This is a genomic window from Pseudomonas sp. CFBP13508 (assembly GCF_005233515.1).
Taxonomy (GTDB): Bacteria; Pseudomonadota; Gammaproteobacteria; order Pseudomonadales; family Pseudomonadaceae; genus Aquipseudomonas; species Aquipseudomonas mercuritolerans.
Genome location: NZ_QFZZ01000009.1, coordinates 170,582 through 228,252 on the forward strand (window position 1 = coordinate 170,582; position 57,671 = coordinate 228,252).

Here is a 57,671-nt window from a genome sequence, read left to right on the forward strand (position 1 = left end):
CCATTCGCCATGGTCGTCAGGGGCATATGCCAGCGCAAAACGAATTGCTAGGCAACGATAAAGTGCAATTGCTTGCTGCTTATGTGTACAGCCTCAGCCATGGATTGAACACAGAAAAACTGATAACTGAAGACAGCAAGAAATAGCAATTGCGTACACCACTGCCGCAGCTTTCTCGCTGCGGCAGTTTCCCGCCCCTTTGCGACGCATTGTCGCACCCCTTGGATCCTCTCCTTTCGGAACCCCGGATTCGGGTCTACGCTTCATCGAAGCGGACCGGCTGAAGTCGGTTTCCAGATCAATCCCGAACGATGCGCGCCGTGAACCGGCTGATGGACTCGCCGCAAACGCAGGCAGATAACGGCTGTTGCGCCGATTGCCCGCAATTCCCCGATCACGACCTGTGAACGGGCACCGTTGACGGCGATCCGGATTGCGAGCTTTTTACGCGCACTGCGACATTTTGTCAGAGGCCATTTTTGACCCTACGCGGCGCATGGAAAGGCCGCAGAATCAGCGTTGGAAAGCATTGACCCAGGTCATGGCGCGTTGCAATGACCCCCTGCTTTATACATACTTGCGGCCGATTTTATCCCTATAAAAATACCCAAACCGTGGAACCTTAGAATGAGCACAGCAATCAGTCCGACTGCTTATAACTATAAGGTAGTCCGCCAGTTCGCCATCATGACGGTGGTCTGGGGGATCCTTGGCATGGGGCTCGGTGTCTTCATCGCCTCGCAACTGGTCTGGCCGGAACTGAACTTCGGTCTGCCGTGGACGAGCTTTGGACGCTTGCGCCCGTTGCACACAAACCTGGTGATTTTCGCCTTCGGCGGTTGTGCACTGTTTGCCACTTCCTACTATGTCGTGCAACGAACCTGCCAGACGCGACTGATTTCCGACAGCCTCGCTGCCTTCACCTTCTGGGGCTGGCAAGCGGTCATCGTCGGCGCCATCATCACCTTGCCGCTGGGTTACACCACCACCAAGGAATACGCCGAGCTGGAATGGCCGATCGCGATTCTGCTGGCGATTGTCTGGGTCACTTACGGTCTGGTGTTCTTCGGCACCATCACCAAGCGCAAAACCAAGCACATCTACGTTGGTAACTGGTTCTACGGCGCATTCATCGTCGTCACCGCGATGCTGCACATCGTCAACCACATGTCGCTGCCGGTCAGCCTGTTCAAGTCGTATTCGGCCTACTCCGGTGCCACTGACGCGATGATCCAGTGGTGGTACGGCCACAACGCGGTGGGTTTCTTCCTGACCACCGGTTTCCTCGGGATGATGTACTACTTCGTGCCGAAACAGGCCGAACGTCCGATCTACTCCTATCGTCTGTCGATCGTGCACTTCTGGGCGCTGATCACTCTGTATATCTGGGCCGGCCCGCACCACCTGCACTACACCGCCCTGCCGGACTGGGCACAATCGCTGGGCATGGCGATGTCGATCATTCTGCTGGCGCCAAGCTGGGGCGGCATGATCAACGGCATGATGACCCTGTCGGGCGCCTGGCATAAGTTGCGCACCGACCCGATCCTGCGCTTCCTCGTGGTGTCGCTGGCGTTCTACGGCATGTCGACCTTCGAAGGGCCGATGATGGCGATCAAGACCGTCAACTCGCTCTCGCACTACACCGACTGGACCATCGGCCACGTACACGCCGGCGCCCTCGGTTGGGTAGCAATGATCTCGATCGGCGCGATCTACCACATGATCCCGAAACTGTTCGGCCGGGCGCAGATGCACAGCACCGGGCTGATCAACGCGCACTTCTGGCTCGCCACTATCGGCACCGTGCTTTACATCGCCTCGATGTGGGTCAACGGCATCACCCAGGGCCTGATGTGGCGTGCAATCAACGATGACGGCACCCTCACCTACTCGTTCGTCGAAGCGCTGCAGGCCAGCCACCCGGGCTTCATCGTCCGTGCGCTGGGCGGTGCTTTCTTTGCCAGCGGCATGCTGCTGATGGCTTACAACGTGTACCGCACCGTTCGTGCGTCGGATCCGGTTGAAGCCGAAGCCGCCGCCAAGATTGCCGTCGTTGGAGCTCACTGATGAAGCATGAAGCTGTCGAGAAGAATATTGGCCTGTTGGCCTTCTTCATGGTCATCGCCGTCAGCGTCGGTGGCCTGACCCAAATCGTTCCACTGTTCTTCCAGGACGTCACCAACAAGCCGGTCGAGGGCATGAAGCCACGTTCGGCGCTGGAACTGGAAGGCCGCGACGTGTACATCGCCAACGGTTGTGTCGGCTGCCACTCGCAGATGATCCGCCCGTTCCGCGCTGAAACCGAACGCTACGGCCACTATTCGGTTGCCGGTGAAAGCGTCTGGGATCACCCGTTCCTGTGGGGTTCCAAACGTACCGGTCCGGACCTGGCCCGTGTGGGCGGTCGTTACTCCGATGACTGGCAACGTGCGCACTTGTACAACCCGCGCAACGTGGTCCCCGAGTCGAAAATGCCGGCTTACCCGTTCCTCGTGGAAAACAAGCTCGACGGCAAGGAAACCGCGAAAAAAATGGAAGTCTTGCGCACCCTCGGCGTGCCGTACACCGACGAAGACATCGCCGGTGCACAGGATGCCGTGAAGGGCAAAACCGAAATGGACGCGCTGGTGGCCTATCTGCAAGGCCTGGGCACCATCATCAAAAGCAAACGGTGAATCTGATGGATATCGGGATGATTCGAGGCCTGGGCACCGTGGTCGTGATGGTGGCCTTCATCGGTCTGGCCTTGTGGGTGTTCAGCCCCAAGCGCAAGTCGGAATTCGACGACGCGACCATGCTGCCTTTTGCCGATGATCCCGAAGCCATCAAGCACGTCGAGCAAGCTTCTAGGAGTAACAAAGAATGACTACATTCTGGAGTCTGTACGTCACAGTCCTCAGTCTCGGTACGATCTTCGCCCTGACCTGGCTGCTACTGTCGACCCGCAAGGGCCAGCGCAGCGAACAGACGGACGAGACGGTCGGCCACTCCTTCGACGGGATCGAGGAGTACGACAACCCGCTGCCGAAATGGTGGTTCATGCTGTTCGTCGGCACGATCATTTTTGCTCTGGGTTATCTGGTGCTGTACCCGGGTCTGGGCAACTGGAAAGGTCTGCTGCCGGGCTACAACTATCTGGATACCGAGAAGCAGACCGCGTTCGCCAACGGCCAGACCGGCTGGACCGGCGCCCACGAGTGGGAAAAGGAAATGGCCCGTTCGGACGCCCGCTTCGGTCCGATCTTCGCCAAGTTCGCGGCGATGCCGATCGAAGAAGTGGCCAAGGATCCGCAAGCACTGAAGATGGGCGGCCGTCTGTTCGCGTCCAACTGCTCGGTGTGCCACGGTTCCGACGCCAAGGGCGCCTATGGCTTCCCCAACCTGACCGACGCCGACTGGCGCTGGGGCGGTGAGCCGGAAACCATCAAGACCACCATCATGGGCGGCCGCCACGCGGTGATGCCGGCGTGGGCTGAAGTGATCGGTGAGCAAGGCGTGGCTGACGTAGCCGCCTTCGTGGTGACCAATCTCGACGGGCGCAAACTGCCGGAAGGCACCAAGGCCGACCCGGCCAACGGCCAGAAACTCTTCGCCGCCAACTGCGTCGCTTGCCACGGCCCTGCCGGTAAAGGCACTCCGGCCATGGGCGCGCCTGACCTGACACACCCGGGCGCATTCATTTACGGCTCGAGCTTCGCACAACTGCAGCAGACCATCCGCTACGGCCGTCAGGGCCAGATGCCGGCGCAGGAACAACTGCAGGGCAACGACAAGGTTCACTTGCTGGCAGCGTATGTCTACAGCTTGTCGCATGGGGAAAAAGCACCAGAGGCGCAGGCCGAGTAAGGCCAACGCTTGAAGTATGAAAGGCCTCGCCAATGCAAATTGGCGGGGCCTTTTCATGAGCGGAATTCACGCCCTGAGACACTCGATAAATATGAATGTCTTCGCGCGCAAGTCTGCTGTACTTACTTGACGGGGATCGTATCCACCGCCACCCGACTCGGCCAGTTATTATTCTCAACCTTGCTGATGACCAGACTCTTCCGGTCTTTGGAAAAGCTGGCGATCAGATAAGTTTGCTGCGAAGCGGAACCGCTCAGATAAACTGGCACACTGCCGAAATTTTCCGTCCACCAGAAGCGCCCTGCTCTAGTATGCAAATGGCCTGCGAACACCGCAGTGACATTGTAATCCTCGATGATCTTTGTGAATCGCTTGATCTGCTTATCGTCACCCTGCCAGCGAGAAGGCTTATGCATATTAAGGATAATAATCCGTCCCTTCTCACGCGCCGCCTTCAGATCCTTTTCCAGCCAGTCCAGGGAATTCCTGATGTCGAACGTCGTCGGATTCAAGAAATGTGAAATCCATACCGAATACGTCGGCTCGTTGTGCAACTGGACAAGGTGTACATCTCCAACATCTATGGAGTAGGCCAGACTCCCAGAAAACAGCCTGTTAATCGGACTACCGCTTATATTCAGGTCTAGATTTCCGACTTTGCCACGATGATGCTCTTCGAAATCGGTGATACTACCTGCAGCACAACTTTCAGAAAAACAATCATTCTTTTCATAGTCGTGATTACCGAGGCCGTAGAAGACATTGCCACCGAAGTATTTATTCAAAACCGGTCGCAACCAACTTCGCTGCCACCCATGCCCATAGGCCGTTATATCGCCATTGATCATGATCGGAATATGTTCCGGAGATATGCTGAAGTTTTTGCGAAAGTTTGCGATATCCGAAAACTGGCTTTCGATCAGCGCGCGGGAACGCGCTTCCTTTTCCGACTCAGATTCAGCTTCACCACTGTCCGTTTTTTCCGTCCACGGATATTGCGGATCAGACGCAAATATCATGTGATTTGGATTTTGCTCAGCCAGCACCACTGCAGGCATTAAACTGAAAACCCATAACAGCGCACAGACATGCCGAACCTTGAACATGCTCTTCATATAATTCCTTTTATCTTTATTGAAATAACAGCAACCAAAAACGATCACAGACAAAAGCTATGTGAAAAACCAGAACAATAAAACCGCGATTTCATTGCAAGTTAATTAAGCAACTTCACGACAACTCTCCCCCTAAAAAGACATTTAGCCGAAGTGATACCTTCACGAAATCGCTGCAAAAACCCTACCCGCCGTTTTACCTGCATCTGCCGAAAACTCAGCCATACTCAACAAGTCAATTGATCTGCATCAGGCTTTTCTGCAATCGCTACACCATCTGCATTTTTTACCCAACGCGACCAAAGGTCGCACCCTTGAGCCAGAGCTGCAGGCGTATCATCGCGCTACTGCAACAGCCCTTTTTGACCTTGGTTGGCACGTATCGACCGAGGCATTTTTCCACTGCCGTGGGATGCAATGATGAGCAATCAGATTCCGGTACACGACGTCACGCCGCCGAGCAAGAACGCGAACAACAGCGTCGATCTTTATGCCTCACGAGAAAAAATCTACACCCGTGCCTTCACCGGCCTGTTCCGCAATCTGCGGATGCTCGGCGGTGCGGCGTTGTTTCTGCTGTATTTCGGCACGGTGTGGCTGAACTGGGGCGGTCACCAGGCGGTGTGGTGGAACCTGCCGGAGCGCAAGTTCTTCATCTTCGGCGCGACCTTCTGGCCACAGGATTTCATCCTGCTCTCGGGGCTGTTGATCATTGCCGCGTTCGGCCTGTTCTTCATCACCGTGTACGCCGGGCGCGTCTGGTGCGGTTATACCTGCCCGCAGAGCGTGTGGACGTGGATTTTCATGTGGTGCGAAAAGGTCACCGAAGGCGACCGCAACCAGCGCATCAAGCTCGACAAGGCGCCGATGAGCGCCAACAAATTCGTGCGTAAACTGGCCAAGCACTCGCTGTGGCTGCTGATCGGTTTTGTCACCGGCATGACCTTTGTCGGCTACTTCTCGCCTATCCGCGAACTGGTCATCGAATTCTTCACCGGTCAGGCCGATGGCTGGTCGTATTTCTGGGTCGGTTTTTTCACCCTCGCCACGTACGGCAATGCCGGCTGGTTGCGTGAGCAGGTGTGCATCTACATGTGCCCGTATGCGCGCTTCCAGAGCGTGATGTTCGACAAGGACACGCTGATCGTTTCCTACGACCCGCGCCGTGGCGAAAGCCGTGGGCCGCGCAAGAAAGGCATCGACTACAAGGCGCTGGGGCTGGGCGACTGCATTGACTGCACGATGTGCGTGCAGGTCTGCCCGACCGGCATCGACATCCGCGATGGCCTGCAGATCGAGTGCATCGGCTGCGCTGCGTGCATCGATGCCTGCGACAGCATCATGGACAAGATGGATTACCCGCGCGGGCTGATCAGCTACACCACCGAACACAACCTCTCCGGGCAGAAAACCCATAAACTGCGACCGCGCCTGATCGGCTATGCCGTGGTGCTGCTGGCGATGATCAGCCTGTTGGTCGCCGCGTTCTTCATGCGCTCACTGGTCGGTTTCGACGTCAGCAAAGACCGCGTGCTGTACCGCGAAAACGCTGAAGGCCGGATCGAAAACGTCTACAGCCTGAAGATCATGAACAAGGATCAGCGCGACCACACTTACCTGCTGCAAGCCGAGGGTCTGCCGGACCTGCGCCTGCAAGGCAAGCGCGAAATCAAGGTTGCCGCCGGCGATATCGTCAGCATGCCGGTCGAGTTGTCGAGCGCGCCGGAACAACTGCCATCGAGCACCAACGAGGTGAAATTCATCCTCAAGGACGCCGATGACGACAGCGTCCACGTTGAAGCCAAGAGCCGATTCATCGGCCCACAAATCCGTTGAGAGAATTTTGAACATGCCCGCTGCAAACGCCGCAAGTCCCTGGTACAAGCACCTCTGGCCGTGGATCATCATCGCGATTCTGGCCTGCTCGGTGGCCTTGACCCTGTCGATGGTGACCATCGCGGTGAACAACCCGGACAATCTGGTCAACGACAACTATTACGAAGCAGGCAAAGGCATCAACCGTTCACTGGATCGCGAGCTGCTGGCGCAAACCCTGAAGCTGCGTGCGGCGGTGCATCTGGATGACGTGACCGGTGAAGTCGATCTGCGCTTGAACGGTGACAGCCAGCCGCAAACCCTGGAACTGAACCTGATTTCGCCGACCCAGCCGGAGAAGGATCGCAAGATCGTGCTGACCCGCAGTGACAGCGAGAGCGGGCGCTACATTGGCCAGTTGGGCGACAAGGTCGAAGGGCGACGGTTTGTCGAGTTGCTCGGCAGCCAGGATGAGCACGTGTGGCGCATGTTTGAAGAAGAACTGGTCAGCCATGACAAGGAACTGCTGCTGGGTGATGAGCCATTGCAGGGTGCGGAAGACCTGAAGAATTGAATCAAAATCAAGAGCCCCTCACCCTGGCCCTCTCCCGGAGGGAGAGGGGACTGATCTCGGTTGCCTGGAAGCGGGGCGTATGACAGTGACAATGTCGGCGACTGAAACCGCTCTTCAGGCTCACACCGATCGGCTCCCTCTCCCTCCGGGAGAGGGCTGGGGTGAGGGCAAGCGAACACCCCCAATGCAAGGGCTCACACCCTCATCAATGCCATGACCACCCCAACCCCCTGCTACCACTGCGCCCTGCCCGTCCCGTCCGGCAGCCGCTTTACCGCCGTCGTCCTCGGCGAGTCTCGCGAGTTCTGCTGCCCGGGCTGTCAGGCGGTGGCTGAAGCCATCGTCGCCGGTGGTCTGGAAAGCTACTACCAGCATCGCAGCGAAGCCTCGGCCAATCCCGAAGCGCTGCCGGTGCAACTGACTGATGAACTGGCGCTGTACGACCGCGCCGACGTGCAGCAACCCTTCGTCCGTCATGAAGGCGATCTGGCCGAAACCACCTTGTTGATGGAAGGCATCAGTTGCGCCGCTTGCGGCTGGCTGATCGAGAAACACCTGCGCACCCTGCCCGCCGTCGCCGAAGCGCGGTTGAATCTGTCCAACCATCGCCTGCACGTACGCTGGGCCGACGCCCAATTGCCGCTGAGCCAGATCCTCGCCGAGCTGCGCCACATCGGTTACGCCGCTCACCCGTACCAGGCCGACCGTGCCAGCGAACAATTGGCCAGCGAGAATCGCCTGGCCCTGCGCCAGCTCGGCGTCGCCGGTCTGCTGTGGTTTCAGGCGATGATGGCGACCATGGCCACCTGGCCGGAATTCAACATCGACCTCAGTCCCGAGCTGCACACGATCCTGCGCTGGGTCGCGCTGTTTCTGACCACGCCAATCGTGTTCTACAGCTGCGCGCCGTTCTTCAAAGGTGCGATGCGTGATTTGCGCACCCGCCACCTGACCATGGACGTCTCGGTGTCGTTGGCGATTGGCAGCGCTTATATCGCCGGGATCTGGACGTCGATCACCGGGGTCGGCGAGCTGTACTTCGATGCGGTCGGCATGTTCGCCCTGTTTCTTTTGGCCGGACGCTATCTGGAACGCCGCGCCCGCGAACGCACCGCTGCCGCCACTGCGCAACTGGTCAACCTGTTGCCGGCCTCATGCCTGCGCCTGGATAGCGATGGCCAGAGCGAACGCATCCTGCTCAGCGAGTTGCGCGTGGGCGAGCGGATTCTGGTGCAGCCGGGCTCGATTCTGCCGGCTGACGGCAAGATCATCGACGGCCAGTCGAGCATCGACGAATCGCTGCTGACCGGCGAATACCTGCCACAGCCACGCACGCTCGGTGATGCGGTCACTGCGGGCACGCTCAATGTCGAAGGCGCATTGACCGTGCAAGTGCAGGCGCTGGGACAGGACACGCGTCTCTCCGCAATCGTGCGCCTGCTCGATCGCGCTCAGGCGGAGAAACCGCGTCTGGCGGAAATCGCCGACCGCGCCGCGCAATGGTTCCTCCTGTTGTCGCTGATTGCGGCGGCAGTGATCGGCCTGCTGTGGTGGCAGCTGGACTCAGCGCGGGCGTTCTGGATCGTCCTCGCCATGCTGGTGGCGACCTGCCCCTGCGCGCTGTCATTGGCGACGCCGACCGCCCTCACCGCCGCCACCGGCACCCTGCACAAACTCGGGCTGTTGCTGACCCGCGGCCATGTGCTGGAAGGCTTGAATCAGATCGACACGGTGATCTTCGACAAGACCGGCACGCTCACCGAAGGCCGCTTGGTGCTGCGCTCGATTCGCCCGCTCGGCAGGCTGGACAGCGAGCAATGCCTGAGCCTCGCCGCTGCGCTGGAAAACCGTTCGGAACACCCGATCGCCCGGGCGTTCGGCCGTGCTCCACTGGCCGCTGACGATGTGCAGAGCACACCGGGGCTGGGCCTGGAAGGCGTGGTCGGTGAGCAACGCTTGCGCATCGGTCAGGCCGAATTTGCCTGCGCCCTGAGCGGCGCGGCACTGCCGTCAATGCCTGATGAAGCCGGACAATGGTTGCTGCTCGCCGACACGCACGGGCCGCTGGCGTGGCTGGTGCTCGATGATCGCCTGCGTGACGATGCCCCCGCTCTGCTCGCGGCTTGCAAAGCGCGGGGCTGGCGCACCTTGCTGTTGTCCGGCGACAGTTCGCCGATGGTCGCCAGTGTCGCCGCCGAACTGGGCATCGACGAGGCCCGTGGTGGCTTGCGCCCCGATGACAAACTGCGAGTGCTGCAACAACTGCACAAGGAAGGGCGCAAGGTGCTGATGCTCGGCGACGGCGTCAATGACGTGCCGGTGCTGGCTGCGGCCGATATCAGCGTGGCCATGGGCTCGGCCACCGATCTGGCGAAAACCAGCGCCGATGCAGTGTTGCTGTCCAATCGCCTCGACGCTCTGGTGCAAGCTTTCACGCTGGCGCGACGCACGCGCCGGGTAATCATCGAAAACCTGCTGTGGGCAGCGCTGTACAATGGCCTCATGTTGCCGTTCGCCGCCCTCGGCTGGATCACTCCGGTGTGGGCGGCGGTCGGCATGTCGATCAGTTCGCTGACCGTGGTGCTCAACGCCCTGCGCCTGACTCGCCTGCCGAGCGCGCCGGCCGCCAGCAGCCCGACACAAACCCGCCCGCTGCCGGCCTGAGCCGCGCGGGCCTGGAGTACAGATGCCAGCTCTCTACGTGATGATTCCCGCTGCCTTGCTGATCGTTGCCATCGCCGTGTACATCTTCTTCTGGGCGGTGGACAGCGGTCAGTACGATGACCTCGACGGCCCGGCGCACAGCATCCTTTTTGACGATCAGGATCCCAACCACACCGCTGCGGTGGACGAAGCCAACGCCGGCAAACCGGACGACAAGGCGCCACCCCATGCTTGAACTGGCGCCCCTGCTGGTCTCGGCGCTGATTCTCGGCCTGCTTGGTGGCGGCCATTGTCTGGGCATGTGCGGCGGTCTGATGGGCGCGCTGACCCTGGCGATTCCCAAAGAACAGCGCAGCCGGCGCTTTCGTCTGTTGCTGGCGTATAACCTCGGGCGGATTCTCAGTTATGCCACGGCGGGATTGCTCATCGGCCTGGCCGGCTGGGCAGTCGCCAACAGCCCGGCGGCGCTGTTCATGCGCGTACTGGCCGGGTTGCTGCTGATCGCTATGGGTTTGTACCTCGCCGGCTGGTGGAGCGGGTTGACGCGTATCGAAGCGCTCGGGCGTGGTTTGTGGCGCTTTATTCAACCGGTGGCGAATCGCTTGCTGCCGGTTTCCAGCCTGCCGCGCGCCTTGCTGCTCGGTGCGCTGTGGGGCTGGCTGCCGTGCGGGCTGGTTTACAGCACGCTCTTGTGGAGCGCCAGCCAAGGCAATGCGCTGGACAGTGCGCTGTTGATGCTTGCGTTTGGCCTCGGCACGTGGCCGGTGCTGCTCGCCACCGGGCTGGCGGCTGAACGAGTCACGGCTATCCTGCGCAAACGTAGCGTGCGCATGGCGGGTGGTTTGCTGGTGATTGTGTTCGGGATCTGGACCTTGCCCGGGCCGCATCAGCATTGGCTTATGGGTCATTAGACCGCCGGCGCGGCCTTCGCGAGCAGGCTCGCTCCCACATGAGACTTGCAGCGAACACAAGACCTGTGGGAGCGAGCCTGCTCGCGAAGAGGCCCGCACGAACAACCCAAATCCTCGCCGTTGATGCAAATCAACATGCCCTGTCACGCCCTCCCCTAGACTCGCCACACTGCCAGCCTATCCGGGGGAATGCCCGCATGCTCGACGCCATTCGTTGGGACTCTGATCTGATCCGCCGTTACGATCTGGCGGGGCCACGCTACACTTCGTACCCGACCGCCGTGCAATTTCACGGTCAGGTCGGCACTTTCGACCTGTTCCACGCCCTGCGCGACAGCCGCAAGGCGCAGCGGCCGTTGTCGCTGTACGTGCATGTGCCGTTCTGCGCGAACATTTGCTACTACTGCGCCTGCAACAAGGTCATCACCAAGGATCGCGGTCGCGCGCAGCCGTATCTGCAACGGCTCGAGCAGGAAATCCAGTTGATCGCCTGCCACCTCGACCCGGCGCAAACCGTCGAGCAACTGCATTTCGGCGGTGGCACACCGACCTTTCTCAGCCACGACGAGTTGCGTCAGTTGATGGCGCACCTGCGCAAGCATTTCAATTTGCTCAACGATGATTCCGGCGATTACGGCATTGAAATCGACCCGCGCGAAGCCGACTGGTCGACCATGGGCCTGCTGCGCGAACTGGGTTTCAACCGGGTCAGCATTGGCCTGCAGGATCTGGACCCGGCGGTGCAGCGTGCGGTCAATCGCCTGCAAAGCCTGGAAGAAACCCGCGCGGTGATCGATGCGGCGCGAACCCTGCAATTTCGCTCGATCAACATCGATCTGATCTACGGCCTGCCAAAGCAGACACCGGACAATTTCGCCCGCACCGTCGAGGAAGTGATCAGTCTGCAACCGGATCGCCTGTCGGTATTCAACTACGCGCACCTGCCGGAACGCTTCATGCCCCAGCGACGGATCAACAGCAGCGACTTGCCGAGCCCTGCGCACAAACTGGAGATGCTCCAGCGCACCATCGAGCAACTGACCGCTGCCGGCTACCGCTACATCGGCATGGACCACTTCGCCCTGCCCGATGACGAGTTGGCGATCGCTCAGGAAGAACACACCCTGCAACGCAACTTTCAGGGCTATACCACCCACGGCCATTGCGACCTGATTGGTCTGGGCGTGTCGGCGATCAGCCAGATTGGTGATTTGTACTGTCAGAACAGCAGCGACCTCACTGCCTATCAGAACAGCCTGGCCAGCGCGCAGCTGGCGACCAGTCGCGGCCTGGTGTGCAACGCCGACGACCGTTTGCGCCGCGCGGTGATTCAGCAGCTGATCTGCAATTTCAAACTCGAATTCGCCGAGATCGAGCAGCAATTCAACATCGATTTCCAGGGCTATTTCGGTGCGCTGTGGCCGCAGCTGCAAGGCATGGCCGAGGATGGCCTGATCAGGCTCGAGCGCGAGCGCATCGAGGTGTTGCCGGCGGGCCGATTGCTGGTGCGTTCGGTGTGCATGGTCTTCGATGCGTACCTGGAGCAGCAGAACCGCCAGCGTTTCTCCCGAGTGATTTAAGGCTTGGTCAGCAACGAGCCGACCTTGAGGTTCTGATCAGGGTTGAGCGCCGACTGGTTCATGACTTTCGACAAGGAAAGGTTGGCGGTGATCAGGCCGCTGTTGAGGGCGGCGATGGCGCCACGTAATGCGGCGAGCTTGTTGATCTTTTCCTCGTTGGAGAGGGTTCTGTCTGACATGACCGCCGCCATGCGCGCTTTTTTCTCGATGATTTCCTTTTGGATCTTGCGAATCATCTTCAGCAACTGCTGGATGTTCTCCGGCAAGCCACTGTTGTCGATGTCACTGTTTTCGCCGCCGACAGCGGCGGATTTGGCGATGGCCGCGCCGGACAGCGACACTTTGACACCCTCGACCAAGGTCGGGGTTGCCGTACGTGACAAGGTGTCCTCGCGGCCCACTACAGCGTCGGGACCGGTTACCTCCGGCGAAGCAGCAATACCGCTGCTACCGGGGCTTAGCGTGCCAATGGCGGTCATCGGGGGCCTTCCTTGGATGAATGCTGATAACGGGTTATCGGCCGTAGGTGCTGCGGCTTTATGTCTGTAGGACAACGCCGCAGCGCGCTGGCCTGAATGTCCTTTGCTGGGTTACCCTTACGGCTTATGTGTGTTTTCCCACAAGGATTGAAGAAATGTCCGAGCCAGTCAAACTGCGCGCTCACAACCAGGCCCACTGCAAGGATTGCAGCCTGGCCCCGCTCTGCCTGCCACTTTCTCTGAATCTGGAAGACATGGATGCGCTCGACGAAATCGTTAAACGCGGCCGCCCGCTGAAGAAAGGCGAATTCCTCTTTCGCCAAGGCGACACCTTCGATTCCGTCTATGCAGTCCGCTCCGGCGCGCTGAAAACCTTCAGCCTGAGCGATGCCGGCGAAGAGCAACTGACCGGCTTCCACCTGCCGAGCGAACTGGTTGGTCTGTCGGGCATGGACACCGAAAAACACCCGGTCTCGGCCCAGGCGCTGGAGACTACGTCAGTCTGCGAAATTCCCTTCGAGCGCCTCGACGAACTGGCGCTGCAATTGCCACAACTGCGCCGCCAGTTGATGCGGGTGATGAGCCGCGAGATTCGCGACGATCAGCAAATGATGCTGCTGCTGTCGAAAAAAACCGCTGACGAGCGCATCGCCACTTTCCTGGTCAACCTGTCGGCGCGCTTCCGCGCTCGCGGCTTCTCGGCCAACCAGTTCCGCCTGAGCATGTCGCGCAATGAAATCGGCAATTACCTGGGCCTGGCGGTGGAAACCGTGTCGCGGGTGTTCACCCGTTTCCAGCAGAACGAGCTGATTGCCGCCGAGGGCAAGGAGATCCATATCCTCGACCCGATCCAGCTGTGCGCGCTGGCCGGCGGTTCGATCGAAGGCTGATCACGACCCGCGGTTGAGCGAATCGTTTCAGCCGCGGGTATACTGCGCCGTTTGCAGCCCTGCCAGGACACCCCGATGGTCTTCGACTCCTTCGACATCAAATCCCTGATCCGCCCCGTGATCGACTTCCCCAAGCCGGGCGTGATCTTTCGCGACATCACCCCGCTGTTCCAGTCGCCGACGGCCCTGCGCCTGGTGATGGACAGCTTCGCCCACCGCTACGTCGAAGCCGACTTCACCCACATCGGCGCCATGGATGCCCGTGGTTTTCTGATCGGTTCGGTACTGGCTTATCAGTTGAACAAGCCGCTGGTGCTGTTCCGCAAGCAAGGCAAACTGCCGGCGGACGTGCTGGCCGAAGGTTATGCGACCGAATACGGCGAAGCGTTTCTGGAAGTGCACGCCGACAGCCTGTGCGAAGGCGATTCGGTGGTGATGTTCGATGACCTGATCGCTACTGGCGGGACGTTGATTGCAGCGGCCAACCTGATTCGCCGCATGGGCGCGCGGGTGCATGAAGCGGCGGCGATCATTGACTTGCCAGAGCTGCACGGTTCGCAGCGCCTTGAGGACATGGGCATTCCTACGTTCTGCCTGACGCAGTTTGCTTTGACCGATAAATAAGCAGCGTCTGACAGGCCGCTTTCGCGAGCAGGCTCGCTCCCACAGGGCAATGCATTTCAACTGTGGGAGCGAGCCTGCTCGCGAAGGGGCCGTCAGCTGCATTGCAAGATCTAAAGCCCTATCTGCATTCTGATGATCTCGTCCATCACTTCCCTGTCCCGCCGCGTCTTCCTGGATTGCCAGTGTTGACAATCAAACCAGAGATCACTTCAACTCATTGGTCCGGATCTGGCTTGATCGCGATATCAGGCACTGGCTGATAGAACGGCCCATAGTCCAACAACAATTCATCTCCCTTCTTGATATCCGAAAGCGCCACATAGAACGTCAGGTTTTTCCCGACCGCAATGGAGATGACATTATTCGACTTCCACACAGGTCCGCTTTTCAGTTGCGAAGTGTTGATCAGGCTCAAGGTATTGCCAGTGTGCAGCCCGCTCACCGTGCGCTTCACCGAACGTGTGCCGAAAATATAAGTCAGCACGGCCTCTGAACCTTGCTTGCGCTGCTCCTGAAACAACGATGCCTCTGATGGATGGTACTTGCCCGCATAAGGTCCGAGTACTTCAAATTGGGAGATATCGCGCCGCGCCCATACCGAAGCGCCTCGGGTCGGCCCACCATCATCCAACGAGATGATTACCTCCAGGCACTCATCAAATCGGGACTGATGTTGACCCTCGGTACGCAGCCAGTCTTTTATCGACGCCTTGATCTGAGCCGAAACCCGCTTCTTCGTTGCACTGTCGAGTCCATCACGCAGACCATTCCAGTAGGCGATACGAATGTCATCAATGGGTCCTTCAAGTGACCGGGTCAAGCTGAGTCTCGGATTCGCCGGATCCTGCAGAATCGGCAGAGTATTGTCGATCTGATGGCGACGTAACGGCGTAGAGACACCGGGCTCGGTCTTGATTACAACAGGCTCGACCGCCGAAGACGGCCCGGGGACTTCTGCATCCTCCGGCGTATCGGTCGAGCTGGCCTGGGCCGCCGCCTTCGGCGGCGGCGGCGGCGGCGGATCCAAAGGATCTGATGCTGGCCGCTTTCGTGTCGTGCTCGCACCCGCCTGCTCCGCCGCGATATGTTGCTCCGCTCGATCGAGACGGCGCGTGGCGGCCTCTTTCAAGGTGCCGTCTGCGTCAACCAAAATTGCCCAACGGCTCGGGTTGAGCTCGTATTTGCGTATGAACTGCTCAGGTGTCATTGAGTTGTCAGGCTGCAAGAACTGCTCTCGCCAATGGTGTAAATGGTCGTCGGTAATCGTCTTGTAGGTGCGCCCGACCAGCCTGTTCATCAGCGCCTCGCCGCTGGGGGCCAAACGGCCATTTAGCCGCACAAACGATTTCAGCCGTTCGGGATTCAGGTGGTAGTGATCAGCAAAAACTTTCATGGTCATTGCATCACGCGCCTGCTGGGTCATGCTCTGCCAACGACGAATGTTGACTTCGCTTATCTTATTGAAAGGCATTCCAGCAGGGCGATCACGCACAATCACGCCAGTAGCGCTCAGCGTGCCATCAGGCTCTACGTAATGTGCGAAGGTTTTAGGGAAGAGATTATGCTTGCGGGCAAACTCTTCAGGGGTCAGCCCTAACCGCTTCTTGAGCCATAATGTCTCCCAGGCCCGCAAATGTTCAGCCGTCACTTTGGTTGTTTTGGCGTCCAGATCCGCTTCGGTAACGTCAGGAGACGGCGTGCTGTTCTGCCCTGCACGATCCAGACGTCGCACCGCTTCATCTTTTAATGAACCGTTGTCATTAACGTATCTTTTCCATTTGATTGGGTTCAGTTTGTTGCGCCTGACGAATTGTTCTGGCGTGACAGCGTCGTCCGCACTGGCAACGAGCTCGCTCCAATCGCGTAAATGCTTATTGGTAATCGGTTCATAGATACCACCCTCTGCCTTGAACAAAAGCGTCTCACCAATCGCAGTCAGGCGCCCGTCCGCATGCACGTGGTTTTTCAGTGTTCCCGGGTTCAAATGGTGATGACCGGCAAATCCTTCCAGGGTCGTTGCGTCTCGCACTTGCTCTGACATGCCTTGCCAGCTGCGGACGTGCGTGGCAGTCACCATATTGAACGGCATGTTGGCGGGGCGGTCGCGCACCAGCACGCCGACGTCACTCAGCCGGCCGTCAGACTTCACATAGTGGGCAAAGGTTTTCAAAGACAGGTGGTGCTGTTGGGCAAAGCCTGGCGGGGTCAGCTTGCGCTGCTCTTGAGGTGAATGCGCCTCCCAGGCCCGCAAATGCTCGGCGGTGATCCTGTTCCTGTGTGTACCCAGCGCCTGGACCGCGGGTAGTGCGGGGTTTTTCTTTGCCTGTTGCAGACGTTGCTCAGTCGCCTTTCTAAAGGAACCATCGGGGTTGACTTGAAACCTCCACAGGTTCGGGTTCAGCTCATGCTGACGCAGGAACGCCTCCTCGGCAATCGATCCATCCCCTTGGGCCAAGAGCTTGCTCCACTCACGCAAATGCTCATCGGTAATCGTCTTGTAGGCCCCCCCACCCGCCTTGAACAACAGGGCTTCTCCGCCAGGAGTCAACGTCCCTTTGCTCCGTACGTACGATCTGAATGTATTGAGATACAAATGGTGATGTGCGGCAAATCCATCTATGGTCATTGCATCGCGCGCCGGCTGTGTCATGTTTTGCCAACTACGGACGTGCTCGGCGGTTATCTCATTGTAGGGCGAGTCCATTGGACGGTCTCGCACAAGTACGCCCGTAGCGCTTAGCTGACCGTCAGGTTGTACAAAGTGCTCAAAGGTTTTTATGGACAGATGATGTTCCTGCGCAAACCCCTTCCGTGTAACCCGCAACTGTTCCTCGGCTGACAGGGCTTCCCACGCTCGCAGATTTGCGCCCGTGATTCTCTGCACGCTTGAACGGCCTGCTGCCGGCCCGGTGGTGCTGATCCGCGCGACACGTTGCAGAGCAGCGTCTTTCAGAGAATCATTGCTGTGAACGTATTTCTCCCACAGTCGTGGATCGAGCCCGTGTTGTTGCCTGAACTGCCCTGCCGTGACTGAATTGTCCGGTTGGTCGTATAGCTCCTGCCACAAGCGTAAATGTTCATCGGTAATTTTGTTATATATGCCACCACCCTCCCGGTACAGCAGCGATTCACCTTGGAGCGACAGGCTGCCATCGACGTGTACGTGATTTTTGAACGTCTGCGGCTGGAGGTGATGGTGAGCGGCAAATCCTTCAAGGGTCATCGCATCGCGCGCTTGCTGCGTCATGGATTGCCAGCTACGAACCTGCGCTGCAGTGACCGCATTGAAGGCCGTCCCGGCAGCTCGGTCACGCAGGAGCAGTCCTGTAGCACTTAGTTGGCCGTCAGCGTTTACGTAATATTCAAAGGTTCTTGCAGAGACGCGCTTCTGACGTGCAAAGCCCCGACGAGTGAGTGTCAGCTGTTCCTCGCGCGACAACGCCTCCCACGCTCGCAAATGTTCAGCGGTAATATTCCCACCACCGGATAAACCCAGGCGTTGCCACTGGTCACCGTGAACATGCTGGATCAGCAACTCGGTTTGCCGGGTATTGTGATAAACCCGCGCCTGAACGACGCCGTCTTCCGTGCGCGTGACCTGTCGCACTTCGTACACAGCCGTTGTACCCCGGTTATCAATATGGCGTACATGAGAAAGATACCCATCGGCAGCAACATAGACACCCTGGCTGTTGCGCGTAAGCCCGGCGATACGCGATTCAGGTACGGCAAGGCGACCGTAGCGCTCATGACTCAGCGCCAGCGCCTCGTCTATATGGGCTGTCCAGACCTGGCCTGCAACAGCCTGGGTCGCAACTTCGAAGTCCTCGAGCGGACGACCGAAAGGCCTCATGGAATCGGCGTCAAAGGCGTACCAGTGTCCGCTCCTGAGGACCGCAGCGACCTCCAACTTGTGTCCCGCTACATTCAACCCCCCGATCGCCGCAGCGTCGTACTGTTTGCTCACCGCCTTCAAGACATCGTAACTGGCAGCTGCCCCCCTGAGCCTGTTGATCGCTCTGACGCCTTTGGACACTACGTACAAGCCGCCAACGCCGGCAAGTCTGGCCAAATCTCCCGCCCCACCGACGGGATTGAGCAATTCTATGGCCGACACACCGATAACGTTGGCCGACCTTAATACCTTGGCTCCGGCAGAAACGGCAGTACGTCCGATCTTCAGGAGTTTGCCGGCAGTGGCGGCACCAGCAGTGAGAAATCCGAACACGTCCAGCAGCAGATCAAATACTGCCTCGCCATAACTACCGGCCCGAAGATTGGCTATTGCAGAGCGGAAAGGAATCAGGTTCAGCAGAAAATCGTTCAAGGGCCTTGGAGCGAAATATTCATCTAACGGGGTTTGCCCGCGTGCCAACTGCTTTATTGCAGGATCATCGAGATCAAGGTGCTGGACAAATACATCGGCAATGCCACGGGCACGCGCGCTGTTGAAGCTGTCCAATAGTGAGTCGTTCAAGGATTGCTCGCGACCCAGATCATTTTCGGTGTCTCGTGGTTTGAGCTCTCTGGTCGTGAAATATTTGTTGGCATCTCTTGATTGCTTGCTCTTCGCTCTGTTCAGGTTCGCCTGTTCAATCGCACCTTTTTCGAAATTGATTTCGTATGCCTGGAAGCTTCCGCGCAGCTCGGTTCTGAGGAGCAGCCAGGGCTCTTTTTGTTCCGGACTGTTATTAAAAAAACCGTCGGATGTATACGAACTCTCCTGAAAGAAGGTGAGTTTTGCGAATTGCAGAGTTTTCCTGTCTGCCAATGGAAGCTGCGCGATCATGTGCCTGACCGTTGCAGCGACGGCGGATTTTTTCTCGCTGATTGCATTGGCGAACTGCTCTTCGAAAGCCGCCAGCACGCCAAATGCCGGGTTATGGTTTACAGCCTCCAGCGGAAGGCGAGCGTCGGTTGACTTGAGGGGCCGCAGATTCGGCAGGTCCATCATTGCGTAATCCAGAAGCGAATGAGTGCCACCGAACCCTCTTTGCCCGTTTTCCCCTCGATACATATCTGTACTGAGCGCCTTCACTTCAAACAGCGCACCGAGATCACCAAATCGCTTCTTCAGGATTGCCAGTGCGATTTCTCTGCGCGTTGGTATCTCACTGGTCAATATGCTGGAGGCAGCAAGTCGCTGATCAAGTTGTGCGTTGAATGCATTTCTCGCCGTTTCGAGTGTCGCGACGGTGTACGCGTCATCGTTGTTTCTTCTTATCACTCCGTTGGCTACTGCCCAATCCAGTACCGAAACTGTCCGGGCGCTTTGAGTGACGGCGGTATCGATCTGGCGGAATTGGTCAGCATCATTCATGACCTGAGCGAACGTCATGTCGAGAACCTTGCCCGGGTGCAACGCCTCTATTGTCATTGCCGCGATCGTCACGTTGGCCCAGGCCTGGCTGCCGATTGTTACATTAGGGGGAACCTGCTGAATCAACAGAGACGGGGCGATTCTGGCAATCAGGATGCGGGCACCGATTTTTGCCATTGCGGCGCTGGTGCGACCGGTCGAGCTCAAGTGCTCAGCAAGACCATCCACGACCGCGCGCGGAGCCTTTCCCCAATACTGCTCACTGGCCAGGTCAAAACCAGCGACTTTATTGCGCACGGGGGCGACGATTGATTCAGGATCCAGCTGCAGAGCAATCCCGGCCAGCAGGTAATCCGTGACGCTTCTATCGCTTTCCATGCCCTGCATTTTATGTTGCAGCGCTTTGCCCATCAGCTGCCCCTGTGGGGAGTCGACCAACGCTTCGAGCATCTTCGCCGGCTCATGCTGCGCCATTAAGGGGATGAGGTGGCAATAGTTCAGGAACTCCAGCACACCGCCCTTGATTTGCATGACCAGCGGCTGATCGCCCAAATGGTGTTGATGGCTCATGGTGACAAGACGCAAGCGGCGCTGCTCGTCTGTGTTCAAGGGAATCGACCATGACAACGCTCCTCCGAGATTGCCCAAGCGGCGCAATTCGGCGCCGGCGATTCTGTCAACGTCGGGAGGTAACGCAATATCCCCTCTTGATCCCTCAGGGGTGGTCAACGACTCGACTTTGTCGGCTGGTGGGTGCGCGTGGTTATCAGATGTACTGGCCACGAACGGAAGATGTGGGGGTGCTGGGGTAATGCCGGTCATGAAAAATACCTGTCCTTGGTAAAAAGTCATCCTGCTGTACTGCTCTTGGGGAATGTACCTGCCAGTCCGTGATGCAGTCACCCCGCCTTCGCGGCGAATTTGATTCAAGTTATCTTCGCTGTCCCTCCGGGCGAGCTTGCTCACAAGCAGCCCTCACGCTTTTGGTCAAAGCCCCATCTGCTTGCTGATGATTTCGTTCATCACTTCCCGCGTCCCGCCGCCAATCGACAGAATGCGGTTATCCCGATACAGCCGTTCCACCAGGCTTTCGCGCATGTAACCGAGCCCGCCAAGAATCTGCACGGCCTCGGTGGTGATACGGTCCGAGGTGTCGGTGGCGAAGTTCTTCGCCATGGAAATCTCCTTGATCACGCTCTGCCCCGCCGCCATTTTTGCCGCTTGCCGATACGTGAACTCCCGCGACACTTCCAGCGCCGTGGCCATTTCGGCGAGGCGATGCTTGATCACCTGAAATTTGCCGATGGGCTTGCCGAATGCCTCCCGCTCGCGCGCCCACTTCAGGCTCTCCTCCAGCGCCAATTGCGCCGTCATGTTGGCCATCAGCGCCAGGGCCAGGCGTTCGCTCTGGAAATTGCCCATGATGCAGGCGAAGCCCATGTTCTCCCCGCCGATGAGGTTTCCTACAGGCACGCGGCAATCGTCGAAGAACAATTCAGCCGTGTCCGACGCCCACCAGCCCATTTTCTTCAACTGCCGACCCACGGTGAAACCAGGCGTACCCTTCTCGATCAGCAACAAACTGATGCCGCCAAACCCCGGCGCACCGGTACGCACCGCGACGGTGTAGAAATCCGCGCGCACGCCGCTGGTGATAAAGGTCTTGCTGCCGCTGACCCGGTAGAAGTCACCGTCACGCACGGCGCGGGTTTGCAGGTTGGCGACGTCGGAACCGCCACCGGGTTCGGTCACTGCCAGCGCGCTGATTTTCTCGCCGCTGAGCACTTGGGGGACGACCCGCTCTCGCATTTCAGGCCGCGCCCATTTGACGATCGGTGGCAGGCCGATATCCAGCGAACCCAGCCCCGCCACCAGGCCACCAGAGCCACAGCGCATCAGCTCTTCACTGGCGGCGACCTTGGCGAACAGATCGCCTTCATGGCTGCCGCCAAGCGCTTCGGGATAGCCGATACCGAGAATGCCCGCCGCACCGGCCTTGAGGTACAGCTCACGGGGAAAGCTTTCGGCTTCTTCCCACTGATCGATGTCCGGCAGGATCTCGCGCTCGACGAAACGTCTGACGCTGTCGCGTATCAATTGGTGGCTGGGGTCGAAGTATTCCTGAAAGGCAGGCATGGGCGAGCTCCACGGAAGGGTTCGCCGACGTTAACCGAGCGCTTGCTTGGTTATCAATGAAATTGTGTGAATCAGATGGACCGCGGCGCGCCATTCGCGAGCAGGCTCGCTCCCACAGGGGATTTGTGAACGACACAAAACCAATGTGGGAGCGAGCCTGCTCGCGAAGGCGTCAGTTCAGACGCCGCAAATTCAGAGGGAAATCGGTTTACGCCCGGCAAACGAATGCGCCAGCGTGCCGCCGTCGACCAGCTCCAGCTCACCGCCCAGCGGCACGCCGTGGGCAATCCGCGAGGCGACCAGGCCTTTGTTGTTGAGCAACTGCGCGATGTAGTGCGCCGTCGCCTCGCCTTCCACTGTGGGGTTGGTGGCGAGGATGACTTCGGTAAAGGTCCCCGCCTCTTCAATCCGCGCCATCAGTTGCGGAATACCGATCGCTTCCGGCCCCAGGCCATCCAGCGGCGACAAGTGCCCCTTGAGCACGAAATAGCGGCCACGGAAGCCGGTCTGCTCTACCGCATAAACATCCATCGGCCCTTCGACCACGCAAAGCAGCGTGTCATCGCGGCGCGGGTCGGCGCATTGCGGGCACAGATCGTCTTCGGTCAGCGTGCGGCATTGGCGGCAATGGCCGACGCCTTCCATGGCCTGGCTCAAGGCCTGGGCCAGACGCGTACCGCCGCTGCGATCACGTTCGAGCAACTGCAACGCCATGCGCTGAGCGGTTTTCTGACCCACGCCCGGCAAGGTGCGCAGAGCGTCGATCAGTTGGCGAATCAAAGGGCTGAAGCTCATGGGTAAACAGTCCGACTAAACAACGAGACGCGGTTTATACCCGCGCCTCTGGCCAGCGTCAAATCCTCAGTCCTGGGCGACCCGGACTACCAGTTTGCCGAAGTTGCGCCCTTCCAGCAGACCGATGAAAGCCTCGGGCGCCTGCTCCAGGCCTTCGACCACATCCTCGCGGAATTTCACTTTGCCGTCGCGTACCCACGGCACCATGTGGCTGATGAATTCCGGCTGACGATCACCATAGTCATCGAAGACGATGAAGCCCTGAATCCGCACACGTTTGGTCAACAGTGTGCGTTGCAGCATCGGCAGGCGATCCGGGCCGGTCGGCGCTTCGGCGGCGTTGTAGCCGGCGATCAGGCCGCACAACGGGATGCGCGCCTTGGGATTGAGCAACGGCACGACCGCGTCGAAGACATGGCCGCCGACGTTCTCATAATAAATGTCGATTCCGTTGGGGCAGGCCTTGGCCAGTTGCTCGGCGAAGTCGTCGGCCTTGTGGTCGATGCAGGCATCAAAACCCAGCTCCTCAACGACGTATCTGCACTTCTCGGCACCACCGGCCACGCCGACCGCGCGCAGACCTTTGATCTTCGCCACTTGCCCAACCACCGAGCCGACGGCGCCGGACGCCGCAGCCACCACCAGGGTTTCGCCTTCTTTCGGCTGGCCGATGTCCATCAGGCCCATGTACGCGGTCATGCCCGGCATGCCCAGTACGCCGAGGGCCATCGAAGGGCTCGGCAGGCCGGCCGGGATCGGCATGATGTTGCGACCGTCGCTGATGCTGTGGCTCTGCCAACCGGTGGCGCCAACCACCAGATCACCGGTGTGGAATTTCGGGTGATTGGACTGCTCGACCCGGCTGACCGCGCCGCCGGTCATAACTTCGCCGATTTGCACTGGCGCAGCGTAGGACGGTGCGTCGCTCATACGTCCGCGCATGTACGGGTCGAGCGACAGGTACAGGGTTTTCAGCAATACCTGGCCGTCCTGCAGATCCGGCAGCGCCTCGCGCTCGAGACGAAAGTTCTCCGGGGTCGGCGCGCCGGTCGGGCGCGAGGCGAGGACGAAGCGTTGATTGAGGGTGAGAGGGTCGGACATGTCAGCGTCTCCTGTGAATGGGGAATTCGGTGTATAGGGAGCAGACCTTGGTTGCCGTGGTGTGTTCGATGTTTCTTCAGTTTTGAACGAGGCGCCCCCCCTTCGCGAGCAGGCTCGCTCCCACAGGGGAATGCATTCCAAATGTGGGAGCGAGCCTGCTCGCGAAGGCGTCAGTCCAGCCGGCATATGTCCATCAGGCAGAAACAAAAATGCCAGGCGCAATGCCTGGCATTTTGTGTAGCTCATCTGCCGCCCAATGGCGAATCAGAATGGCAGTTTCATACCCGCTGGCAGGTTCATGCCGGCGGTCATGCTGCCCATTTTTTCCTGGCTGTTGGCTTCGATCTTGCGCACGGCGTCGTTGACGGCGGCAGCGACCACGGCTTCCAGCATCTCTTTGTCGTCTTCGCTCAGGCCTTCGACCAGGCTTGGGTCGATGCTCACGCTTTTAACGTCGTGACGACCGGTCATCACCACGGTGACCATGTCGCCGCCGGCCTTGCCGGTGACTTCGGCGTTGGCCAGTTCTTCCTGCATCTTGGCCATTTTTTCCTGCATCTGCTGCGCCTGCTTCATCAGGCCGGCCATGCCACCTTTCATCATGGGAATCACCTCAAACGTACTTGGAAAAACAGCGCCCGGCCATCTTGGCCGAGCGCCTTCAGTTATTAGCCTTGGGTGACCAAGGCGTCGACAGGTTCAATAGTATCGCTTCGCACCACCGCGCCGAACTGCTGAACCATCTGCTGGATGAACGGATCACCGTGGATCGATTCCTCCGCCTCACGCTGGCGATTGGCGCGGCGGCGCGAGGCGGCCTGGGCCGGTGTTTCCTGTTCGGGCTTGATCAGCTCGATGGTCAGGGTCAGCGTGCGCCCGTGGAACTGGTTCAATGCGTCGTTGAGACGACGCTGTTGCGTGGCGTTGAACAGGGCGCTGTGGGCCGGGTCAAGGTGCATCAGCCAGTGATCGCCATCGACCGCAATCAACGTGCAGTTGGCGGCGATGCTGCCGGTCATGCCGGAAATCGGCAGTTTCGGGAACAGCTCCAGCCATTGCAGGGCCAGACCGGTGGCCGGCGCGGCGGCAGGTTCCGGCTCGGGCTCAGGCTCGGGATCGGCAGCGTGTTCGCTGGCCAGTTCGTCGAGATAGCTGTAGGCCGAATCCATGTCCGGCTCGATGTAGTCTTCATCCAGCGGCGGTTCGTCGTCCATGTCCATGCCCGGCGTAGCGGCATCGACGTCGGCGACGGACGGCTCGGGAATTGGCGCAGCGGCCCACTCCGGCGCATCCGGCACCACGCTGTCCGGGGTCGGCAGCGGCATCGGCGGCAATTCAGGCTGCTCGCCAGCGGTTTCCAGCACTGGTTCGACAGCGGGTTGCTGAGCGGGCGCAGGCTCGGCCTCGGCTTCCACCGGGTCGTTCCACGGCAGATCGACCACGGCTTCGACGGCGACTGGCTCAGGCTCCGGTTGTGCTTCGACAACCGGCGCCACAGGTTCTGGCTCGGCAAACGGCGCCGCTACCGGTGCGGGCGCAGGTGTGGGCGCAACAGCCGCAGCGACCACCGGCGCAGGCTTCGGCGCGGCAGCCACTGAGTTTGCGGAATCAACTGTGGCCTGGCTGATCCCCACTGGCTTTAGCGGTTGCCTCGGCGCGTCCGCCGTATCCGCCGGGCGGAACGCGAGCATCCGCAGCAAGACCATTTCGAAACCGCCGCGCGGGTCCGGCGCCAGCGGCAAATCGCGGCGCCCGATCAGGCCCATCTGGTAATAGAACTGCACGTCTTCGGCCGGCAACGCTTGGGCAAGGGCCAATACGCGATCACGGTCGCCGTGGCCATTGTCGACCCCTTCCGGCAACGCCTGAGCGATGGCCACGCGGTGCAGCACGTTAAGAATTTCCGAGAGCACGCCGTTCCAGTCCGGGCCTTGCTCGGCCAAGTGACGCACGGCTTCGAGCAGCGCCTTGGCATCGCCTTCGATCAGCGCATGCAGCACGTCATAGACCTGACCGTGATCCAGTGTGCCGAGCATCGCGCGCACGTCGGTCGCGAGGACCTTGCCTTCACCGAACGCGATGGCCTGATCGGTCAGGCTCATGGCGTCACGCATCGAACCGTCAGCCGCGCGGCCGAGCAGCCACAGTGCATCGTCTTCGAACGGTACGTTTTCCGCGGTCAGAACGTGGGTCAAGTGCTCGACCACACGCTCGGGCGTCATGTTCTTCAGGGAGAACTGCAGGCAACGCGAAAGAATCGTTGCCGGAAGTTTCTGCGGATCGGTGGTCGCCAGGATGAACTTGACGTAGGGCGGCGGCTCTTCGAGGGTTTTCAACAGCGCATTGAAGGAATGGCTGGATAGCATGTGCACTTCGTCGATCAGGTAGACCTTGAAGCGCCCACGGCTTGGCGCGTACTGCACGTTATCGAGCAGTTCGCGGGTGTCTTCGACCTTGGTGCGGCTGGCGGCGTCGATCTCGATCAGGTCGACAAAACGGCCTTCATCGATCTCGCGGCACACCGAACATTCGCCGCAGGGGCTGGAGGTGATACCCGTCTCGCAGTTCAGGCACTTGGCAATGATCCGCGCGATGGTGGTCTTGCCGACCCCGCGCGTCCCGGTGAACAGGTAGGCGTGGTGCAGCCGTTGGCTGTCCAAGGCATTGATCAGAGCCTTGAGCACATGGGTCTGGCCGACCATTTCGCGGAACGAGCGCGGACGCCATTTACGTGCAAGAACCTGATAACTCATCGAAAACCGTCGCAGCGAAGGAAGCAGAAGCGGCTAATGCTAGCGGAGCAAGGGCAAAATTGCATCCGGTGTCCTCGTCTAATATGGCTAAGCTGCATCAGCAGAGGCTTTTATCAGCTCGGGATGGGGAATTACCGGAGCGTCTATGCGGTGGGCCGTGGTGGCATTGCTGGGTATCAGCCTCAACGCGATGGCAGCGCAAGCGCCGTTGCGTTTCGCCGTGCCGGACAGTTGGGCGATGCCGATGGTGCAACTGCAAAGCGGCAGACCGACCCAGGGCATCCTGCATGACATTCTGCTCAGCCTGGCGACCCAGGTCGGCGCGCCCGCGCAATTCGTCGTCCTGCCGCGCGCGCGGGTTCAGAGCGCCATGGAGCACGGCGACATCGACGTGCGCTGCTATGCCGCGCAGTCGTGGCTGCCGAATCAGTCCGGCGATTACATCTGGAGCGTGCCGTTGTGGTTCCAGCGCGACCTGCTTATCAGCCGCAAGGAACAACCGGCGCAGATCAATCCCGCCCAGTTGCCGCGCCAGGCCATCGGCACCGTTCTTGGCTACAGCTACCCTACCCTGCAACCGCTGTTCGACGCCGACCAGTTGCAACGCGAAGACGCGCGCAATCAGGAACAGGTCCTGGAAAAGCTCCTCGCCGGGCGATATCGCTATGCGGTGAGCAATCAGTGGACGCTGGACTGGATCAACCAGCGCCTGCTGCCGGAGCAGCAGCTGCAAGGGGTCGCGGTGTTGCAGGAACAGAATATCGGCTGCTATGTGCGGAACGACCCGAAAGTGCCGGTGCAGCGGATCCTGCGCACGTTGCTGCGGATGAAAATGTCCGGCGAGATCGACGACATTATCCGGTTGTACACCGGCGCCTCATCAACCACACCCTAACCCCGTGTGGGAGCGAGCCTGCTCGCGAAAGCGGTATGTCAGGCGGCACAGTTGTTGAACACTCCGGCGCCTTCGCGAGCAGGCTCGCTCCCACAGGGTTGGCCGGGTCAATAACCGTGTGATTCGCGGAATTTCGGCTCGCGGCTGTGGTGATAATCGATCCATTCCACCACGTCATAAGGCAGATAGAGCTGCTGCCGGGCACGGGACACGGCGATGTACACGGCACAGATGCGCTGATCGAACTCGTAGGCATCCTTGAATTTCTCGTTACTGAGCAACGTCCGGGTCAACAGCACGCGCCTGAACTCCATGCCGCCAGCCCGCTCGGCCATCATCAACAGGCAGGCTTTGCCCGGCTCGATGATCTTTTGGCTCAGTCGCGTCAGGTCGGCAATCATGAAGCCGTTTTGCAACTGTGCCTCGATCCACAAGAATGCTTCATCGAACTGGTTGGCGGCGCGCACCTGCTGCCAATCAGCCATGTCGCTGAAATACGGGTGCGGTCCTTTCTCGCTGGACCCGGCGTTATAGAAGTCGCGGCGGAACAGCTCGATGGCGGTGGTCATGAAATGCTTGATGTCGTCCTGCGCTTCCCGGTCGGGAAAACTGAAGGCGCAATTGCAATCGTGCAGGTGGATGGCCCACATCATCGTGTCCCACGGTGAAGCGGTCAGCACCACGCAACCTTCGGGCGGCACGAAGGCTTGCGGGTAGTACTCGATATCGACGTCGGCGTGACGAGCGCCTTCGAACGGCACTTTGCTCTTGTGCGTGTGGCGCGAGATCAGCGGATTGACCAGGCGCTCGACATTGCGCCCCGAGCGCACCGAATAGCAGATATCGCTCTGACGAACTTCACGCTTGCGCTTGGGCGCCTCACCCGTGGCCTGCTGATACTCATCGCCGAGGGTGATCAGCACCTGCTGCCCGCGCTCGATGATTTGCAGCAGCGACGCCGGCACATCCTGGCTTTCGTCGATGATCACATGGGTGTAGCGCGGCGGGACGCGGCAACCGGCGAGACTGGCGCGCTTGACCATCAACAACGTCGGAAAACCGCTCTGGCTGGCCCAGGCCGGGTTGGCCTCCAGATACACCCACAGGCGACTGGAGTATTCCAGCAGCGCTTGCGAGTCTGCGCCGGTCAAGGGCTGCTGGAAGTGCGGCAAGTGCCTGGCGGACAGCGTGTGATCTCTTGAGGCGCAGTACAGCTTGAGCACGCGCAGACAAACCTCGAGGGTGCCCGGACCGTCGTGGTGGCGAAAGCCGAAGATATGCAGTTCCTGCGCCAGCGCCTGTTTGCTCGGGAGACGCGCGGGCGTCCTGGCCATAGGCAACCGGGGACCGAGCAGCTGAGCCTGGGCGAAATCGAAAAAGGTCTGGCCAATTTCCGTGTCGTGGACCTGCACGATGTGCTTGCGCAGCGTCGCCAGTTTCGCCGGGGTGCGCGCCAGTACCAGGGTGCGTTTCGAGCGCAGGCATTCGATCAGCGCGCTGAGCATGTAGCTCTTGCCGATGCCCGCATAACCCTGCACGTGCAGGTCTTCGTCGAGGTTGGCACGGAAGGTTCGCAGCAGTTTGTCCTGCGCCGCACTTAACCAGTGTTCACGCTCGCGTGGCGTGACCATTTGCTGAATGAACGGGTTGTTCTGTTGCTGATGGCGGATCTTGTAGTCCACATCCCACTGCCCGCCGGGCAACAGAAATGCCTGCGCGGCGACTTCATCGGCCATGAGAAAGCGCAAGTTCAGGCCTTTGAGCGCATTGAGGCCGAAATACAATTTGCGCGAATCGAACAGACGCCGCGCCTCTGCAAGCAGTCCTGCCGATCCGGTGCGCCGGGAGGTGACAGACCAGTCAATGAGTCTGGCGAGAATCTTCTCCGCGGCGCTGGCGCTCAGATCCTGTTCCGTGGCCTGGGCGAGGTTCTGAATGACCAGCACTGCCGCCAGTTCCGGGTCGCTCAGGCTTGCCAGTGTCGCGACACCCTCGGGCTGCAACAGCGCCGTACACGCATCATGGGTGATGGGCAGAAATACCGGGGTGGCCAAATCAAAATGTTCCGGGTGCATACAACCTCGCCGCCTGGGCTTTAATACAACACCAGATCAGTCCTGGTCATTCTCGTCGTGCATTTCATGGGACTGCGGCAAGTTTCCCTCACTGCCGGACTCGGGGCTGATCCGCAGTTCGAAGGAGTAGCCGCCGAGCGTGCCGGACATGCCGCGTCGATCTGCGCCGCCAGCCAGCGGCCCTGCTTCAATCTGCGCTTGCACTTCGTAGAGCGCCACTTCCAGCAGTTTGCGCAGGTGTTCAGGGCTTTGCGCGCTGGCGTGCAGTTGCAGGTCGTACTGGCCGGCCACCGATTCAGCGAGGGCGGGCTGGTCCTGCACCGCGGCCGGCTGCGCAGCTTCTTCAGCCGCATTGAACACGGTCGAAGCCGCCAGAATCGCGGCGTGCTCCTCATCCATCAGGTCGAGCACTCGTGACAACTCCAGCGTGCGCTCGGGCTGATCCTGCATCTGCGCTTTGACTTCCAGACGCCGCATCTGCCATTCGCGCAGTTTTTCACGAGTCAGATCGTCGATTTCACCCACTTGCCTTACCTCTCGTTGCCAGGCGAGGGAGTATGCCACTGTTCGCTGTCGACAGCCGCACGGGCACCGGGACGCTGCGCGGCTGATCCGCGCGTTTCTGATGGCGGATCAACGCCACTAGCCAAATCGCAGGCATAAAAAAACCGCAGTGGGCAAACCCATGCAGTTCTCTTTGAATTCTCGGTTGGTTCGTTAAGGTGGTGCCCCCACCAGCCACACCCCGGCACACAATGTTCCCGCTGTGGCTGCTTCCTTCCGGATCTGACCAGGTTCACGGGTAATCGTTGCGGGGGGACCGATGGGGTCACCATAACGACGCTTGCCTATCGGCGAGCCGCGCCATTGTACCTGTCTGAGATGAACTTACAACCGTTGGTTGCAGATAAAAAACCTGAACGGCTTCAAGGACATAAACATCACGGCCCTGCGACACCTACAAGGCCAGCACCTCATCCGCCCTGCCCCCGGCCTGCTGGATCACCAGATGAATGAAGTGCAGCTTGGCGATCGCCGCTGCCGGCAGTACGAACGGGTAGAAATCCGGCTGGCCCATGCTGCGCGACAGTTCGTTGAGCATGCCGGCCAGTTCGATCCACGCATTGACGAATGACAGGAAAGCGCCACCGCCGGGATGCTCGGGGTCGTACAGGGTGCTGGTCGGAAATGGCTGATAGTCGAAGTCCATTTCCCGCGCGCTCATGCCGAAGCCCAGCGCCGTGTCGACCGCGTCCATCATGTGCAGGTAATGCGCCCAGGTTTCCGCCCAGTCTTCCCACGGGTGCATGGTCGCGTAGGCGCTGACGTAATGCTGCGGCCAGTCCAGCGGCGCGCCTTGCTGGTAGTGCCGGTCCAGCGCCTCGGCGTAACTGGCGCGTTCGTCGCCGAACAGATTGCGGAACGCGTCCAGCCAAGGGCCGTTGGCGATGAGGCGGTCCCAGTAGTAGTGGCCGACCTCATGGCGAAAATGCCCGAGCAGCGTGCGGTAAGGTTCGTGCATCGCCGCCCTGACCTGCTCACGGTGAGCGTCGTCGGCCTCTTTGATGTCGAGGGTGATCAGTCCATTGGCGTGGCCGGTCATCGGCGCGTTGCCTTCGAGGTCTACGCCAATGAAGTCGAACGCCAGTCCGGTTTCTTCGTCGACGGTTTTCGGGATCACCGGCAGGCCGAGGGTGATCAGTTGCGCGACCAGTCTGCGCTTGGCGATTTCGACCTTGCGCCAGCGTTCGGGATTTTCCGCGACGGACAGGTCGGGAATGGTGCGGTTGAGGCTGCAAGCGATGCACAAGGTGTCATGGTCGTTGGCCGGCAGCAGCCAGTTGCACGCGGCGGGCATGTCGAGGTTGGCGCAGCGGCGGAACAGTCCGGCGTCGGGATCGGCGTCGAGTGTCCAGGTACCCTCTTCCGGCCCCGGCTGCAGCGACGTCAGGCGACTTTGTTCGGGCTGATAGCCGAGCAAGGCGCTACAGGCCAGGCACTGACTGTTGCGAAAGAACAGCGACTGGCCGCAACGGCACGGCCAGACTTTGCTGTTGCGCGAGGATCCGGCCACGAACGGCGCGATGATGCGGGAACTGAGCTGCTCGAAAAAACGGTGCATGGCGATCTCTCCCTGGGACTGGCCAAGACTAGATCATTCTGAAGACAACATCGTTCCCACCCATAACCGCGCAGCCGGGTGATAGCAGCATTGTGGTGAGGGGATTTATCCCCGCTCGACTGCGCAGCAGTCGCAAAAAACCGTACACGCGATACAGATGAAATGATCGGTCGCAGGGTTTTGGGGTCGCTGCGCAACCCAGCGGGGATAAATCCCCTCGCCACAGGGGTTCATACCGTCAGACAGCGACGCCGTGGGTTTTGAGGAAGGCGATAAACGCTTCTTCGTCCATGACCTTCACGCCCAGTTCGTTGGCCTTGGTCAGTTTCGACCCGGCACCCGGGCCTGCGACCACGCAATGGGTTTTCGCCGACACGGAGCCGGCAACTTTCGCGCCGAGGCTTTCCAGATGATCCTTGGCCACATCCCGGCTCATCAACTCGACCTTGCCGGTCAGCACCCAGGTTTCGCCGGACAGTGGCAGACCTTCGACGACTTTCTTCTCGCTCTGCCAATGCATGCCGAAATCGCGCAATTGCTGCTCGGCCTGCTCGGCCAGTTGCCGATGCTCAGGCGAGGCGAAGAACTCGCGCACCGAGTTGGCCTGCTTCTCCGGCAATGCCTGGCGCATGTCCAGCCAGTCAGCGTTCATCACCGCTTCCAGCGAGCCGAAGCGATCGGCGAGTTTCTGCGCACCACCGGGGCCGACGAAGGGAATGTGCAGTTTGTCGAGCAAGCCGCCCAGGGTGGTACTGGCGGCGAATTCGGCGCCCAACTCGCCTTGATCCTGAATCTGCAAACCATGGCCGAGCAATTCGCTGATGACCTGCTGGTTGTGCGCATCCTCAAAGAAACTGTGGATCTCGTGCGCCACTTCCAGGCCGACGTCCGGCAGGTAAGTCAGCACATGCGGCAAGGCCTGTTGCACGCGCTCCAGCGAACCCAGCGAACGCGCCAGCACCTTGGCCGTTTCTTCGCCGACATCGGGAATGCCGAGGGCGTAGATGAAACGTGCCAGGCTCGGTTGCTTGCTGTCTTCGATGGCTTTGAGAAGCTTGTTGCTCGATACCTCGGCAAAGCCTTCCAGATCGACGATGTCGTCGAACTTCAGCGCATACAGATCGGCCGGCGAGCTGACCAGCCCTTCGTCGACCAGTTGCTCGACGCTCTTGTCGCCCAAGCCTTCGATGTCCATGGCCCGGCGCGAGACGAAGTGAATGATCGCCTGCTTCAATTGCGCGCCACAGGCCAGTCGGCCGACGCAGCGATACACCGCACCTTCGCTGAAGGTTTCCTTGCCCTTGCTGCGCTTGACCAGTTGCGTGCGTTCAACGTGGGAGCCGCACACCGGGCAGCTTTCGGGAATGGCCACCGGGCGCGCGTCATCGGGGCGACGCTCGGTGACTACCTGCACCACTTGCGGAATCACATCACCGGCGCGGCGGATGATCACCGTGTCGCCGATCATCAGGCCCAGTCGCGCCACTTCGTCCATGTTGTGCAACGTGGCGTTGGCCACGGTGACGCCGGCGACCTTCACCGGTTTCAGACGCGCCACCGGCGTCACCGCACCGGTGCGGCCGACCTGGAATTCCACGTCGAGCAGCTCGGTGAGTTCTTCCATCGCCGGGAATTTGTGTGCGATCGCCCAGCGCGGCTCGCGGGCGCGGAAGCCCAGCTCACGCTGGTCAGCGATGCTGTTGACCTTGAACACCACGCCATCGATTTCATAGGCCAGCGAGTTACGACGTTCGCCGATGTCGCGGTAGTACTCCAGGCACTCATCGATGCCCTTGGCCAGCTTCAGTTCGTGACTGATCGGCATGCCCCACTTCTGCAACTGCTTGAGGTTACCGATGTGGGTGTCGGCGATATCGTGAGACACCTGACCGATGCCATAGCAGCAGAATTCCAGCGGACGATTGGCGGTGATCTTCGAGTCGAGCTGGCGCAGGCTGCCTGCTGCTGCGTTGCGCGGGTTGGCGAAAGTCTTGCCGCCGATTTCCAGCTGCGAAGCATTGAGGCGCTCGAAACCGGCCTTGGACATGAACACTTCACCGCGCACTTCCAGCGTCGCCGGCCAGCCTTCGCCGTGCAGCTTCAGCGGAATATTGCGCACGGTACGCACGTTGACGCTGATGTCCTCGCCGGTGGTGCCATCGCCACGGGTGGCGCCGCGCACCAGCAGACCGTCCTGATACAGCAGGCTGACCGCCAGGCCATCGAGCTTCGGCTCGCAGCTGTATTCCACCGCCGCGCCGCCACCGAACAGATCGCCGGCCGGCACGTCGAGGCCTTCGTTGACGCGGCGATCAAACTCGCGCATGTCGGATTCTTCGAAGGCGTTGCCGAGGCTGAGCATCGGGATTTCGTGGCGCACCTGAGTGAACGCAGTCAACGCCATGCTGCCGACGCGCTGGGTCGGCGAATCGCTGGTGATCAGTTCCGGGTTGGCCGCTTCCAGCGCCTTGAGCTCGTGGAACAAGCGGTCGTACTCGGCATCGGGAATGCTCGGCTCGTCGAGAACGTGATAGCGATAGTTGTGCTGATCCAGCTCAGCGCGCAGCTCTAGAATGCGGGTTTTGGCGGCGGTCATGGGTGTTCTCTCATAAAGCAAAAGAGCAGCCGAGGCTGCTCCAGTTTCATTCCATTATCGGCGGCGGGGCCAAAAGATCGCAGCCTCGTTGCACTCGTCAGCTCCTACAGGCCGAAGGCTGCGATCTTTCGATTTTGGCCTTAGCGCTTCTGCGTCAATGCGCGGCGTTCGAATTCGACGATGCGCTGACGGTAGTGCTCAATCGTCTGCGCAGTCAGTACGCTGCGCTGATCGTCTTTCAGCTCGCCGTTCAGTTCCTGCGACAGCTTGCGGGCCGCCGCGACCATTACGTCGAAAGCCTGCTTCGGATGACGCGGGCCAGGCAGACCGAGGAAGAAGCTCACCGCCGGAGTGCTGAAGTGGTCGATGTCGTCCAGATCAAAGATGCCCGGCTTGACCGCGTTGGCCATGGAGAACAGTACTTCGCCGTTGCCGGCCATGCTTTCGTGGCGGTGGAAAATATCCATCTCGCCGAAACGCAGGCCGCTTTCGAGAATGTTCTGCAGCAGCGCCGGGCCTTTGAAGCCGGCCGGGTCGCGGCAGATCACGCTGATCACCAGCACTTCTTCGGCTTGCGGCTGATCTTTTTCCGCCACGGCCGCTGCAGGCTTGCTGTCTTCGGCGAAATCGTCATCGCGGCTGCTGAAGCTCGGACCGCCGTCCAGATCGAGGTCGAGGTTCAGGTCGCCCTGCGCCGGGCCGTTGCTGCCGCGCTTGCCACGTTTCGAACCGGACTCACGCGGTTCGCGGGCTTCGCGGTTGGGCATGCTCACCGACGGCAGATCGTGCTCGTCCAGTTGCGGCTCTTTGTGCGTGTCCAGGACGCGGGCCGGGCCCAACAGCTCGGCGCTGGTGTCCTCGTCCGGCAGATTGGACAGGCTCCGGTCGAGACGGAATTTCAGCTTTCCCTTGCCGCCGCGCATACGGCGCCAGCCATCGAAAAGAATACCGGCTATCACAATGATGCCGATGACGATCAGCCACTCGCGCAGACCGATTTCCATGTAATCCCGTGCCTCTATAAAAAATGCTGAAAAATAAGGGGTTTACACTGCGTAAACCGCTTTAAAACGTGGCGCCAACTCTATGTTCTGACAGGCGTTTTGCCCACGTATACGAAAAATTGACATTAAACTAGCACGATCAAAGGCTTCGCAGCTACAAGCTTTAAGCTCCAAGCCACAAGCCGTCCACTTGCAGCTTGGAGCTTGTAACCTGCAGCTGCGCCGCTAGGCGTCCACCATCGCCATCGCCTCCTCGACATCTACCGCCACCAGTCGCGAACAGCCCGGTTCATGCATCGTCACACCCATCAACTGCTCGGCCATTTCCATGGCGATCTTGTTGTGGGTGATGTAGATGAACTGCACGGTCTGCGACATCTCTTTGACCAGGCGTGCGTAGCGTCCAACGTTAGCGTCATCCAGTGGCGCGTCAACCTCATCGAGCATGCAGAACGGCGCCGGGTTCAACTTGAAGATGGCAAAAACCAGGGCCAATGCAGTCAGGGCCTTTTCGCCGCCGGAGAGCAAATGGATGGTGCTGTTCTTCTTCCCGGGCGGCTGCGCCATGATCGTCACCCCTGTATCGAGTAGATCTTCGCCCGTCAGTTCCAAATACGCGCGCCCGCCACCGAAAACTTTCGGGAAAAGTGCCTGCAAACCACCGTTGATCTGATCAAAGGTATCTTTGAAACGGTTGCGGGTTTCCTTATCGATTTTGCGGATGACGTTTTCAAGGGTCTCCAGCGCCTCGACCAGATCGGCGTCCTGCGCATCCAGATAACGTTTACGCTCCGATTGTTGCGTGTATTCGTCGATGGCCGCGAGGTTGATCGCACCCAGGCGCTGAATCCGCGCGTTGATGCGTTCGAGTTCTTCTTCGGCTTCGCGTTCACTGGCTTGCGCGGTCAATGTGGCGAGCACGCCGTTGAGATCGTAGCCATCTTCGAGCAATTGATCCTGCAAAGCCTTGCGCCGCACGGTCAGGGCTTGCCACTCCATGCGCTGCTGTTCGAGCTGGCCGCGAATCAGCTGCGATTGCTGCTCGGCCTGGGTGCGGCGTTTTTCCGCGTCGCGCAATTCACGATCGGCGTCTTCCAGGGCGATCTGCGCGGTCTTGAGTTCTTCATCGACGGTCATGCGCTTGTCGAGCAACTCTTCGAGTTTCAGACGCAGCTCTTCCAGCGGCGCCTCGCCCTCCTCCAGATTCAGACTCAACTGTTCGCGCTTTTCAGTCAGGCGCTCGGCCTGCATTTCCAGACGCTCCAGCGCCTGCCGCGTGGAGTCATGCTGAGCACGCAATGAGCCGAGACGCACGGCCAATTGATGGGCGTGATCCTTGTGCTGCCGCGCTTCTTGACGCACGCGATCAAGGCGCTCGCGCAGGCTGTCGCGCTGGGCCAGCAGCAACTCGCGCTGCTCGGTGTCGAGCGCCATGGAATCCAGCGCTTCCTGCAAATTCATGCGCGCTTCGCCGACCTGCTCGTGCTCAAACTCGCGCTGTTCGGCGAGCTCGACCAGTTCTTCATCGAGACGGGTGCGGCGCAATGTCAGCTGCTCGGCCTTGGCCTTGCCGGCGGACAATTGTGCTTTCAGTTCGCCTTGCTGGCGCGCTTCGTCCTGCAGCAAGCGGCGCAGATGTTCGCGGCCGTTTTCCTGCTGGCGCTGTTGCGCGCGCAGGGTTTGCAGGCGGGTTTCCATGGCGTCGACCGTGGCTTCGCGCTCTTCGCGCTCCAGTTGCAGGTCTTCGATTTCCTGGCCACGGGCGAGCATGCCGCTTTCCGCTTCGCTGGCGCGACGTACGCGTAAAAAGTGTCGACCGACCCAATAGCCGTCGCGGCTGATGAGGCTTTGCCCGGCGCTCAACTGGCCGCGCAAGGCCAGCGCCTGTTCAAGGCTGTCGACCGGTTTGACCTGGCCGAGCCACGGCGACAGATCGATCTGCGCCTCGACTTTGTCCAGCAGGCTGCCCGCCACCCGCACGCCATCGCTGGCCGGGCTGAGCAGGCGCAGATCGCCCTGGGTGAATCCGGACAGATCAAAACCGCTGAAATCGTCGACCAGCACCGCTTGCAGATCGGCGCCGAGCACGGTTTCCACCGCCAATTCCCAACCGGCCTCAACCTTCAGACCTTCGGCCAGACGCGGGCGCTCGGCGAGATTGTGTTCCTTCAACCATTCGGCGGTGCCGGTGCCCGGATCGAGCGCGGCCTGCTGCAAGGCTTCCAGCGACGCCAGACGCCCGTTGAGCCGCTGTAGATCGCCCTGCGCCTGCTGCTGTGCGGTCAACGCTTGCTGTAATTCCTGACGCAGTTGTTCAAGCTTTTCGACTTGCGCTTCTTCGCTGGTCTGTAAATCTTCGAGGGTCGCTTCGGACTCGGCGAGCTGCTCGTTGAGCGCCATGATCGCCGCGTCTTCCGGGTCGGCGGACAGCAACGCGCGCTCTTCAGCGAGACGTTTCTGCCGGTCGGCCAGACGCTCCATGCTGCTTTCCAGCTGCTGGATCCGCGACTGCTGGACTTCAGCCTGACGGCGCGGTTCGGCAGCGGTCAGGTTGAAAGCATCCCACTGCTCCTGCCAGCCGTGCATGGTGGTTTCGGCTTCTTCGAGGGCCGCAGCGGCTTCCTCGGCGGCGGCGCTGGTGACTTCCTGTTCTGGCGTGAGCATGTCCAGCTCTTCGCCGAGGGTCAGCAACAGCGTGCGGTCGTGGCCAAGGTGCGATTCGGTTTCCAGACGCGCGCGTTCGGCTTCTTTCAGATCGTCCTGCAACTGGCGCAACCGCTGCTGGCCATGCTGAATGCTCTGCTCGACCCGGGCGATATCGCCGCCGACCGAATAGAAGCGGCCCTGCACCAGATTGAAGCGCTCGGACAGGTCGTGGTGACCGTCGCGCAGGCGTTCGATGGCCGCATCAGCGTTACGCTGTTCAGCGACCAGCGCTTCGAAGCTGACTTCCTGGTTGCCGATGATCGACTCGCGCTGACCGACCTGCTCGTTAAGATCCTGCCAGCGCAGGGCCGACAGTTGCGCCTTGAGCTGACGCTCTTCGGCCTTGAGTTCCTGATACTTTTTCGCCGCCTCGGCCTGACGGTGCAGACGTTCGAGCTGGCGCTCCAGCTCCTCGCGCAGGTCGGTGAGGCGGGCGAGGTTCTCGTGGGTACGGCGGATACGGTTTTCCGTCTCACGGCGACGCTCCTTGTACTTGGAGATGCCCGCCGCTTCTTCGATGAAATTGCGCAGGTCTTCCGGCTTGGATTCGATCAGCTTGGAGATCATCCCCTGTTCGATGATCGAGTAGCTGCGCGGGCCGAGGCCGGTGCCGAGGAAGATATCGGTGATGTCGCGCCGACGGCATTTGGTGCCGTTGAGATAATAAGTGGTCTGGCTGTCGCGGGTGACTTTGCGGCGGATGGAAATCTCCGCATAGGCCGCGTATTCGCCGAGCAGCGTGCCGTCGGAGTTGTCGAACACCAGTTCGATGCTCGCCTGGCTCACCGGTTTGCGGCTGGTCGAACCGTTGAAGATGACGTCGGTCATCGATTCGCCACGGAGGTTCTTCGCCGAACTTTCGCCCATCACCCAGCGCACGGCGTCGATGATGTTCGACTTGCCGCAACCGTTCGGCCCGACGACCGCCGCCATGTTACTGGGGAAGTTCACCGTGGTCGGGTCGACGAAGGATTTGAACCCCGCCAGTTTGATGCACTTCAGCCGCACGCTCAGGCAACCGTCAGCGCAGACACCACCAGATCGCAGCTGCGCTGGGCATACGCCGTGAGCACGATGCGGATCTGCGGCAAATCACGGGCGAGTACGGCGGCGAGCAAGCGTTCGAACAGTTCGAGGAACTCGCTCATTTCCGCCTTGCGCTGTTCGAGGGCGAGGAAATACGCGCGGCTCATCGCCGGCTGGAGGTTCTCGACGGTTTCTTGCAGGTACGGATTGTTGGCAAACGGATAGGCGGCGCGCATCACCGCAAAGCTGTCATCGACGAAGCTGCGGATATCGCCGCGTTCGTAATTGGCGGTCAGGCGCTGCTGGATCTGTACGAACGGCGCCATGTCCGACTGCACTTGCCAGCCATTGGCCACGGAATTGCCGAGCAGGATGTACAGCTCGCTCATCAGCGTGCACAGGCTCTGCACCTTGTGCGGCGTCAGCTCGGTAACGTGGGCGCCACGACGCGGCAGGATCGCGATCAGGTGACGGCGCTCGAGGATCAGCAAGGCTTCGCGGACCGAACCGCGGCTGACGTTGAGCGCCAGCGTGACCTTCTGTTCCTGGATGCGCTCTCCCGGCTTCATTTCGCCACGAATGATGCGTTCGGCGAGGTGGTGAGCGATTTGCTCGGCGAGGCTGTCCGGCGCCTTGAACGTCATGGTTGTCCTTCAAACTCTATCGATCTGCACAAGCGGCGCAGTGTAGCGCAAATGCGCGGTCATGGCGGAGTGCCCACTCAGCGGTTTTTGGCACGAATCCCGCAAAAAAAGCGCAGTGACCGATGAAGGTCAATACTGAATAGACACGCTGTTGATCGACGAAACGGATTTTCCTGACCTTTAAGTCAGAAAACCATTGACCGAAAAGTCAGACCTGCTAAATTCGGTTCACGTCGGTTAACAACAATAATGAGTCTGCGAGGCCTTCCGTGATCCAGTTTTTACTTAACCAGGAACTCCGTAGCGAGCACGCCCTGGACCCGAATCTGACTGTGCTCAATTACCTGCGCGAACACGTGGGCAAGCCCGGCACCAAAGAAGGTTGCGCCAGCGGTGACTGCGGCGCCTGCACCGTGGTGGTTGGCGAGTTGCAGACCGATGACAGCGGGCGTGAGCATATTCGTTATCGCAGCCTCAATTCGTGCCTGACTTTCGTTTCGTCATTGCATGGCAAGCAACTGATCAGCGTTGAAGACCTCAAGCACAAGGGCGAACTGCACAGCGTGCAGAAAGCCATGGTCGAGTGCCACGGTTCGCAGTGCGGCTTCTGCACCCCCGGTTTCGTCATGTCGTTGTTCGCCCTGCAAAAGAACAGCGATGCGCCGGATCAGGCCAAGGCTCACGAAGCGCTGGCCGGCAACCTCTGCCGCTGCACCGGCTACCGCCCTATTCTCGCCGCTGCCGAACAATCCTGCTGCGCCAAGCCTGCGGATCAGTTCGACGCCCGCGAAGCCGAAACCATTGCCCGCCTCAAAGCCATCGCGCCGACCGATATCGGCGAACTCAACAGCGGCGACAAGCGCTGCCTGGTGCCGCTGACCGTCGCTGACCTGGCCGATCTCTACGACGCTTATCCACAAGCGCGGCTGCTCGCCGGCGGCACCGATCTGGCGCTGGAAGTCACCCAGTTCCACCGCACTCTGCCGGTGATGATCTATGTCGGTAACGTCGCCGAAATGAAGCGCATCGAAACCTTCGATGACCGCATCGAAATCGGCGCCGCCACCGCTCTCTCCGACTGCTACGAGGCGTTGAATGCCGAGTACCCGGACTTCGGCGAACTGCTGCACCGCTTCGCCTCGTTGCAGATCCGCAATCAAGGCACCCTCGGCGGCAACATCGGCAACGCCTCGCCGATCGGTGACTCGCCACCGCTGCTGATCGCCCTCGGCGCGCAGATCGTGCTGTGCAAAGGCGAAACCCGCCGCACCTTGAACCTGGAAGATTACTTCATCGACTATCGCGTCACCGCGCGTCAGGAAAGCGAATTCATCGAGAAAATCATCGTTCCGCGTGCCAGCGCCGAGCAGTTGTTCCGCGCCTATAAAGTGTCGAAGCGCCTGGATGATGACATCTCCGCCGTCTGCGCTGCGTTCAATCTGCGCGTGGAAAATGGCGTGATCAGCGACGCGCGCGTGGCCTTCGGCGGCATGGCGGCGATTCCGAAACGCGCTGCGCACTGCGAAGCCGTGCTGCAAGGCGCGCCGTTCAACAATGCCGTGATCGAACGCGCCTGCGCCGCGCTGGCCGAAGATTTCACACCGCTCTCGGACTTCCGCGCCAGCAAGGAATATCGCCTGCTCAGCGCGCAGAACCTGCTGCGCAAATACTTCATCGAACTGCAAACACCGCACATCGAGACTCGGGTGACCGCTTATGTCTAATCATCACGCCGTAGAGAAGACCCAGGCTGAATTGGCCGAATTGTTCGCCAAGGATCTGACCACCGGTGTCGGTCGCAGCGTCAAGCACGACAGCGCCGCCAAGCATGTGTCCGGTGAAGCGCAGTACATCGACGATCGCCTGGAATTCCCCAACCAGTTGCATCTGTATGCGCGCCTGTCGGACCGCGCCCACGCGAAAATCCTCAGCATCGACACGTCGCCGTGCTACGCCTTCGAAGGCGTGCGCATCGTCATCACCCACGAAGACGTGCCGGGCCTGAAAGACATCGGCCCGCTGATGCCGGGCGATCCGCTGTTGGCCATCGATGATGTGCAGTTTGTCGGCCAGCCAGTGCTGGCGGTCGCGGCGAAAGACCTGGAAACCGCGCGCAAAGCAGCGATGGCGGCGATCATCGAATACGAAGATCTGGAACCGGTGCTCGACGTCGTCGAAGCCCTGCGCAAGCGCCATTTCGTGCTCGACAGCCACACCCACCAGCGCGGCGACTCGGCCTCTGCACTGGCCACGGCTGAACACCGTATTCAGGGCACGCTGCACATCGGCGGCCAGGAGCACTTCTATCTGGAGACACAAATCTCCTCGGTGATGCCCACCGAAGATGGCGGGATGATCGTCTACTGCTCGACGCAGAACCCGACCGAAGTGCAGAAACTGGTCGCCGAAGTGCTCGACGTGTCGATGAACAAGATCGTTGTCGACATGCGCCGCATGGGCGGTGGTTTCGGTGGCAAGGAAACCCAGGCCGCGAGCCCGGCGTGCATGTGCGCGGTGGTCGCGCACCTCACCGGCCAACCGACCAAGATGCGCCTGCCGCGCGTCGAAGACATGCTGATGACCGGCAAGCGCCACCCGTTCTACGTTGAATACGACGTCGGCTTCGACAGCAGCGGCCGTCTGCACGGGATCAACATGGAGCTGGCCGGCAACTGCGGCTGCTCGCCGGACTTGTCTGCTTCGATCGTTGACCGCGCGATGTTCCACTCGGACAACTCCTACTATCTCGGCGATGCGACCATCAACGGTCACCGTTGCAAGACCAACACCGCGTCGAACACCGCCTATCGCGGCTTCGGCGGCCCGCAAGGCATGGTCGCCATCGAAGAAGTGATGGACGCAATTGCCCGTCATTTGAAGCTCGACCCGCTGGCGGTGCGCAAGGCCAACTACTACGGGAAAACCGAGCGCAACGTCACCCACTACTACCAGACCGTCGAGCACAACATGCTCGAAGAGATGACCGCCGAACTGGAAGAAAGCAGCCAGTACGCCGAGCGCCGCGAAGCGATCCGTCGCTACAACGCCAACAGCCCGATCCTGAAAAAAGGCCTGGCGCTGACACCGGTGAAATTCGGCATTTCCTTCACCGCCAGTTTCCTCAATCAGGCCGGTGCGCTGATCCACATCTACACCGACGGCAGCATCCACCTGAACCACGGCGGCACGGAAATGGGTCAGGGCCTGAATACCAAAGTCGCTCAGGTTGTGGCTGAGGTGTTCCAGGTCGAAATCGACCGTGTGCAGATCACCGCGACCAACACCGACAAGGTGCCAAACACCTCGCCGACCGCTGCCTCCAGCGGCGCTGACCTGAACGGCAAAGCCGCGCAGAACGCAGCACAGACCATCAAGCAACGCTTGGTCGAGTTCGCCGCGCGGCACTACAAGGTCAGCGAAGAAGACGTCGAATTCCGCAATGGCCACGTGCGGGTGCGCGAGCAGATCCTGACCTTCGAAGCGCTGATCCAGCAGGCGTATTTCAATCAGGTCTCGCTGTCGAGCACCGGCTTCTACAAGACTCCGAAAATCTACTACGACCGCAGTCAGGCGCGGGGCCGTCCGTTCTACTACTTCGCTTTCGGCGCAGCCTGCTGCGAAGTGATCGTCGACACCCTGACCGGCGAGTACAAGATGCTGCGCACCGACATCCTGCATGACGTCGGCGCCTCGCTGAACCCGTCGATCGACATCGGTCAGGTCGAGGGCGGTTTCGTCCAGGGCATGGGCTGGCTGACCATGGAAGAGCTGGTCTGGAACAACAAGGGCAAGCTGATGACCAACGGCCCGGCCAGCTACAAGATCCCGGCGGTGGCGGACATGCCGCTGGATCTGCGGGTGAAACTGGTGGAAAACCGCAAGAACCCGGAAGACACGGTGTTCCATTCCAAAGCTGTCGGTGAACCGCCGTTCATGCTCGGCATCGCCGCGTGGTGCGCGATCAAGGACGCGGTGGCGAGTCTCGGTGATTATCAGCATCAGCCGAAGATCGATGCGCCGGCCACGCCGGAGCGGGTGTTGTGGGGCTGTGAGCAGATGCGCCAGCTCAAAGCGGTGAAGGCTGTCGAAGCTGAAACCGAGCTGGCTCCGCTTTAGGACCGAGGCGCGGCCATTCGCGAGCAGGCTCGCTCCCACATTTGGAATGCATTGCCAATGTGGGAGCGAGCCTGCTCGCGAAGAGGCCGGCACAGACAACGAAGATGTCGAGGTGAACATGTACAACTGGATCGACGCCCTCGCCGACCTGCAGAACCAGGGCGAACCCTGTGTGCTGGTGACGATCATCGAAGAACTTGGCTCGACGCCACGCAACGCCGGCTCGAAAATGGTCGTCAGTGCCGACCGCCTGTTCGACACCATTGGTGGCGGGCATCTGGAATTCAAAGCCATGCAGATCGCCCGCGAGATGCTCGCCAGCGGTAAGCAGGACACCCATCTGGAGCGCTTCAGCCTCGGCGCCAGCCTCGGCCAATGCTGCGGTGGCGCCACGGTGTTGCTGTTCGAACCCATGGGCCAGGTGCAGGCACAGATTGCCGTATTCGGTGCCGGCCATGTCGGGCGCGCCCTCGTGCCGCTGCTGGCTAGCCTGCCCTGCCGGGTGCGCTGGATCGATTCGCGCGAGGCGGAGTTCCCCGAACACATTCCCCACGGCGTGCGTAAAATCGTCAGCGAAGAGCCGGTGGACGAAGTCGATGATCTGCCCGCCGGCAGCTACTGCATCGTCATGACCCACAACCATCAGCTCGATCTGGAGCTGACCGCGGCGATTCTCAAGCGTAACGATTTCACTTGGTTCGGCCTGATCGGCTCGAAAACCAAACGCGCCAAATTCGAACACCGTCTGCGTGATCGTGGTTTCGACCCGAGCGTGGTGCAGCGCATGCGCTGCCCGATGGGCATCGGCGAAGTCAAAGGCAAACTGCCTGTGGAAATCGCCATCTCCATCGCCGGCGAAATCATCGCCACTTACAACGCCAATTTCGGCCAGCACAGCGCCCGCGCCGAACCGATTGCCCGACTGCTGCCCGCCTCGCGCCGCAGCCAGTCCGCCAAACTCAAAGCCTCAAACTGATTAGAGAAACCTCATGCCTCTGACTCGCAAAGCCTACCGCGCCGCCATCCTGCACAGCATTGCCGACCCTGCCGAAGTCGGCATCGAAGCCTCTTATGAATATTTCGAGGACGGCCTGCTGGTGGTCGACGACGGCAAGATCAGTGCCCTCGGCCACGCCAGCGAACTGCTGCCAACCCTGCCGGCAGATATCGAGATCAACCATTATCAGGATGCGCTGATCACACCGGGCTTTATCGACACGCACATTCACCTGCCGCAAACCGGCATGGTCGGCTCCTACGGCGAGCAACTGCTCGACTGGCTGAACACCTACACCTTTCCCTGCGAAAGCCAGTTTGACGACAAGGCTCACGCCGACGAAGTGGCCGATATTTTCATCAAGGAACTGCTGCGCAACGGCACCACCACGGCGCTGGTGTTCGGCAGCGTGCATCCGCAATCGGTGAATTCGTTTTTCGAGGCCGCCGAGAAGCTTGATCTGCGCATGATCGCCGGCAAGGTGATGATGGACCGCAATGCCCCGGACTATCTGGTCGATACCGCCGAATCCAGCTACGTCGACAGCAAGGCGCTGATCGAGCGCTGGCACGGCAAGGGTCGCTTGCACTATGCGGTGACGCCGCGTTTCGCCCCCACCAGCACCCCGGAACAACTGACCCTGGCCGGGCAATTGCTGACGGAATACCCGGATCTGTATATGCAGACCCACATCAGCGAAAACCTCAAGGAAATCGAGTGGGTCAAAGAGCTGTTCCCGGAGCGCAAGGGTTACCTCGACGTCTACGATCACTACCAGTTGCTTGGCGAACGCTCGGTATTCGCCCACGGCGTGCACCTGTGTGACGAAGAATGCGCGCGACTGGCGGAAACCGGCTCGGCGATCTCGTTCTGCCCGACCTCGAACCTGTTCCTCGGCAGCGGCCTGTTCAACCTGCCGATGGCGGAAAAGCACAAGCTCAATGTCGGCCTCGGCACCGACGTCGGCGGCGGTACCAGTTTCTCCCTGCTGCAAACCCTCAACGAAGCCTACAAGGTCATGCAATTGCAGGGTGCGCGGTTGAGCCCGTTCAAGTCGCTGTATCTGGCGACCCTCGGGGGTGCGCGGGCGCTGCGCCTGGAAGACAAGATCGGCAACCTGCAACCTGGCTCCGATGCCGACTTCCTGGTGCTGGATTACAACGCCACGCCGCTGCTGAGTTATCGCTTGAAGCAGTCCAATAACATTGCCGAGACGTTGTTTGTACTGATGACGCTGGGGGATGACCGCACGGTGCAGCAGACTTACGCTGCGGGAGCGCTGGTGCATCAGCGGTAGGTTTTCCCGAGGCATAAAAAATCCCCCGGTGGTGTTTACCCCGGGGGATTTTTGTTGCCGGTCAGGTTGTCTTCGCGAGCAGGCTCGCTCCCACCTTTGAAATGCATTCCCCTGTGGGAGCGAGCCTGCTCGCGAAAGCCGCGACTCGGTCTCAGCTTAGAGCTTGGCCGCTGGGCGCCCCGGCTTCTTGGTCTGCAACAAATGCGAGAATACCGCATGCAGATCATCCGACGCGCCTTCCTCGTCGAGGTTGAGCTTGCTGTCGATGTGATCCATGTGATGCATCATCAGGTTCACCGCCAGTTCGCCGTCGCGCTTTTCGATGGCGTCGATCAACTGGGTGTGTTCGTCGTAAGAGCAATGCGAGCGGTTGCCGCTTTCGTACTGGGCGATGATCAGCGAAGTCTGCGACACCAGGCTGCGCTGGAAGCTGATCAACGGTGCGTTCATCGCCGCTTCCGCCAGTTTCAGGTGGAATTCGCCCGACAGACGAATACCGGCACCACGATCGCCACGGGAGAAACTGTCGCGCTCGTCGTTGACCATCTGCCGCAGTTCGGCGATCTGCTCGGCAGTGGCATGTTGCACCGCCAGTTCAGTGATCGCCCGCTCGACCAGACGCCGGGCGAGAAACACCTGACGCGCCTCTTCAACGCTCGGGCTGGCGACCACGGCACCACGATTGGGCCGCAACAGCACCACGCCTTCATGGGCCAGACGCGACAGCGCGCGGCGAATGATGGTGCGGCTGACCCCGAAGATTTCCCCCAGCGCTTCTTCGCTCAACTTGGTACCGGGCGCCAGGCGCTGTTCGAGGATGGCCTCGAAGATATGCGCGTAGACAATATCGTCCTGGGTTCCGCTGCGGCCGGCTTTGCCTGCTCGCGGTTGTTTCTTGAGGGGTTGCAACTGTTCGTTCATGGGCACTCGAGTCGGGAAAACTGCGGCGAATAGACCGTGACTGTAATACGGCACAGTAGGTCGCTGGCAAGTATCGCGTAAAAAACAGCGCGATTGTACACAATGAATGGTGGCAACACGACTGTACGGCTGTTTGCGCCTGCGGCTGTATTGCAACGTTGGGTTACGTTTGAGTTTAGGCTTGATCGCAGAATCCGCTGCATGACCGCAATCCTCCCGTGGGAGCGAGCCTGCTCGCGAAAGCCATTCCACATTCACTATGAATGTTGACTGACCTACCGCTTTCGCGAGCAGGCTCGCTCCCACAGAGGTGATGTGTTGTGGCGGACATCTCCATTGGTATAAGGAACACCGCCGTCATGACCGACGCCACCCACGCCCGCTTGCGCCCTCTGGCCGACACCTCGCCTTCCGCCATCGTCGCCGGTTTCATCGCGATGATGACCGGCTACACCAGTTCGCTGGTGCTGATGTTCCAGGCCGGGCAAGCGGCCGGCCTGAGCAGCGGGCAGATTTCTTCGTGGATCTGGGCAATTTCTATCGGCATGGCAGTGTGTTCGATCGGCCTGTCGCTGCGCTATCGCACACCGATCACCATCGCCTGGTCGACCCCCGGCGCGGCGTTGCTGATCACCAGCCTGGGCGGTGTCAGTTATGGCGAGGCAATCGGCGCCTATGTCACCTGCGCGGTGCTGGTGACGATCTGCGGCCTGACCGGCAGCTTCGAACGGCTGGTAAAAAAGATCCCGGCCTCTTTGGCGGCGGCCTTGCTGGCAGGGATTCTGTTCAAGATCGGCAGCGAAATCTTCGTCGCCGCGCAACACCGTACCGGTCTGGTGCTGGGAATGTTCTTCACTTATCTGCTGGTCAAGCGCCTGTCGCCACGCTATGCCGTGCTCGCGGCGCTGCTGATCGGCACCGCGCTGTCGGGCTTCATGGGGCTGCTGGATTTCAGTGCGTTTCATCTGGAAGTTGCCACGCCAGTCTGGACCACCCCGCACTTTTCACTGGCGGCGACCATCAGCATCGGCATTCCGCTGTTCGTGGTGGCGATGACCTCGCAGAACATGCCCGGCATCGCCGTGCTCCGCGCCGATGGCTATAACGTCCCGGCCTCGCCACTGATCACCACCACCGGCATTGCCTCGCTGCTGTTGGCGCCGTTCGGCTCCCACGGCATCAACCTCGCAGCGATCAGCGCGGCGATCTGCACCGGCCCGCATGCCCACGAAGATCGCAACAAGCGCTACACCGCAGCGGTGTGGTGCGGGGTGTTCTACGGGATTGCCGGGGTGTTCGGCGCGACGTTGGCGGCATTGTTTGCGGCGTTGCCGAAAGAACTGGTGCTGTCGATTGCCGCGCTGGCGCTGTTCGGCTCGATCATCAATGGCTTGAGCATTGCCATGAGCGAGGTGAAGGAACGGGAAGCGGCGTTGATCACCTTCATGGTCACGGCGTCGGGGCTGACGCTGTTTTCCATTGGTTCGGCGTTTTGGGGGATTGTTGCGGGGGTGCTGACCTTGCTGTTCCTCAATTGGCGCAAAGCTTAAGGCAAAAGATCAAAAGCCCCTCACCCTAGCCCTCTCCCAAAGGGAGAGGGGACTGACCGAGGTGTCTGGAAGACATACGCCGACGTGGGATATCGAGTCGAACTCAGGTTTTGAAAAGCCCGCAAGTCGGCTCCCTCTCCTCGGGGAGAGGGCTGGGGTGAGGGGCGAATCCACCACCAAACCCAAGCCGTACCACCCAAACCCCAGACGAAAAAAAACGGCGACCCGAAGGTCGCCGTTTTTTCAGTATCACTTGGCCGCGTTGATCGGCTTTTCCGGATACCACACGTCCAGCAGCGGGCTGACTTCGTACTTGGTCAGCTCGGAGCGGTTTTTCAGCCAGGCTTCAACGGCAGCGCGCTGCTCTTCGTTGACCGAGCCACGCTTCTGCAGGCACACCAGACCGAAGTCGTCGCCGCCAACATAACCCAGACCGTTGGCTTCCATGGCTTCTTTGATGAATGCTTCGAGGAAAGCGTCAATGGCTTCTTCGGACAAGTCTTCTTTGAAGTCCAGGTTCAGTTCGAAACCCAGCTCTTGAAATTCATCAACGCACAGTTTTTTGCGCAGACGCTGGGAACGGTTAGTCGCCATTGGAACAATCCTCTTAAGTAATAACGGCCGGCACTTTACCAGTTTAAGCCGGCGATTGCCCGACTCTCTGGTCGCTGCGGCCGACCGCCTGTAAAAAAATAAGCGATTGGCCGGGCCTGACACGGCACAAGCTGTTACAGCTTGGGGCATAATGCCGACACTTTCATGACCACTGAGGGCCTTTTCATCCATGTCCTCGTCTTTTTTCCCCTCTTTTGCAGGGTTTTATTGCATATGATCAAATCGTTGCGTCCACTGTTTCTCGCCGGCCTTCTTCTGCCTCTGGCCCTGCCTGTCTCCGCTGCCACCATCAACACTTCCCTCACCCCGAACGTCGAAAAAGCCCTCAAGGCCAGCAAGTTGCAGCCCACTGCGCTGTCGCTGGTGATGGTGCCGCTCGACGGTCCGGGCACGCCGACCGTGTTCAACGCCGACGTCTCGGTCAATCCGGCCTCGACAATGAAACTGGTCACCACCTACGCGGCGCTGGAAATGCTCGGCCCCAACCATCAGTGGAAAACCGAGTTCTACACCGACGGCGACCTGAGCGGCGGCATTCTCAACGGCAACCTCTACCTCAAGGGCGGCGGTGACCCGAAGCTGAACATGGAGAAACTCTGGCTGTTGATGCGCGACCTGCGCGCCAATGGCGTGACCCAGATTACCGGTGACCTGATCCTCGACCGCAATTTCTTCGTGCAGCCGCAATTGCCGGAATTCAACGATGACGGCAACGACGACAACAAGCCGTTCCTGGTCAAGCCCGACTCATTGCTGGTCAACCTCAAGGCCCTGCGCTTCGTCGCGCGCAATGACGGTGGCCGCGTACTGATTTCGGTTGAGCCGCCGATTGCCAGCATTCGTATCGAAAACACTGTCAAGGCGCTGCCGTCCAAGCAATGCACCGGCGGCGTGCGCTACAACCCGGTGCCGCAGGCCGATGGCAGTGTGACCGTAACCGTCGGCGGCCAGTTGGGCGAAGGCTGCAGCTCGCAGACTTACCTGTCGCTGCTCGACCACGCGACCTACACCGCCGGCGCTGTGCGGGCGATCTGGAAGGAACTGGGTGGCAGCATCCAGGGCAAGGATCGTCTGGCACCGACGCCGAGCAGCGCCAAACTGCTCGCCCGCGCGTACTCGCCGGATCTGGCCGAGATCATCCGCGACATCAACAAATACAGTAACAACACCATGGCCCAGCAGCTGTTCCTCAGCCTTGGCCAGCGTTTCCGCAACGATGCCGACGGTGATGACGCCCGGGCTGCGCAACGCGTGGTGCGTCAGTGGCTGGCGAAGAAAGGCATCACCGCGCCGCATCTGGTGATGGAGAATGGCTCTGGTTTGTCGCGGGCCGAGCGGGTCAGCGCGCGTGAGATGGCCAACATGCTGCAGGCCGCCTGGCACAGCCCGTACGCCGCCGAATACATCAGTTCGCTGCCGATTGCCGGCACCGACGGCACCATGCGCAAACGCCTGAAAACCACGGCAATGCGCGGCGAAGCCCACGTCAAGACCGGCACCCTGAACACCGTGCGCGCAATCGCCGGTTTCAGCCGTGATGTGAATGGCAATACCTGGGCGGTGGTAGCGATCCTCAACGACAAGGCCCCGTTCGGCGCCTCGTCGGTACTCGATCAGGTGCTGCTGGATCTGTACAAACAGCCGAAACTGCCGCAGACCGCTTCGGTGCTGTAAGCGCGGCAGATTCAATTGTGGGAGCGAGCCTGCTCGCGAAGACGTCGGTTCAGTCAGCTTGTTCAGTGGCTGCCACACCGCTTTCGCGAGCAGGCTCGCTCCCACAAGAAATCAGCGCAAGGCCCCATCTGCCCCACAGGGTCAGGTGCCAGGTTCGAATCAGCTCATCTCCCGCTCAACCCGATCCCGGCCATTCTGCTTCGCTGCGTAAACCCCTGAATCAGCGCGCAGCAACAACGCATCTGCGCCCTCCCCCGGGCGCCAGCTGGCGATGCCGAAACTCGCGGTGACCAAGCCGACCACGTCCACCGGCGCGCTGCGCAAACCTTCCCACAACTCCATCGCCAGCATGTAGGCGTGTTCACCGTCGATATCCGGGCACAGCACCATGAACTCTTCACCGCCCAAACGGCAGAACACGTCGGTGCGGCGCAGGCGATGGCCGATCCGCTCGCAGACTGCCTGCAGCACGCGGTCGCCGACGGCGTGGCCGAACTGATCATTGATGCGCTTGAAGTGGTCGATGTCGAGCATGATCACCGACAACTCGCCGCCGCCACGCTCGACCCGGGCCATTTCGGTGGTCAGGCGTTCCTGGAAATAGCGGCGGTTGTGAATGCCGGTCAGCGAGTCGGTGATCGACAACGCGCGCAATTCTTCTTCCACGCGCTTGAGATCGGAGATATCCGAGATATAACCGTGCCACAGCACCCCGCCGCCCGGCAGCTCTTCCGGCGTCGCCTCGCCGCGCACCCAGCGCAGACCGCGCTCGGGCAGTTGCACGCGATACTCCTCGCGCCATGGGCTGAGATTTTCCGCCGATTCGCGGATCGAGCTGCGCACGCGAATCGCATCCTGCGGGTGGATACGACTGAAGATCGCCTCGGAGTCGAGCAGCAGCACATCCGGCTCCAGCTCGTAGATGTCGCGGATGCCATCGCTGGCGTAGATCACGCTGAAGCGTCCGTCGAATTCCATTTTGAATTGGTAGATGCCACCGGGAACATGGGCGCTGAGCTTCTTCAGCAATGTGTCGCGTGCTGCCAGCACTTCGTGCACGCGTTTGCGCTCGGTGATGTCGATGCAGATCGCCAGATGACCGACCCACAGGCCTTGCTCGTCAAGCACCGGGGTGGCGAGCATGTTCACCGGCAGGTGGCTGCCATCGCTGCGCACCAGGGTCCATTCGCGTGCTTCATGGCCACCGACTTCGCCGCCCTCGACCAGCATCGCGTGGCAAGTCGGAATACTTTTGCCGTAACGCGCGCTCAGCTCCGCCGAACGCGCTGCCAGCTCGCGGGGCAAATGCAGGTTTTCCAGGGTCATCCGCCCAACGACTTCGGCACTGCTGTAGCCGAGCATTTGCTCGGCACCGGGATTGAAAGTGTTGATCACGCCGCGCAGGTCGGTGGCAATGATCGCGACCTGAGTGGCGGCATTCAGCACGCCGCGCAGTTGACCGTGGGTGCCGCGCAGTTCCTGCTCGCGTTCATGCAACTCCTGGGTGCGCACCTCGACCAGGCGCACTGCGCGCTGACGCTGGCTGACCAGTACGTAAAGCAAGGCACTGAGCAGCGCGCTGAGCAAGCCGCCCAGAATGATCACACTGCCCACCGAAGAATGGTTGGCCTGCATGAACGCGTAGCTTGGCAGGATATCGACCTGATAGTCATGATCGGCCATGCGCAGCAAGCGCGTCGCCGCCAGATCGCCGGGCACCGCTTCGTTGGTCGATTCGAACAACGCCTCGTGCTGCCCTTGGGTCGACAGGTCGAGAATGCGCACCGACAAATAATCGTGCAGGGCATCGGGCAGCCCGTCGGCGAGCAACTGGCGCATGCTGATCACCGCCATCACATAGCCGAACGGCTGTGACCCGCCCGGGCGACTGACCGGCGCCAGTAGCAACACCCCACGCGCGTATGACGGCTCGATCCCGACCAGATGCATCGGTTGCGACACTGCCATGCTGCCGAGCTGGTCGGCGCGTTGCAGGGTTTCGCGGCGCAAGGGTTGGGCGAGCAAGTCGTAGCCCAGCGGTGGCGCCAGTCGGCTTTGGGTTTGCGTGTAGAGCACCGGCACGTATTCGTCGCGCGGCGGCGCCAGTTGCAATTCGCCTTTGGCGTCCAGTTCGCGAATGGTGAACTCGCTCAGGCCCTCATCACGCACCTGCTGTTCGAACGCGGTCCGTTCGGCACCGCTGACTCGCGGCGCGTAGGTATAGGCTTGGGTGCGCAGCAATAAGGGTCGAGAGTACCCGTCGAATTCGGTGCGGGACACTGATTCGGAGTTGGCGAAGAACCGCCGCAGACTATCGAGACGTTGCTCCTGGTCTTGAAAACGTTCGGCGATGCGGCTGTAGCGTTCGTTGGCCAGCAGTTGGAAACGCTGACGCGATTGTTGCTGAAACTGGTTGAAAGTGCCCCATGCGAGCAGCCCGGTGAGAATCCCGCCGGCAAGCAACACCAGCAAAGCGACCAGCCAGGCTGAGACGTCTTCACTGATGAAACCGAGGATTTTCGGGCGCACGGGGTGCAACGGCATAAGCACGACTCACTCCGCCAGATTCCCGGGAAAAACCCCATTGGCGGTGTGTGAGTTATAGCTATTAGCCACTAATTTAGCTAGCACCGCTGGATCCACCGAGCCGTTAAAAATCAACGCTCTGTGGATCCAACCAGTGAAAGCGTCAACGAGCCGTGATTTTCCAGGCGCGGTGGATCTTGGTATTGCGCGCGAAATCCGGATCAATGGTCTGCGCGCTGATTTCCTCGACCGCATAACGCTCGGCGAGGTTTTCCTCCAACTGGAACTTGCGGAAGTTGTTGGAGAAATACAGCACGCCACCCGGTGCCAGACGTGCCATGGCCAAGTCGATCAACTGCACCTGATCGCGCTGCACGTCGAAGATGCCTTCCATGCGCTTGGAGTTGGAGAACGTCGGCGGGTCGATGAAGATCAGGTCGTACTCGTCGCGGCTGCTTTCCAGCCACGCCATCACATCGCCCTGCTCCAGACGGTTCTTGTCCGAGAAGCCGTTCAGCGACAGGTTGCGGCGCGCCCAGTCCAGATAGGTTTTCGACAGGTCGACGCTGGTGGTGCTGCGCGCGCCGCCCTTGGCCGCGTGCACGCTGGCGGTCGCGGTGTAGCAGAACAGATTGAGGAAGCGCTTGCCGGCCGCCTCTTTCTGAATGCGCATGCGCATCGGCCGGTGATCGAGGAACAGGCCGGTGTCGAGGTAGTCGGTGAGGTTGACCAGCAACTTCACCCCGCCCTCATTGACCTCGACGAACTTGCCCTGCGCCGCCTGACGCTCGTACTGCTTGGTGCCGCTCTGCCGCTCGCGGCGCTTGACCACCACGCGGTTCTTGTCGACGTTCAACGCCTGCGGAATGGCCGCCAGCGCATCGAACATGCGCGCGGAGGCTTTTTCCGGGTCGATGGATTTCGGCGCGGCGTATTCCTGAACGTGCACCCAGTCCTGGTACAGGTCGATGGCCATCGCGTATTCCGGCATGTCGGCATCGTAAACGCGGTAGCAATCAATGCCTTCGCGCTTGACCCACTTGCCCATCGCCTTGAGATTTTTCTGCAAGCGATTGGCAAACATCTGCCCGCCTTCGCTCAGGCGCGGCTGCTCGATCACTGGCGCCGGGGCTGGCGTCGGCTTAATCGGGTTGCCGTTCTTGTTGAACTTGCGCTCTTGCGGCTCGTCCGGGGTCTGGTCGTAAGCCGCTTGCTCGCGCTCGGCCTGACGCTGTTCCGGAGTGCGACGTTCGCCAGTGACGAACTGATCCGGCAGAACCTTGATCAGCAGCAGTTTGCACGGCAGCGCGCCGTTCCAGAACGAATACTGTTTATGGCTGCGAATGCCCATGCGCTTGCCCAGGTCCGGGGCGCCGGTGAACACCGCCGCTTCCCAGTTCAGGCAGGCCTGACGCAGACGCTCGCCAAGATTCTGGTAGAGATACAGCAGGCTGGCTTCGTCACCGAGACGCTCGCCGTACGGCGGGTTGCAGATCACCAGACCTTTCTGGTTCTGATCCGGGCGCGGCTCGAACGTCGCCACTTCGCCCTGATAAATCTTGATCCACTCACTGAGGCCGGCACGTTCAACGTTGTTGCGGCCTGGCTGAATCAGTCGTGGATCGGCTTCGTAACCACGAATCCACAGCGGCGGTTTGGCCAGACCGGCAGCGGCGCGCTCGACGGCTTCTTCGTGCAGTTTTTTCCACAGTGCCGGCACGTGACCGAGCCACGCGGTAAAGCCCCACTGCTCGCGACGCAGGTTCGGCGCCATGTCGGCGGCGATCATCGCCGCTTCAACGAGGAACGTACCGACACCGCACATCGGGTCAGCCAGCGCGCCGCCCTCGGCAGCAATACGCGGCCAGCCGGAACGGATGAGGATGGCGGCGGCGAGGTTTTCCTTCAGCGGCGCCGCACCCTGCTGCAAGCGATAGCCGCGCTGGTGCAGGCTGTGGCCGGACAGGTCGAGGGACAGAATCGCTTCGCCGCGATCCAGACGCAGGTGAATGCGCAGGTCCGGGTTGAGTTTGTCGATGGATGGACGATCGCCCTGCGGCGTGCGCAGTTTGTCGACGATGGCGTCTTTGACTTTCAGCGCGCCGAAGTGGGTGTTGTCGATGCCCGAGCCGTGGCCGCTGAATTCGACGGCCAGGGTGCCGTCGCTGAGCATGTGATCCTGCCAGTCGATGTCGAGCACGCCGTGGTAGAGGTCTTCGGCGTCCTTCATCGGGAAACGCTTGAGCACCAGCAACACACGGTTGGCCAGACGCGACCAGAGGCACAGGCGATAGGCGGTTTCCATGGTCGCCATGCCACGCACGGCGGAGGTGTGCTCGCGCGCTTCTTCAAGGCCAAGCCCGACGGCTTCCTCGATGAGCAGGCCTTCAAGGCCTTTGGGGCAAGTGAGGAAGAGTTCGAAACGATCGGACATGGTAATTCCAGAGCCTTTGGCTAGTGGGCCGGCAACGCATTGCCGACCCGGTTTTCAATCAGGCGCTTTTCTGAAAGAGCGCCCGCGTGGCACGAAGGTGTGCCGTTCCATCCCCGCTGCTCGGGTTAAAAGAGCTTAGATGCCGGGACAGATAAAAAAGTTGGTGCAACAAAAAGACTGAAAGCGACCCTTCGTCGAATATTACCCAAGCGCAAACGTGGGTCATTCTCACTAAAGGATTAACCCCCTGAGCCAGCGGGGCGCCGATCATACCGGGGTTTGCGCAATGAACGTTGAATAAATACGCGGTTACTTATCGCCATAGCATCCTTTACGTTACGTGCTTATGACAAAACGATCATTCCCTCGGTGTGACTCATTGGTTAGAACTGAGCACAGGTTGACGTCGCAACGGCGTCAACACCTTGGCTCGCCACGCCGGCAGCGAGCCGCACGATGGCAGGTTTTTTCTGCCAGACCTCAATTGAGGTCAACGCGACACTACAGTCAACAAGTGAGGGAAACACCCTATGAGAAGACTTAAGCGTGATCCGTTGGAAAGAGCATTTTTGCGCGGATATCAATATGGCGTTGGTGGCAAATCCCGTGAGCTTTGCCCATTTACTCTACCGTCGGTACGTCAAGCCTGGATCAACGGCTGGCGAGAAGGACGCGGCGACAACTGGGACGGTATGACCGGCACTGCGGGAATCCACAGACTCAACGAACTTCACGCCGTCGGCTGACACAGGGCATTTATTCCGACACGACAATCTGAATTTGCAACGAATTAACCACGCACGTCCTTCCCGGACGGCGGGCTACGGCCCAGGGGCTCCTTCGAGGAGCCCTTTTTATTGCCTGCAAAAAGGGTTAACCGGGTTCCACGTGGCGAGGGGATTTATCCCCGCTCGGCTGCGCAGCAGTCGCGAAGTCGGAATTTCAATTTAACTGGCATATCAATGTGCAAGGTTTGGGGCTGCTGGGCAGCCCAGCGGGGATAAATCCCCTCGCCACAAAGGCCCCCCAACGCCTCGGCAATCCTCAGCGCAACGCGGCGATCGCATCCACCGATTCACGAATCAGCGCCGGGCCTTTGTAGATGAAGCCCGAATAGATCTGCACCAGGCTTGCACCGGCCGTGATCTTCTCCGCCGCGTGCTTGCCCTCGGTAATCCCGCCCGCGGCAATGATCGGCAAACGCCCGGCCAATTCGCCCGCCAGCACTTTCACGGTATGGGTGCTCTTCTCACGCACTGGCGCGCCGGACAGACCGCCCGCCTCGTCGCCATGCTCCATGCCTTCAACACCGACACGGCTCAAAGTCGTATTGGTGGCGATGACCGCGTCCATGCCGGTTTCGATCAATGCCTGGGCAACCTGCGCAGTCTCTTCGTCGGTCATGTCCGGCGCGATCTTGATCGCCAGCGGCACATGCTTGCCGTGACGCAGGGCCAGTTCGGCGCGACGGGTGGCCAGATCCGCGAGCAATTGCTTGAGCGAGTCACCGAACTGCAGGCTGCGCAAGCCCGGGGTATTCGGCGAACTGACGTTGACGGTGACGTAGCTGGCGTGGGCGTAGACCTTGTCCAGGCAGATCAGGTAATCGTCGACCGCACGCTCGACCGGTGTGTCGAAGTTCTTGCCGATATTGATCCCCAGCACGCCCTGGTATTTCGCCGCAGCGACCCGCGCCAGCAGGTTATCCACGCCAAGGTTGTTGAAGCCCATGCGGTTGATGATCGCCTCGGCTTCCGGCAGGCGGAAGATTCGTGGTTTCGGGTTACCCGGCTGCGGACGCGGGGTCACGGTGCCGATTTCGACAAAACCGAAACCCAGTTGCGCAAAGCCATCGATAGCCGCGCCG

Annotated in this window: 41 protein-coding genes and 1 other RNA gene (2 of these 42 running past the window's edge); 21 read left to right on the forward strand and 21 right to left on the reverse strand. The window is 60.3% G+C overall.

The window, feature by feature from the left end; genetic code table 11:
* The 5 genes from ccoP (PspCFBP13508_RS23185) to ccoP (PspCFBP13508_RS23205) all read left to right on the forward strand — a co-directional run.
* Nucleotides 1–146 carry the final stretch of a cytochrome-c oxidase, cbb3-type subunit III gene (gene ccoP / locus PspCFBP13508_RS23185; protein WP_137215796.1) on the forward strand. The gene continues 808 nt to the left of window position 1, outside the view, so only the last 146 of its 954 coding nucleotides appear in the window; its start codon lies off the left edge, out of view; its stop codon occupies nt 144–146.
* Between the two features lie 481 nt (nt 147–627).
* Nucleotides 628–2,070, forward strand: a complete 1,443-nt coding sequence (gene ccoN / locus PspCFBP13508_RS23190; RefSeq protein ID WP_024012334.1) for a cytochrome-c oxidase, cbb3-type subunit I — start codon at nt 628–630, stop codon at nt 2,068–2,070.
* Nucleotides 2,070–2,678 carry a cytochrome-c oxidase, cbb3-type subunit II gene (ccoO, locus tag PspCFBP13508_RS23195; RefSeq protein ID WP_007917161.1) on the forward strand — a complete coding sequence of 203 codons (609 nt, stop codon included), beginning with the start codon at nt 2,070–2,072 and terminating at the stop codon, nt 2,676–2,678. The genes ccoN and ccoO overlap by 1 nt, the downstream gene beginning before the upstream one ends.
* Nucleotides 2,679–2,683: 5 nt before the next feature.
* Entirely contained in the window at nt 2,684–2,869 is a 186-nt protein-coding gene (locus PspCFBP13508_RS23200; protein ID WP_016775513.1) for a CcoQ/FixQ family Cbb3-type cytochrome c oxidase assembly chaperone, read from the forward strand.
* A complete protein-coding gene (ccoP, locus tag PspCFBP13508_RS23205) occupies nt 2,866–3,849 on the forward strand; it encodes a cytochrome-c oxidase, cbb3-type subunit III (RefSeq protein ID WP_137215797.1) in 984 nt (327 codons plus the stop codon). Before PspCFBP13508_RS23200 ends, ccoP (PspCFBP13508_RS23205) begins: the two co-directional genes overlap by 4 nt.
* Nucleotides 3,850–3,971: 122 nt before the next feature.
* Here the strand turns inward: ccoP (PspCFBP13508_RS23205) and PspCFBP13508_RS23210 are convergent, their stop codons facing one another.
* Nucleotides 3,972–4,964, reverse strand: coding sequence for a metallophosphoesterase (locus PspCFBP13508_RS23210; protein WP_241669542.1), 993 nt, complete (start codon nt 4,962–4,964; stop codon nt 3,972–3,974).
* A 420-nt stretch (nt 4,965–5,384) separates the two neighbouring features.
* Between PspCFBP13508_RS23210 and ccoG the strand changes: the two genes are divergently transcribed.
* The 6 genes from ccoG (at nt 5,385) to hemN (ending at nt 12,508) form a co-directional block, all read left to right on the forward strand.
* Nucleotides 5,385–6,800: a cytochrome c oxidase accessory protein CcoG gene (gene ccoG / locus PspCFBP13508_RS23215; protein WP_137215799.1), complete on the forward strand. Its 1,416-nt coding sequence runs from the start codon at nt 5,385–5,387 to the stop codon at nt 6,798–6,800.
* Nucleotides 6,801–6,813: 13 nt separating this feature from the next.
* The gene (locus PspCFBP13508_RS23220; RefSeq protein ID WP_130911522.1) at nt 6,814–7,353 is read left to right on the forward strand and encodes a FixH family protein; all 540 of its coding nucleotides are present in this window, start codon (nt 6,814–6,816) and stop codon (nt 7,351–7,353) included.
* Nucleotides 7,354–7,566: 213 nt separating this feature from the next.
* On the forward strand, nt 7,567–10,017 hold the full coding sequence (locus PspCFBP13508_RS23225; protein WP_137215801.1) for a heavy metal translocating P-type ATPase: 2,451 nt from the start codon (nt 7,567–7,569) through the stop codon (nt 10,015–10,017).
* Between the two features lie 22 nt (nt 10,018–10,039).
* Nucleotides 10,040–10,252, forward strand: a complete 213-nt coding sequence (ccoS, locus tag PspCFBP13508_RS23230; RefSeq protein WP_039763029.1) for a cbb3-type cytochrome oxidase assembly protein CcoS — start codon at nt 10,040–10,042, stop codon at nt 10,250–10,252.
* Nucleotides 10,245–10,928 carry a sulfite exporter TauE/SafE family protein gene (locus PspCFBP13508_RS23235; RefSeq protein ID WP_130911524.1) on the forward strand — a complete coding sequence of 228 codons (684 nt, stop codon included), beginning with the start codon at nt 10,245–10,247 and terminating at the stop codon, nt 10,926–10,928. The genes ccoS and PspCFBP13508_RS23235 overlap by 8 nt, the downstream gene beginning before the upstream one ends.
* 197 nt (nt 10,929–11,125) lie before the next feature.
* A complete protein-coding gene (gene hemN / locus PspCFBP13508_RS23240) occupies nt 11,126–12,508 on the forward strand; it encodes an oxygen-independent coproporphyrinogen III oxidase (RefSeq protein ID WP_137215802.1) in 1,383 nt (460 codons plus the stop codon).
* On the opposite strand, the gene PspCFBP13508_RS23245 is transcribed toward hemN, so the two are convergent.
* Complete coding sequence (locus PspCFBP13508_RS23245; RefSeq protein ID WP_137215804.1) at nt 12,505–12,987, reverse strand: hypothetical protein; 483 nt, start codon at nt 12,985–12,987, stop codon at nt 12,505–12,507. The genes hemN and PspCFBP13508_RS23245 overlap by 4 nt on opposite strands.
* A gap of 155 nt (nt 12,988–13,142) precedes the next feature.
* Here PspCFBP13508_RS23245 and fnr point away from each other — a divergent pair, with 155 nt between their 5' ends.
* Both fnr and PspCFBP13508_RS23255 read left to right on the forward strand, forming a co-directional pair.
* The gene (fnr, locus tag PspCFBP13508_RS23250) at nt 13,143–13,877 is read left to right on the forward strand and encodes a fumarate/nitrate reduction transcriptional regulator Fnr (RefSeq protein ID WP_016773865.1); all 735 of its coding nucleotides are present in this window, start codon (nt 13,143–13,145) and stop codon (nt 13,875–13,877) included.
* A gap of 75 nt (nt 13,878–13,952) precedes the next feature.
* Complete coding sequence (locus PspCFBP13508_RS23255; RefSeq protein ID WP_130911527.1) at nt 13,953–14,501, forward strand: adenine phosphoribosyltransferase; 549 nt, start codon at nt 13,953–13,955, stop codon at nt 14,499–14,501.
* 214 nt (nt 14,502–14,715) lie between these two features.
* Here PspCFBP13508_RS23255 and PspCFBP13508_RS27465 read toward each other — a convergent pair whose 3' ends face one another.
* From PspCFBP13508_RS27465 to dnaX, 6 genes are all read right to left on the reverse strand, one after another.
* Nucleotides 14,716–20,643: an SET domain-containing protein-lysine N-methyltransferase gene (locus tag PspCFBP13508_RS27465; RefSeq protein ID WP_178084506.1), complete on the reverse strand. Its 5,928-nt coding sequence runs from the start codon at nt 20,641–20,643 to the stop codon at nt 14,716–14,718.
* 165 nt (nt 20,644–20,808) lie between these two features.
* A complete protein-coding gene (locus PspCFBP13508_RS23265) occupies nt 20,809–21,957 on the reverse strand; it encodes an acyl-CoA dehydrogenase family protein (protein WP_137215806.1) in 1,149 nt (382 codons plus the stop codon).
* A 192-nt stretch (nt 21,958–22,149) separates the two neighbouring features.
* Nucleotides 22,150–22,752, reverse strand: a complete 603-nt coding sequence (gene recR / locus PspCFBP13508_RS23270) for a recombination mediator RecR (RefSeq protein ID WP_016773861.1) — start codon at nt 22,750–22,752, stop codon at nt 22,150–22,152.
* 66 nt (nt 22,753–22,818) lie between these two features.
* Nucleotides 22,819–23,853: an NADP-dependent oxidoreductase gene (locus PspCFBP13508_RS23275; RefSeq protein ID WP_130911529.1), complete on the reverse strand. Its 1,035-nt coding sequence runs from the start codon at nt 23,851–23,853 to the stop codon at nt 22,819–22,821.
* 264 nt (nt 23,854–24,117) lie between these two features.
* Entirely contained in the window at nt 24,118–24,456 is a 339-nt protein-coding gene (locus PspCFBP13508_RS23280) for a YbaB/EbfC family nucleoid-associated protein (protein WP_003223337.1), read from the reverse strand.
* Nucleotides 24,457–24,521: 65 nt separating this feature from the next.
* The gene (gene dnaX / locus PspCFBP13508_RS23285; protein WP_137215808.1) at nt 24,522–26,606 is read right to left on the reverse strand and encodes a DNA polymerase III subunit gamma/tau; all 2,085 of its coding nucleotides are present in this window, start codon (nt 26,604–26,606) and stop codon (nt 24,522–24,524) included.
* A 145-nt stretch (nt 26,607–26,751) separates the two neighbouring features.
* Between dnaX and PspCFBP13508_RS23290 the strand changes: the two genes are divergently transcribed.
* The gene (locus PspCFBP13508_RS23290) at nt 26,752–27,501 is read left to right on the forward strand and encodes a transporter substrate-binding domain-containing protein (protein WP_137215809.1); all 750 of its coding nucleotides are present in this window, start codon (nt 26,752–26,754) and stop codon (nt 27,499–27,501) included.
* 107 nt (nt 27,502–27,608) lie between these two features.
* Here PspCFBP13508_RS23290 and PspCFBP13508_RS23295 read toward each other — a convergent pair whose 3' ends face one another.
* The 8 genes from PspCFBP13508_RS23295 to PspCFBP13508_RS23330 all read right to left on the reverse strand — a co-directional run bounded on the left by PspCFBP13508_RS23295 (nt 27,609) and on the right by PspCFBP13508_RS23330 (nt 39,674).
* Nucleotides 27,609–29,576 carry a hypothetical protein gene (locus tag PspCFBP13508_RS23295; RefSeq protein ID WP_137215811.1) on the reverse strand — a complete coding sequence of 656 codons (1,968 nt, stop codon included), beginning with the start codon at nt 29,574–29,576 and terminating at the stop codon, nt 27,609–27,611.
* Nucleotides 29,577–29,612: 36 nt separating this feature from the next.
* A complete protein-coding gene (locus PspCFBP13508_RS23300; RefSeq protein WP_178084507.1) occupies nt 29,613–30,101 on the reverse strand; it encodes a hypothetical protein in 489 nt (162 codons plus the stop codon).
* A 204-nt stretch (nt 30,102–30,305) separates the two neighbouring features.
* Nucleotides 30,306–30,402, reverse strand: an RNA gene (gene ffs, locus PspCFBP13508_RS23305) — signal recognition particle sRNA small type.
* Nucleotides 30,403–30,534: 132 nt separating this feature from the next.
* On the reverse strand, nt 30,535–31,698 hold the full coding sequence (locus PspCFBP13508_RS23310) for a putative zinc-binding metallopeptidase (protein WP_137215812.1): 1,164 nt from the start codon (nt 31,696–31,698) through the stop codon (nt 30,535–30,537).
* A gap of 238 nt (nt 31,699–31,936) precedes the next feature.
* Entirely contained in the window at nt 31,937–34,294 is a 2,358-nt protein-coding gene (gene ligA / locus PspCFBP13508_RS23315; protein WP_137215813.1) for an NAD-dependent DNA ligase LigA, read from the reverse strand.
* A 140-nt stretch (nt 34,295–34,434) separates the two neighbouring features.
* Nucleotides 34,435–35,298, reverse strand: a complete 864-nt coding sequence (gene zipA, locus PspCFBP13508_RS23320) for a cell division protein ZipA (RefSeq protein WP_016773851.1) — start codon at nt 35,296–35,298, stop codon at nt 34,435–34,437.
* A gap of 225 nt (nt 35,299–35,523) precedes the next feature.
* Nucleotides 35,524–39,012: a chromosome segregation protein SMC gene (gene smc, locus PspCFBP13508_RS23325; protein ID WP_137215814.1), complete on the reverse strand. Its 3,489-nt coding sequence runs from the start codon at nt 39,010–39,012 to the stop codon at nt 35,524–35,526.
* A gap of 2 nt (nt 39,013–39,014) precedes the next feature.
* Nucleotides 39,015–39,674 carry a GntR family transcriptional regulator gene (locus tag PspCFBP13508_RS23330; RefSeq protein ID WP_039763015.1) on the reverse strand — a complete coding sequence of 220 codons (660 nt, stop codon included), beginning with the start codon at nt 39,672–39,674 and terminating at the stop codon, nt 39,015–39,017.
* Between the two features lie 269 nt (nt 39,675–39,943).
* Here PspCFBP13508_RS23330 and xdhA point away from each other — a divergent pair, with 269 nt between their 5' ends.
* The 4 genes from xdhA (at nt 39,944) to guaD (ending at nt 46,084) form a co-directional block, all read left to right on the forward strand.
* Nucleotides 39,944–41,398, forward strand: coding sequence for a xanthine dehydrogenase small subunit (gene xdhA, locus PspCFBP13508_RS23335; protein ID WP_125927743.1), 1,455 nt, complete (start codon nt 39,944–39,946; stop codon nt 41,396–41,398).
* Nucleotides 41,391–43,790 carry a xanthine dehydrogenase molybdopterin binding subunit gene (xdhB, locus tag PspCFBP13508_RS23340; protein ID WP_137215815.1) on the forward strand — a complete coding sequence of 800 codons (2,400 nt, stop codon included), beginning with the start codon at nt 41,391–41,393 and terminating at the stop codon, nt 43,788–43,790. Before xdhA ends, xdhB begins: the two co-directional genes overlap by 8 nt.
* Before the next feature lie 118 nt (nt 43,791–43,908).
* Complete coding sequence (gene xdhC, locus PspCFBP13508_RS23345; protein ID WP_073473987.1) at nt 43,909–44,766, forward strand: xanthine dehydrogenase accessory protein XdhC; 858 nt, start codon at nt 43,909–43,911, stop codon at nt 44,764–44,766.
* 13 nt (nt 44,767–44,779) lie between these two features.
* Nucleotides 44,780–46,084, forward strand: coding sequence for a guanine deaminase (gene guaD / locus PspCFBP13508_RS23350; RefSeq protein ID WP_137215816.1), 1,305 nt, complete (start codon nt 44,780–44,782; stop codon nt 46,082–46,084).
* A gap of 156 nt (nt 46,085–46,240) precedes the next feature.
* Here guaD and PspCFBP13508_RS23355 read toward each other — a convergent pair whose 3' ends face one another.
* Nucleotides 46,241–47,005, reverse strand: a complete 765-nt coding sequence (locus PspCFBP13508_RS23355; RefSeq protein WP_007918375.1) for a GntR family transcriptional regulator — start codon at nt 47,003–47,005, stop codon at nt 46,241–46,243.
* A 359-nt stretch (nt 47,006–47,364) separates the two neighbouring features.
* On the opposite strand from PspCFBP13508_RS23355, the gene PspCFBP13508_RS23365 reads away from it, so the two are divergent.
* Nucleotides 47,365–48,555, forward strand: a complete 1,191-nt coding sequence (locus PspCFBP13508_RS23365; protein WP_137215818.1) for a benzoate/H(+) symporter BenE family transporter — start codon at nt 47,365–47,367, stop codon at nt 48,553–48,555.
* Between the two features lie 249 nt (nt 48,556–48,804).
* Here PspCFBP13508_RS23365 and PspCFBP13508_RS23370 read toward each other — a convergent pair whose 3' ends face one another.
* A complete protein-coding gene (locus PspCFBP13508_RS23370) occupies nt 48,805–49,149 on the reverse strand; it encodes a YggL family protein (protein ID WP_016773843.1) in 345 nt (114 codons plus the stop codon).
* 234 nt (nt 49,150–49,383) lie between these two features.
* Between PspCFBP13508_RS23370 and dacB the strand changes: the two genes are divergently transcribed.
* A complete protein-coding gene (dacB, locus tag PspCFBP13508_RS23375) occupies nt 49,384–50,844 on the forward strand; it encodes a D-alanyl-D-alanine carboxypeptidase/D-alanyl-D-alanine-endopeptidase (protein ID WP_039763007.1) in 1,461 nt (486 codons plus the stop codon).
* A gap of 159 nt (nt 50,845–51,003) precedes the next feature.
* On the opposite strand, the gene PspCFBP13508_RS23385 is transcribed toward dacB, so the two are convergent.
* Both PspCFBP13508_RS23385 and rlmKL read right to left on the reverse strand, forming a co-directional pair.
* Nucleotides 51,004–53,388, reverse strand: a complete 2,385-nt coding sequence (locus PspCFBP13508_RS23385; RefSeq protein WP_137215820.1) for a diguanylate cyclase — start codon at nt 53,386–53,388, stop codon at nt 51,004–51,006.
* 145 nt (nt 53,389–53,533) lie between these two features.
* Complete coding sequence (rlmKL, locus tag PspCFBP13508_RS23390; protein WP_137215821.1) at nt 53,534–55,804, reverse strand: bifunctional 23S rRNA (guanine(2069)-N(7))-methyltransferase RlmK/23S rRNA (guanine(2445)-N(2))-methyltransferase RlmL; 2,271 nt, start codon at nt 55,802–55,804, stop codon at nt 53,534–53,536.
* Nucleotides 55,805–56,334: 530 nt separating this feature from the next.
* On the opposite strand from rlmKL, the gene PspCFBP13508_RS23395 reads away from it, so the two are divergent.
* Nucleotides 56,335–56,550: a ribosome modulation factor gene (locus tag PspCFBP13508_RS23395; RefSeq protein WP_003223300.1), complete on the forward strand. Its 216-nt coding sequence runs from the start codon at nt 56,335–56,337 to the stop codon at nt 56,548–56,550.
* A 298-nt stretch (nt 56,551–56,848) separates the two neighbouring features.
* Here the strand turns inward: PspCFBP13508_RS23395 and PspCFBP13508_RS23400 are convergent, their stop codons facing one another.
* Nucleotides 56,849–57,671 carry the 3' portion of a quinone-dependent dihydroorotate dehydrogenase gene (locus PspCFBP13508_RS23400; RefSeq protein WP_071171588.1) on the reverse strand. Its footprint extends 197 nt past the window's final position, so 823 of the gene's 1,020 nt are visible here — the last part of the coding sequence; its start codon lies off the right edge, out of view — the gene reads right to left on this strand; it ends in the stop codon at nt 56,849–56,851.

Excerpts from the sequence above, each read along its gene's own strand:
- ccoN (WP_024012334.1), top strand. The coding sequence starts at position 628 with ATGAGCACAGCAATCAGTCCGACTGCTTATAACTATAAGGTAGTCCGC.
- ccoO (WP_007917161.1), top strand. The coding sequence starts at position 2,070 with ATGAAGCATGAAGCTGTCGAGAAGAATATTGGCCTGTTGGCCTTCTTC.
- PspCFBP13508_RS23200 (WP_016775513.1), top strand. The coding sequence starts at position 2,684 with ATGGATATCGGGATGATTCGAGGCCTGGGCACCGTGGTCGTGATGGTG.
- ccoP (WP_137215797.1), top strand. The coding sequence starts at position 2,866 with ATGACTACATTCTGGAGTCTGTACGTCACAGTCCTCAGTCTCGGTACG.
- PspCFBP13508_RS23210 (WP_241669542.1), bottom strand. The coding sequence starts at position 4,964 with ATGAAGAGCATGTTCAAGGTTCGGCATGTCTGTGCGCTGTTATGGGTT.
- ccoG (WP_137215799.1), top strand. The coding sequence starts at position 5,385 with ATGAGCAATCAGATTCCGGTACACGACGTCACGCCGCCGAGCAAGAAC.
- PspCFBP13508_RS23220 (WP_130911522.1), top strand. The coding sequence starts at position 6,814 with ATGCCCGCTGCAAACGCCGCAAGTCCCTGGTACAAGCACCTCTGGCCG.
- PspCFBP13508_RS23225 (WP_137215801.1), top strand. The coding sequence starts at position 7,567 with ATGACCACCCCAACCCCCTGCTACCACTGCGCCCTGCCCGTCCCGTCC.
- ccoS (WP_039763029.1), top strand. The coding sequence starts at position 10,040 with ATGCCAGCTCTCTACGTGATGATTCCCGCTGCCTTGCTGATCGTTGCC.
- PspCFBP13508_RS23235 (WP_130911524.1), top strand. The coding sequence starts at position 10,245 with ATGCTTGAACTGGCGCCCCTGCTGGTCTCGGCGCTGATTCTCGGCCTG.
- hemN (WP_137215802.1), top strand. The coding sequence starts at position 11,126 with ATGCTCGACGCCATTCGTTGGGACTCTGATCTGATCCGCCGTTACGAT.
- PspCFBP13508_RS23245 (WP_137215804.1), bottom strand. The coding sequence starts at position 12,987 with ATGACCGCCATTGGCACGCTAAGCCCCGGTAGCAGCGGTATTGCTGCT.
- fnr (WP_016773865.1), top strand. The coding sequence starts at position 13,143 with ATGTCCGAGCCAGTCAAACTGCGCGCTCACAACCAGGCCCACTGCAAG.
- PspCFBP13508_RS23255 (WP_130911527.1), top strand. The coding sequence starts at position 13,953 with ATGGTCTTCGACTCCTTCGACATCAAATCCCTGATCCGCCCCGTGATC.
- PspCFBP13508_RS27465 (WP_178084506.1), bottom strand. The coding sequence starts at position 20,643 with ATGACCGGCATTACCCCAGCACCCCCACATCTTCCGTTCGTGGCCAGT.
- PspCFBP13508_RS23265 (WP_137215806.1), bottom strand. The coding sequence starts at position 21,957 with ATGCCTGCCTTTCAGGAATACTTCGACCCCAGCCACCAATTGATACGC.
- recR (WP_016773861.1), bottom strand. The coding sequence starts at position 22,752 with ATGAGCTTCAGCCCTTTGATTCGCCAACTGATCGACGCTCTGCGCACC.
- PspCFBP13508_RS23275 (WP_130911529.1), bottom strand. The coding sequence starts at position 23,853 with ATGTCCGACCCTCTCACCCTCAATCAACGCTTCGTCCTCGCCTCGCGC.
- PspCFBP13508_RS23280 (WP_003223337.1), bottom strand. The coding sequence starts at position 24,456 with ATGATGAAAGGTGGCATGGCCGGCCTGATGAAGCAGGCGCAGCAGATG.
- dnaX (WP_137215808.1), bottom strand. The coding sequence starts at position 26,606 with ATGAGTTATCAGGTTCTTGCACGTAAATGGCGTCCGCGCTCGTTCCGC.
- PspCFBP13508_RS23290 (WP_137215809.1), top strand. The coding sequence starts at position 26,752 with ATGCGGTGGGCCGTGGTGGCATTGCTGGGTATCAGCCTCAACGCGATG.
- PspCFBP13508_RS23295 (WP_137215811.1), bottom strand. The coding sequence starts at position 29,576 with ATGCACCCGGAACATTTTGATTTGGCCACCCCGGTATTTCTGCCCATC.
- PspCFBP13508_RS23310 (WP_137215812.1), bottom strand. The coding sequence starts at position 31,698 with ATGCACCGTTTTTTCGAGCAGCTCAGTTCCCGCATCATCGCGCCGTTC.
- ligA (WP_137215813.1), bottom strand. The coding sequence starts at position 34,294 with ATGACCGCCGCCAAAACCCGCATTCTAGAGCTGCGCGCTGAGCTGGAT.
- zipA (WP_016773851.1), bottom strand. The coding sequence starts at position 35,298 with ATGGAAATCGGTCTGCGCGAGTGGCTGATCGTCATCGGCATCATTGTG.
- PspCFBP13508_RS23330 (WP_039763015.1), bottom strand. The coding sequence starts at position 39,674 with ATGACGTTCAAGGCGCCGGACAGCCTCGCCGAGCAAATCGCTCACCAC.
- xdhB (WP_137215815.1), top strand. The coding sequence starts at position 41,391 with ATGTCTAATCATCACGCCGTAGAGAAGACCCAGGCTGAATTGGCCGAA.
- xdhC (WP_073473987.1), top strand. The coding sequence starts at position 43,909 with ATGTACAACTGGATCGACGCCCTCGCCGACCTGCAGAACCAGGGCGAA.
- guaD (WP_137215816.1), top strand. The coding sequence starts at position 44,780 with ATGCCTCTGACTCGCAAAGCCTACCGCGCCGCCATCCTGCACAGCATT.
- PspCFBP13508_RS23355 (WP_007918375.1), bottom strand. The coding sequence starts at position 47,005 with ATGAACGAACAGTTGCAACCCCTCAAGAAACAACCGCGAGCAGGCAAA.
- PspCFBP13508_RS23365 (WP_137215818.1), top strand. The coding sequence starts at position 47,365 with ATGACCGACGCCACCCACGCCCGCTTGCGCCCTCTGGCCGACACCTCG.
- PspCFBP13508_RS23370 (WP_016773843.1), bottom strand. The coding sequence starts at position 49,149 with ATGGCGACTAACCGTTCCCAGCGTCTGCGCAAAAAACTGTGCGTTGAT.
- dacB (WP_039763007.1), top strand. The coding sequence starts at position 49,384 with ATGATCAAATCGTTGCGTCCACTGTTTCTCGCCGGCCTTCTTCTGCCT.
- PspCFBP13508_RS23385 (WP_137215820.1), bottom strand. The coding sequence starts at position 53,388 with ATGCCGTTGCACCCCGTGCGCCCGAAAATCCTCGGTTTCATCAGTGAA.
- rlmKL (WP_137215821.1), bottom strand. The coding sequence starts at position 55,804 with ATGTCCGATCGTTTCGAACTCTTCCTCACTTGCCCCAAAGGCCTTGAA.
- PspCFBP13508_RS23395 (WP_003223300.1), top strand. The coding sequence starts at position 56,335 with ATGAGAAGACTTAAGCGTGATCCGTTGGAAAGAGCATTTTTGCGCGGA.